The organism is Streptomyces sp. NPDC052016, assembly GCF_044548445.1.
Lineage (GTDB): Bacteria > Actinomycetota > Actinomycetes > Streptomycetales > Streptomycetaceae > Streptomyces.
In genome coordinates this window covers 1-57671 of the sequence record NZ_JBIUBX010000040.1, presented here as the reverse complement: position 1 = coordinate 57671, position 57671 = coordinate 1, and the positions used below count along the sequence as shown (strand labels likewise).

Below are 57671 nucleotides of genomic sequence, written 5' to 3'. Positions count from 1 at the left end.
TGGGCCGACGAAGCGTGCCGCCGTACCCTTGGGGGTATGGGGTTGGGAAGATGATTCCCGGACACAGCTCCGCCGCTCCAGCTCGTCCCACCCGTATAAGGATCGATACGCCGAGACAGCCATGGCCGGTCACGAATTCTTCGAACCCGCGGACCGCAAGCGGCCGGTCGCCGACCCCACGGCGGCCGATCCCCTGGCGGCGGAAGAAGCACGCCCTTCCTGCGATCCCGCCTTCAAGCACGGCGTCGTCGTCGGCTTCGACGGCTCCACCTCCAGTGAGCGCGCCCTCGCCTACGCGATCGGCATGGCCCACCGCTCCCGCGCGGGTCTGATCATCGTGCACGTCGCCAACCGGCTGCCCACCACGGTGTGGGCCGGCTGCGAGCCGCCGGTCTTCGTCGACGTGCCGGACCACCGCACCGAGGTGCTCGGTCTGGAGCTGGCCTGTGCGGACTACCTCTCCGAGGTGCCGTGGATCCTGGTCGAGCGCGGCGGTGACATCTGCCACGAGCTCGAAGAGGTGGGGCGTGAGTACGAGGCCGACGCGATCGTCGTCGGCTCGACGCACGGCATCGTCGGACGGATCTTCGGGTCCGTCGCCGGGCGGCTCGCCAAGCGGGCGAAGCGGCCCGTCGTTGTCATTCCGTAACTCGCCTTTCTCCCAGGTGAGATGAGTTCTGGGTAACCCCCGCCCCCTTTGTGCGCCGCGCGAACCTACTCGCGCGTAGAGGTGTTTGTGCCCTTGTGAAGGGCATATAACGCTCACCGCACAACTGCACAATGCATGAAGGGAGCCCGCCGTGGACAACGACGTCTCTGCGGGAAGCACCACCACGATCGTCGGCCGACTCGCCCTGGGCATCACCCTGTTGGCGTTCGGACTCGGGTACACCGGCCTGATCGACGGCGTGACGGCGGCGGACGCCGTATCCATCGCCCACTACATCGGCGGCGTCACACTGTTCGTCGCCGGCCTCTTCGCCTTCCGGGACCGCGACACGGCCACCGGTACCGCCTACGCGGCCCTCGGCGCCCTCTGGTTCACCTGGGCCGTCTCGGCCGGCGCCCAGGTCTCCGACAACGCCGCCGGGCTCTTCCTGCTCCTGTTCGCCCTCGTGGCGCTCTCCCTGACCCTCGCCGGGGGCGACCAACTGGCGCAGGGCACGCACGGGTTGTTCTTCGTCGCCCTCGCGCTGCTCGCCGTCGCGCGGCTGTCCGACACCGACTCGCTGGCCAAGGTGGGCGGTTGGTTCGCCGTCGCGGCGGGGGCGGTCGCGTGGTACGCGGCCACCGCGGCGCTCGCGCACTGGCCAACGGCGTTCCCACGGCGTGCTGCCGGCCGGGGGGTGACGGCCACCGGCTGACGCAGCGAGGAGCCGGGGTGACGGGCGGCTCCGGCTCCTGAGGGAACGACCCCCTGTGCTGGTGGCGCACAGGGGGTCGTTCATGTCCGCGCGGGGCGGCGGGGGGAGCGGTGAACTACTCCACCGTCACCGACTTCGCCAGGTTGCGCGGCTTGTCGATGTCCCGGCCCAGGGCCTTCGCCGTGTAGTAGGCGAGGAGCTGGAGCGGGATGCCCATGAGGATCGGGTCGAGCTCGTCCTCGTTCTTCGGGACGACGATCGTCTGGTCGGCCTTCTCCTGCTCCTGGTGGGCCACCGCGAGGATCTGGCCGCTGCGGGCCTTGATCTCCTCCAGGGCGGCGCGGTTCTTCTCCAGCAGGTCGTCGTCGGGCACGATGGCGACCGTCGGCAGGGCCGGCTCGATCAGGGCCAGCGGGCCGTGCTTGAGCTCGGAGGCCGGGTAGGCCTCGGCGTGGATGTAGGAGACCTCCTTGAGCTTCAGGGAGGCCTCACGGGCCACCGGGTAGCCCCGGACGCGGCCGATGAAGAGCATCGAGCGGGCCTCGGCGAACTGCTCGGCCAGCTTCTTGATCTCCTCCTCGCCCTTCATGATCTCGGCGATCTGGGCGGGGAGCTTGCGCAGGCCCTCGATGATCCGCTTGCCGTCGCGGACCGAGAGGTCGCGGGTGCGGCCCAGGTGCAGGGCGAGCAGCGCGAAGGCGACCGTGGTGTTGGTGAAGCACTTCGTCGAGACGACGCAGACCTCCGGGCCGGCGTGCACGTAGATGCCGCCGTCGGCCTCGCGGGCGATCGCCGAGCCGACCACGTTGACCACACCGAGGACCCGGGCGCCCTTGCGCTTCAGCTCCTGGACGGCGGCCAGCACGTCGTAGGTCTCGCCGGACTGGGAGACGGCGATGTAGAGGGTGTCGGGGTCGACGACCGCGTTGCGGTAGCGGAACTCGGAGGCGGGCTCGGCGTCCGCGGGGATGCGGGCCAGCTCCTCGATCATCTGGGCGCCGATCATGCCCGCGTGGTACGAGGTTCCGCAGCCGAGGATCTTCACGCGGCGGATCTGGCGCGCCTCGCGGGCGTCCAGGTTGAGGCCGCCGAGGTGCACGGTGGAGAAGCGGTCGTCGATGCGGCCGCGCAGCACGCGGTCCACGGCGTCGGCCTGCTCGTGGATCTCCTTGTGCATGTAGGTGTCGTGGCCGCCCATGTCGTAGGAGGCGGCCTCCCACTCCACGGTGGTGGGCTCGGCGGTGGTGCGGGTGCCCTCGGTGGTGTAGGTGCGGAAGTCGTCCGCCTTGAGGGTGGCCATCTCGCCGTCGTCCAGCGTGACGATCTGCCGGGTGTGGGCGACCAGGGCGGCGATGTCCGAGGCGACGAACATCTCCTTCTCGCCGATGCCGAGGACGACCGGGGAGCCGTTGCGGGCGACGACGATGCGGTCGTTGTAGTCGGCGTGCATGACGGCGATGCCGTAGGTGCCCTCGACCACGCGCAGCGCGTCGCGCACCTTGTCCTCGAGCTTCTCGGCCTCGGAGCGGGCGATGAGGTGGACGAGGACCTCGGTGTCGGTCTCGGAGAGGAACTCGACGCCGTCCGCCTCCAGCTTGCGGCGCAGGTCGGCGGCATTGTCGATGATGCCGTTGTGGACGACGGCGACCTTGAGGTCGGCCGACATGTGCGGGTGGGCGTTGATGTCGGAGGGGGCGCCGTGCGTGGCCCAGCGGGTGTGGGCGATGCCGGTGGTGCCCTTGAAGCGGGCCGGGACCTTCGCCTCCAGGTCGCGGACGCGGCCCTTGGCCTTGACCATCTTCAGGCCGGCCGTCTTCGGGGAGGTGACGACGATGCCCGCGGAGTCGTAGCCGCGGTACTCCAGGCGCTGCAGTCCTTCGAGCAGCAGAGGAGCGACGTCACGCTTCCCGATGTATCCGACAATTCCGCACATATATGTGTATCCCCAAGCTTCGGCTCAGCCGTAGACGATGCGCCGCAGTTGCCTGAGCGTGAGCTCCGGCGGGGCGACCGCACGGTATTTCAGGTCCGCCTCGATCCGTTCGAAGATCTCCGCGTTGACCAGGCCCTGGGCCTGGAGCTCGCGGTGGCGGCGACGGACGTACTCCTCGGTCGTCTCGTCGAAGTAGGCGAGCACGTCCTGGATCACCCGCAGCGCCTCGCCCCTGTTCAGGGGCGTGGAGCGCGTCAGATGATCGACAAGTTCCTCGTGCACCCGGTAGATCCTGGGGTACCGGACCGACTTTCGCAAGAATCTTGCCCGAATTCGGGCACGAGCCTGTCAAGGATCTTTGGGTCGACGTCGAACCCGGGACGGCGGGCGGAACGAGACCGTCGCTGGGGAAGATCACATCCGCTTCAGGACCGCCTGCTTGGCCATCGTGAACTCCTCCTCGGTCAGCACCCCGTCGCGGCGCAGCTCGCCCAGCTCGCGCAGCCGCCGCAGCAGCGCGTCGTGGTCGTCCTCGGCGGGCGGCGGGGCGGCGAGGGGGCGCGCGGTGGCCTCCGGCGGCCGTACGGCCTCCTCGGGGGCCGCCGCCGGGTGCGGGAGCCGGGCCTGGACGGCGGCCGCCACCAGCGCCATCAGGGGGTCCCTCTTGAAGCCCCACAGCTCCACGGCGTTGGGGTCGTACTTCGGCGGGGTCTTCGTGGGCGCGCCCCGCACGGTGAAGCACAGATGGCCGTTCTCCAGGCCGACGGCCGGGTGCCACTCCACGGCCGTGATCTCGGCGAGGGGCAGACTGCGGGCGCCCGCGGCGGCCTTGGCGTCCTCCGTCTTCCAGTTCCACTCCAGCCGGACGTGCTCGCCGTCGAAGCTCGCGGTGCCGTCCCCGGCGGACACCGACAGCGGAACGGACGGACCGGGCAGCAGATAGGCGTCCACCGGCTGGGAGGGGACCTGGTCCAGCAGCAGCGCGTTGCGGACCTCGTCCGTGAAGTACTCGGCGACGCCGTAGCGGTCCGACTCGACGATCAGCTGGTAGGGGTCGTGCGGCTCGGTCAGCCGGCCGCCGGTCGCGTGCAGCAGCGGATCGGCGCCGTCCCGGAGCCGCAGCCGCAGCCGTCCGCTCTTCTTCCCCTGCTCGAACGAGATCCCCGCCAACGCCCCCAGTGGCACCACGAGTTCGCCGAGCGTCCTGCGCAGCAGTCCGACGTTCTTGTCCCTCCCCGGAGTCAGCCGCAGGGCGTCGCCGTCGAAGACCCAGGTGCCGTCCTTCTGGATGATTTCCGCCATGAGGGGATTGTTCCATCGGCCGCTTCGCTCCGGCCCCGCCGGCGGTCGGGGACCGGACAGCACGACGGGCGCCCCCGAGGACCGTACTCGGGGGCGCCCGTCCGGATCAGAACGCGGCGATCGGGTTCTTCAGGGTGCCGATCAGCTGGAGGGCGCCCGACGGGTCCGCCAGGTCGACCATCTGCCTGTTGTTGCGCAGCTGGAGCCGGTTGAGGCAGGACAGCGCGAACTCGGGGGCGAACATGTCGTACTGCCGGAACTTGTCGGCGAGTTCGGGCGTCGCCTCCTGGTACTCGCGGGTCACCTCGGCGACCGTGCGCCAGAAGTCGTCCTCCTCCAGGATCCCCTCGGCGGCCAGGTTCGCCGCGAGGAAGCGGAAGAAGCAGTCGAAGACGTCGGTGAAGATCGACAGGAGTTTCTTGTCCTCGGGCACCTCGACGCGGATGCGCCGCACCTCGGGCGGCAGCACCGCGTCCGGGTCCATGACCGCGATCTCCTCGGCGATGTCCTTGTAGACCGCCCGCTGCACGACCCCGTCCCTCAGCACGAGGATCGTGTTCTCGCCGTGCGGCATGAAGACCAGGTCGTAGGCGTAGAAGCTGTGCAGGAGGGGCGTGTAGTACGCCTGGAGGTAGGCGCGCAGCCAGTGGGCGGGCGCGAGGCCGGACTGTTCGATCAGGGCGCCGGCCACCGACCTGCCCTCGTGGTCGGTGTGGACCAGGGAGGCCATCGTGGCGAGCGACTCGCCGTCCTGGAGGGAGGGGACGGGGCTCTCCCGCCACAGCGCGGCCAGCATCTTGCGGTACGGCGAGTAGCGGTCGGTCGCCGCCTCGTACTCCAGGTGCCGGTAGCCCACGGCCGCCCGTTCCCGGATGATCGACAGGCCGGTCGACTTCAGCACCGGGTCGTTGTCGATCAGCTGGGCCAGCCAGTCGTTGATCGCCGGGGTCGCCTCCATGTACGCCGCCGACAGGCCGCGCATGAAGCCCATGTTGAGGACGGACAGGGCCGTCTTCACGTAGTGCTTCTCGGGGTGGGTGCGGTTGAAGAAGGTCCGGATGGACTGCTGGGCCAGGTACTCGTCGTCGCCCTCGCCCAGGCAGACCAGGTTCCGGCGGGCGACCTCGGCGGCGAAGGTGACCGTCAGCTTGTTCCACCACTGCCAGGGATGGACCGGGACGAGGAGGTAGTCGGCCGGGTCGAGGCCCTGGTCGCGCAGGATGCCGTAGAAGCGCTCGACGGTCTCCTCGCCCAGCTCCTGCCGGACGAAGGACTCGTACTCGATCCCCACGCCCGCCGTGAACGCCGCCCGCGACCTGTGCGCGGCCAGCCACACCAGGCGGACCGGGCTCGCGGTCTCCGGCGCGTACGACAGGTACTCGTGGACGCCGAAGCCGAGCCGGCCGTTGTTGGCGACGAAGCAGGGGTGGCCCTCGGTCATCCCGGTCTCGATCGCCTGGAAGCCGGCCTTCGCCAGCTCGGCGGAGGTCACCTGCGGTTTGGTGAGCTTGTAGCAGGTGCCGGAGAGGGTGGAGGAGATCTCCTCCAGGTAGACCGGCAGGATCTCGTCGCTCAGGCCCAGCGTGTTCTTCAGCTCGATGAAGAAGTCCAGCGCGGCGATCGGGAGTTCGGCGCCGTCCCGGGTGCGGGTGATCGAGTCGGCGTCGACCTCCCAGTGGTCGAGGGCGCGGCGCACGGCGGTGAAGCGGTAGGACGTCAGGCCGTCGTCGCCGCGGACGACGTACCCGCCGTCCCCGGTCTCCTCGGGGGTGATCAGCCGCTCGTGGGCGAACTCGGCGAGGGCCTTGCGGACCAGGAGGCGGTTGGCCTTCTCCCAGCGCTCGGGGGAGAGGTGGGCCACGGCGTCGGCGAGGCTCATGCGCTCACCCCCGTGGCGGCCGCGAACTGCTCCCGCGTGCAGAAGCTCAGCAACGCCTTCTTCTCCGGCTTCTGGATCTCCCGCTCGGGCACGAAGCCGACGGCCTCGTTCAGGGCGTGGACGGCCTTGTTGGAGACGTCGGGTTCGACGACCACGCGGGCCGTGGCCGGGTCGGCGAACAGGTGCGCCATCACGGCGGTGATGACCGCGCGGGTGAAGCCGTGCACGGGCCGGTCGGTGGGGGCGACCAGGAAGTGCATGCCGACGTCGCCGGGCCGCGGCTCGTACAGGCCGACCAGCTCGCGGTGGCGCGGGTCGTAGTACTCCATCAGGAAGGCCGGCTCGCCGTCGTGCAGACCCAGCAGGGCGTGGTGGTGCTCGTCGGCGGCGATCTCCATGTACGCGCGCTCGACGTCCTCCCGTTTCGCGTCCTGCATCATCCAGAAGGCAGCCTTGGGGTGGGTCACCCAGCCGTGCAGCAGCTCGCCGTCCTTGACCGGGTCGAGGGGGCGCAGGGTCAGGTGGCCTATTGCGGTGGTGGTGCTCATGCGCTGAACTCCTGGAACGCGATGGTCTTCTCGACCGGGTAGTACTCGCTGCCGAGCAGCTCTCGGATGATGTAGCTGTTGCGGTACGCACCCATGCCGAGGTCGGGCGAGGTGATGCTGTGCGTGTGCACGCCCGCGTTCTGCAGGAACACACCCCGGCCGGTGGTGTCGATGGCGTAGTTTCGGGCGACGTCGAAGTTGCCCTGGGAGTCGTAGCGCAGTCTGTCCCGGATCGGCTCGAGGAACTCCGGCTCGGCGTACTTGTAGCCGGTGGCCAGGACCAGCCCCTCGGAGCTGATCTCGAAGTCCTTCTCCTGCTCCTCCTGGCGGAAGGAGAGGGTGTACGTGCCGTTCTCGTACCTCGCGCCGTTCAGCGAGGAGTTGGTGAGCAGGCGGGTGGGGACCGGACCGCCGAGGTTCTTCTGGTACAGCAGGTCGAAGATCTCGTTGATCAGGTCGCCGTCGATGCCCTTGAACAGGCCCTTCTGCTCGGCGGTGAGCCGGTAGCGGGTGGCCTCGGGCAGCTCGCGGAAGTAGTCGATGTACTCCGGCGAGGTCATCTCCAGCGTGAGCTTGGTGTACTCCAGCGGGAAGAAGCGCGGGGAGCGCGTCACCCAGTTCAGCTGGTAGCCGTGGACGTCGATCTCGCTGAGCAGGTCGTAGTAGATCTCGGCGGCCGACTGGCCGGAGCCGACGATCGTGATCGACCGCTTCTTCTGCAGCTCCGTCCTGTTCTGCACGTAGCGGGAGTTGTGGAAGAAGTCGCCGCCCAGACCGCTGACCGCCTCCGGGTAGTGCGGCGAGGTGCCGGTGCCGAGGACCAGGCGGCGGGCGCGGAAGACCTCGCCGGCCTCGGTGCGTACCGCGTACAGCTCGGCCGTCTCGTCGTAGGTCACCTCGGCGACCGTCGTGCCGAAGCGGACGCTGCTCAGCTTGTTGGCGGCCCAGCGGCAGTAGTCGTCGTACTCGACCCGCAGCGGGTAGAAGTTCTCCCGGATGTAGAACGAGTACAGCCGGCCCTTCTCCTTCAGGTAGTTGAGGAAGGAGTACGGCGAGGTCGGGTCGGCGAGGGTGACCAGGTCCGACATGAACGGCGTCTGCAGGTGGGCGCCGTCGAGGAACATCCCGGCGTGCCACTCGAAGTCGGGCTTGGACTCCAGGAAGACGCCGTCGAGTTCGTCGATGGGCTCGGTCAGGCAGGCGAGGCCGAGGTTGAAGGGGCCGAGCCCGATGCCCACGAAGTCGTGGGTCTTCTCCGTGGAGGCGGTGGACTCAGGAAGCGCGGTCAAGGGACTCTCCCAGGTACTGCTCGGCGTGGCCGGCGATCAGGTCGAGGACGGCGGCCATGTCGGCCGTCGTGGTCTCGGGGTTGAGCAGGGTGAACTTCAGGTAGTGGCGGCCGCCCACCTTGGTGCCCGCGACCACCGCGTCGCCGGAGGCGAACAGGGCCTTGCGGGCGTAGAGGTTGGCGCGGTCGATCTCGGCCGGGTCGGTGACGGCCTGCGGGATGTAGCGGAAGACCAGGGTGGACAGCGACGGCTGGACGACGACGTCGAAGCGCGGGTCGGCGGCCAGCAGCTTCCAGCCCTCGACGGCGAGGTCGCAGACCTCGTCGAAGAGCTGCCCGATGCCGTCGGCGCCCATGACCCGGAGGGTCATCCACAGCTTGAGCGCGTCGAAGCGGCGCGTGGTCTGCAGGGACTTGTCCACCTGGTTGGGGATACGTTCCTGCACCATCCGGCGCGGGTTCAGGTACTCGGCGTGGTAGGTGGCGTGGCGCAGCGTGGCCGCGTCCTTGACCAGCACGGCGGACGAACTCACCGGCTGGAAGAAGGACTTGTGGTAGTCGACGGTGACGGAGTCGGCGCGCTCGATGCCGTCGATGCGGTCGCGGTACTTCACCGAGGCGAGCAGGCCGCAGCCGTAGGCGGCGTCGACGTGCATCCAGGCGCCGAACCGGTCGCACAGCTCGGCGATCTCGGGCAGCGGGTCGATGGAGCCGAAGTCGGTGGTGCCGGCGGTGGCGACGACGGCCATGGGGGTCAGGCCGTCCTTCGCGCAGCGCTCCAGCTCGTGGGCGAGCGCGACGGTCTGCATGCGCTTGTCGTGGTCGACGGGGACGGAGACCACGGCGTCCTGGCCCAGGCCCAGCAGTTTCGCCGACTTCTTCACGCTGAAGTGGCTGACCTCGGAGGCGAAGATGCGCAGTTTCGACAGGTCGTCGCTCTTGGCCTCCTCACGGGCCAGCAGCAGCGCCTGCAGGTTGGACTGCGATCCGCCCGAGGTGAACACACCGTCGGCGGCGGGGCCGAGACCGATGCGGGCGGCCGTCCAGTCGATCAGTTTGCGCTCGATGAGCGTGCCGCCGGCCGACTGGTCCCAGGTGTCGAGGGAGGAGTTGACGGCCGAGAGGACCGCCTCGCCCAGGACGGCCGGGATGACGACCGGGCAGTTCAGGTGGGCGAGGTAGCGGGGGTGGTGGAAGTAGACGGCGTCGCGGAGGTAGACCTCCTCCAGCTCGTCCAGGACCGCCGTGGTGTCGTGCAGCGGCTTGTCGAGGTCGATCCGCTCGATGCGGGGAGCCAGGGCGTCGACCGTGACGCCGGTGAACGGACGGTCTGTGGCGGCGAGTTTGGCGGCCACCCGCTCGACTCCTTCGGTCACGGAGCGGCGGTACTGCTCCGCGGTCGTGTCATTGAGCAGGTGCGAGCGCATGGTGGGGGTCCTCCGATGGGGACGGTCCGCTGCGGAACGGACGCAGGGGCGGAGTCTCGGGTTCAACTTAGGTTAGCCTAACCTAAGTTGAATGGGCCAGAACCGGCCACTGCCGTGACGGTGATCACGTTCGTACCCGCCGGTCAACAAGCCCGGCGGGTACGGTCGTTGTCTACTCCTGCTCGCGCAGCTGTTCCTCGGTCAGGCCCTGGCGCCAGTACCCGACGAAGGTGACCCGGCGCCGGTCGATCCCCCGCTCGCCGACGAAGTGCCGGCGCAGCTGCTTGACGCACCCCGACTCGCCCGCGATCCAGACGTACGGCCGCTCGGCGGAGGGGAGCGCGGCGTCGCCCAGGGCGCCGAGGGCCATGGGGGACCCCTCGACGTCCTGTGCGTGGTGGTCGTCGCGCACCAGCCAGGTGACCTCGGCGTCCGCCGCGGTCGCCAGGTCCTGGATGGTCCCGGCGTCGTGCACGTCCAGCCAGGCGCGCACGCGCAGGCCGGCCGGCAGCGACTCCAGGATCGACGAGATCGCCGGGAGCGCCGTCTCGTCGCCCCACAGGAGCACCAGATCGGTGTCCTCGGGCGCACGGAAGCGGATCGCCCGGTTGTCGGCGATCGCCGGTCCCAGCAGCACCACCCGGTCCCCGGCGGCCGCCCGCGAGGCCCACCGCGAGGCGGGGCCCGCCGGGGCGGAGGCGCCCGGTTCGACGCCGTGCAGCACGAAGTCGATGTCGATCTCGGTGGTGCGGCCGAGCCCGTCGCGGCGCAGCGACCTGAGCGTGTACGAGCGCATCACCGCCCGCACGTCGTCCGGCAGTTCGCGCCACGCCTGCCACCAGCCGTCGCCGAGCTCGTGGCAGACCTGCGGCTCGCTCTGTCCCGGGTGCGGCAGGAAGAGCGACAGGGACTGGTCGTACCCGTCGGAGAGGAAGTACTGCAGATCCTCCCCGGCGAAACTCACCCGGACCACAGACGGCCCGAGCCGGATCGTCCGTACGACCTGAAGGGAGAAGAAGCGGAACGGGGCGGCTACGGCCGTGGTCATCACAGCTCCTGAGGCGTCGTCAGGTGTCGGTCCGGGGGCGGGGCGGCACGCCCGGGATGCGGGGCCGTGTCCCTGCACGGCCCCGGCGCGTGGCGCGAGCGGCCTCGACAGACCCGTGGTCGTCGCCCCCGCGCGCCTCTGTCGCCTGGGGGTCAGGCGACCTTCTTCGCGTTCTCGAGAGCCTCGGCGAGGTTCTCGAGGAGCGGCACGCACTTGTCGTACGACAGGATCGGCTCGGGCGAACGCGCGATGACCTGACCCGCCTTGACGGCCGGCAGCTGCTTCCACGTCGGCTTGGTGATGTCGGCCGGCTGGATGGTCGAGGAGCGGTCGTCCATCATGATGATGTCGGCCTTGTACTTGTCGACGTTCTCCCAGCTGAGCGACTCGTACCAGCCGCCGCCCTCCTTCTTCGCGCTCTCCGGCGGCTCGACGAAGTTCACGCCGAGGGCCTTGAAGTACTCGAGGTCGATGGAGAGGTTGGTGCCGGAGACGTAGAAGAGCTGGTCGGCCGCGGAGCCGGCCATGACCTTGATGTCGGGCTTGGCCTTGGCGGCCGCGCGCAGCCGGGTGGCCGCCGTCTCGAAGCGCTTCTTGGCGTCGGTGACCTCGGCCGCCGTCATGTCGGCGCCCAGCGACTCGGCGAGCTCCCACATGCGCTCCAGGGGAGCGGTGATCTGACGGTCGTAGACGGAGACGCCGACGCTCGGGGCGAGCTTGGCGATCTTGTCCTTGGAGGCCTCGGGGACGTACCACAGGGTGCCGGCGCCGTCGAACATCGTGGAGATGAGGACGTCGGGGGCGAGCGCCGCGTACTTCTCGACGTTGAACTCGTCCCAGACATTGCCCAGGATTTCGACCTTGGTGATGTCCATGTCGCCGGCCTGGACGTCGGGCTTGCCGTCGGTCGTCTTGGTCGGGCCGAAAACGCCCTTGACCTGGATGCCGTAGTCGTAGAGGGCGGCGGCGACGCCGGTGAACGCGACGATGTTCGCCGGAATCTTGTCGAGCTTCACCGTGGTGCCGCGGTCGTCCTTGAACGTCCACGGGCCTGCCTTGGCGGAGGCGTTCGCCGACGATTCCGAGCCACTGCTTTTCGCGTCGTCGTCGCCGCAGGCCGCGAGAACGGCACCGAGGCCGAGGGTGCCACCGGCGGCCAGGATGCCGCGGCGGGTGAGGTGGGTGGCTCTGGCGTTGGACATGAGTGTGGCTGCTTTCGAACGTGCGGATACCGCCTGACAGATCGAAGGTAGGTTAGCCTAACCTCAGATCTTGTCCAGAGGTGGGGCGGTGTGATCCACATCCTGTGGGATGTCTGTGCCCGGGCCTCCTTCGGCCAATTTGCCTGTAGTAATGGGGAGTTGGCCGTAATCCGCCTCTTGCTGGGACGCCATGGTCCCCAAGTGGTCACCGTGCAAGCGCCGACGGGGGACCGCCATCACCGCGGTGGTGTGCGTCGTCCTTCAAGTCCCTCAACCAGAACGCGTCGTCGTACAGCAGCCGGGACGACGGCGCGGGCACGCTGTGGGTGCTGGGCGTGGCCGTGGTGATCGGGCTGTTCCAGCGGATGCTGAAAGCGGGCCCCCTCTCCGGCGCCGTCGCCGCGCTCGGGGCGGCCGGACAGTCGGCGATGGACATCCGGGGCCTGCTGGCCTGCTGGGCGGCTGACGAGCGTCGTTCGGGCCGTTCGGGCCGGGTCGCAGCCCCGCGACCCGACCCGGACGACGGGCCCTTGGCTCTCAGCCCGCCAGACCCAACTCCCGTGCGATCAGCATCCGCTGCACCTCGCTCGTGCCCTCGCCGATCTCCAGGATCTTGGAGTCGCGCCACATGCGGGCGACCGGGTACTCGTTCATGAAGCCGTAGCCGCCGTGGATCTGGGTGGCGTCGCGGGCGTTGTCGACGGCGATCGTCGACGAGTACAGCTTCGCCAGCGCCGCCTCCTTCTTGAAGGGCTCGCCGGCGACCAGACGGCTCGCCGCGTCCCGCCAGGCCAGCCGGGCCGTGTGCGCCTTCATCTCCATGTCGGCGATCTTGAACTGGATGGCCTGGTTGGCTCCGATCGGCCGGCCGAAGGCGTGGCGCTCGCGCGCGTACTTCACCGACTCGTCCACACAGCCCTGTGCGAGACCCGTCGCCAGGGCCGCGATGGCGACACGGCCCTCGTCGAGGATGCGCAGGAACTGGGCGTAGCCCCGGCCCTCCTCGCCCAGCAGGTTCGCCGCCGGCACCCGGACGTCCGCGAAGGACAGCTCACGCGTGTCGGAGGCGTTCCACCCGACCTTGGAGTAGGGGGCCGCCACCGTGAAGCCGGGGGTGCCGGACGGGACGATGATCGCCGAGATCAGCGGCCTGCCGTCCGGCTTGCGGCCCGTCACCGCCGTGACCGTGACCAGGCCGGTGATGTCCGTGCCCGAGTTGGTGATGAAGCACTTGGTGCCGTTGATCACCCACTCGCCGGTCGTCCCGTCCAGCCGGGCCGTCGTCCGTGTGGCGCCCGCGTCCGAGCCGCCGTCGGGCTCCGTGAGGCCGAACGCGCCCAGGATCTCGCCGGAGCAGAGGCGGGGCAGCCAGGTGCGCTTCTGCTCCTCCGTGCCGAACAGGTGGATCGGCATCGCGCCCAGGGAGACCCCCGCCTCCAGGGTGATCGCCACCGAGGAGTCGACGCGTGCCAGCTCTTCCAGCGCGATACCGAGGGCGAGGTAGTCGCCGCCCATGCCGCCGTACTCCTCCGGGAACGGCAGCCCGAACAGGCCCATGCGGCCCATCTCGCGGACGATCTCGTACGGGAACTCGTGCCGCTCGTAGAAGTCGCCGATCTTCGGCGCCACGACGTCGTGCGCGAACTCCGCGACCGTGCGGCGAAGCTCTTCCAGCTCGGGGGAGAGTCGGTGGTCCATGGCGGTCACTGCTCCTTGTGGGCCTCGCGGCCCTCTCGGCCCTCAGGGTCCTCGTGGGACAGGGCACGGACGGTGCGGGACGGACTCGGCCGTCCCAGATGGCCGGCCATCCACGCGCTGGTGGCGACGAGACGGCCGAGGTCGACCCCGGTGTCGATGCCGAGGCCGTGCAGCATCCACACCAGGTCCTCGGTGGCGAGGTTGCCGGTGGCGGACTGCGCGAACGGGCAGCCGCCCAGGCCGCCCGCGGAGGCGTCGACCGTGGTGACGCCGGACTGGAGGGCGGCCAGGGTGTTGGCGAGGGCCTGGCCGTAGGTGTCGTGGAAGTGCACGCCGAGCGCGGTGACCGGGACGCCCTGTTCGCCGAGGGCGGCCAGCAGTTCGATCACGTGGCCCGGGGTCGCGACGCCGATCGTGTCGCCCAGGCTCAGCTCGTCGCAGCCCATGTCGAGCAGGGCCCGGCACACCCGCACGACCTGCGGGACCGGGACCGCCCCCTCCCAGGGGTCGCCGAAGCACATGGAGAGGTAGCCGCGGACGTGCACGCCGTCGGCCTTCGCGCGCTCCACCACCGGGGCGAACATGGCCAGCGCCTCGTCCACCGTGCGGTTGAGGTTGGCCTTGGCGAAGGACTCGGTGGCGCTCGCGAACACGGCGATCCGGCGCGCGCCCAGCGCCAGGGCCCGGTCCAGGCCGCGCTCGTTCGGCACCAGCACCGGCAGCTCCGCCGGCAGGTCGGCGACGAGCGGGAACAGCTGCTCGGCGTCGGCGAGTTGGGGCACCCACTTGGGGTGGACGAAGCTGGTCGCCTCGATCGTCGTCAGCCCCGCCCCGGCGAGGCGGCGCACGAACTCCGCCTTCACCTCCGTCGGCACGGTCGCCTTCTCGTTCTGCAGGCCGTCGCGCGCGCCGACCTCGTGGATCCTGACCCGCGTGGGCAGATTTCGGGCCGGTACGACCATGGGAAGTCCCCGTCCGCTCACCGCTCCGCCTCCTCGTCCTGCTCGTGCGGGGTGACGACGGCCAGGACCTGGTCCATGGCGACCGTCGTGCCGGGAGTGACGTCCAGTTCGGCGACCGTGCCGGCGTGCGGGGCGGAGATGACGTGCTCCATCTTCATCGCCTCCACCACCAGCAGGCTCTGCCCCGCGGCGACCTCGTCGCCGACGGCGACCTTCACGACCGTCACCGTCCCCGGCATGGGCGCGGTCAGCGAGTCGGCGCCCGCGTGCGCGGACCCGGTCAGGGACGCGGCGACCGGATCGTGGTCGCGCACCTGCCAGGCGTCGCCGTCCCGGCCCAGCCAGTCGCCGGCCCGGTCGAAGGTGTGACGGACGCCGTCGAGGGTGACGAAGACGTGGGTGTCGGTGACGGTGTGGGTGCCGCGCACCTGGTGGGTGACGGGTTCGAGGCCCGTCGCCCGCAGGTCGAAGGCCACCGGCCGGTGCGCCCCGCCCAGCCGCCAGCCGCTCGGCACGGAGAAGGGATCCGTCCACCCCTGCCCGCGGGGCTGCAGCGCCTCCAGTCGTACGGCGGCTGCGGCCTCGTAGACCTCCTCCGGTACGTCGGTGGTGACCAGCTCCTCCACCACCCGCTCGACCAGCCCGGTGTCCAGCTCGCCCGACACGACCGCCGGATGGGCCAGCAGCCGGCGCAGGAACCCGGCGTTGGTCTGCACGCCCAGTGTGACCGTCTGCGCGAGGGCGGCCCGGAGCTTCCTGAGGGCGGTCGCGCGGTCCGGCCCGTACGCGATCACCTTGGACAGCATCGGGTCGTACAGGCTGCCGACCTCGCCGCCCTCGCTGAGCCCCGAGTCGGTGCGCACGCCGTCGCCCTCGGGCTCGTACAGCCTGAGCACCGTGCCCCCGGAGGGCAGGAACCCGCGCGCGGGATCCTCGGCGCAGACGCGGGCCTCGACGGCGTGCCCGGTGAGCGTGATGTCCTCCTGCCCGAAGGGCAGGGGCTCCCCGGCCGCCACCCGCAGCTGCCACTCCACCAGGTCCAGGCCCGTGACCAGCTCGGTGACCGGGTGCTCCACCTGGAGACGGGTGTTCATCTCCATGAAGTAGTACGACGACGGATCCCCGCCGGGGACGATGAACTCCACCGTGCCCGCGCCCCGATAGCCGCAGGAACGGGCGGCCTGCACCGCCGCCTCGCCCATCGCGGCCCGCGTGGCCTCGTCGAGGAGCACGCTGGGCGCCTCCTCGATGATCTTCTGGTGGCGACGCTGGAGGGAGCACTCGCGCTCGCCCAGGTGGACCACCCGGCCGTGGCCGTCGGCCAGCACCTGGATCTCGATGTGCCGGGGCCGGTCGATCCACCGCTCGACGAGGAGCGTGTCGTCGCCGAAGGAGGCGCGGGCCTCGCGGCGGGCGGCGGCGATCTCGTCCTCCAGGGCGGCGGGGTCGCGGACCAGCCGCATGCCCTTGCCGCCGCCTCCGGCACTCGGCTTCAGCAGCACCGGTGTGCCGATCTCCCGGGCCGCCTCGACGAGTTGGGCGTCGCTGAGGCCGCTGCCGCTCGAGCCGGGCACGACGGGCACGCCCGCCGCCCGCACGGTCTCCTTGGCGCGGATCTTGTCCCCCATCAGGGAGATGGCCTCCGCCGGCGGCCCGATGAAGACCAGGCCCGCGTCGGCGCACGCGCGCGCGAAGCCGGCGTTCTCCGCGAGGAAGCCGTATCCGGGGTGGACGGCCTGGGCGCCGGTGCGGGCGGCGGCCTCCAGGAGCCGCTCGACGGACAGATAGCTCTCCGCGGCCGGCGCGGGGCCGATCCGTACGGCGGTGTCGGCCTCGCGGACGTGCCGGGCGTCGGCGTCGGCGTCGGAGAAGACGGCCACCGAGCGCACGCCCAGCGACCGCAGGGTGCGGATGACGCGTACGGCGATCTCGCCCCGGTTGGCCACGAGCACGGTGTCGAACAAGGGTCCCCTCCTCACATCCGGAAGACGCCGAACTGGGGGTCACCCAGGGGCGCGTGGGCACAGGCGGTCAGGGCCAGGCCGAGAACCTGGCGGGTCTCCAGCGGGTCGATGACGCCGTCGTCCCAGAGGCGGGCGGTGGCGTAGTAGGCGTTGCCCTGACGCTCGTACTGCGCCCGGATCGGGTCCTTGAAGGTTTCCTCCTCCTCCACGGACCACTCCTGGCCGTGCGCCTCCATCTGGTCGCGCTTGACGGTGGCGAGGACGGAGGCGGCCTGCTCGCCGCCCATGACGGAGATCTTGGCGTTCGGCCACATCCACAGGAAGCGGGGCGAGTAGGCGCGGCCGCACATGGAGTAGTTCCCGGCGCCGTACGAACCGCCGACCACGACGGTCAGCTTGGGCACGCGCGTGCAGGCCACGGCGGTCACCATCTTGGCGCCGTGCTTGGCGATGCCGCCGGCCTCGTAGTCCCGGCCGACCATGAACCCGGAGATGTTCTGCAGGAACACCAGCGGGATGCCGCGCTGGTCGCACAACTCGATGAAGTGGGCGCCCTTCTGGGCGGACTCGGAGAACAGGATGCCGTTGTTGGCGACGATGCCGACCGGGTGGCCGTGGATCCGGGCGAAGCCGGTGACGAGGGTCTGCCCGAACTCGGCCTTGAACTCGGCGAACCGGGAGCCGTCGACCACGCGCGCGATGATCTCCCGCACGTCGTAGGGGGTACGGGAGTCGACCGGGACGGCGCCGTACAGCCCGTAGGGGTCGACCTTCGGCTCGACGGCGGGCCGCACCTCCCAGGGCAGCGCGTCGCGGGCCGGAAGAGTGGAGACGATGGTCCGCACGATCCGCAGGGCGTGCGCGTCGTCCTCGGCGAGATGGTCGGTGACGCCCGACACGCGCGCGTGCACCTCGCCGCCGCCGAGCTCCTCGGCGGTGACGACCTCACCGGTGGCGGCCTTCACCAGCGGGGGCCCGCCGAGGAAGATCGTCCCCTGGTTCCGCACGATGACGGCCTCGTCGCTCATCGCCGGCACGTACGCCCCGCCCGCCGTGCACGATCCGAGGACGGCGGCGATCTGCGGGATCCCGGCCCCCGACATCCGGGCCTGGTTGTAGAAGATCCGCCCGAAGTGCTCGCGGTCGGGGAACACCTCGTCCTGCATGGGCAGGAAGGCGCCACCGGAGTCGACGAGGTACAGACAGGGCAGCCGGTTCTCGAGCGCGACCTCCTGCGCCCGCAGATGCTTCTTCACGGTCATCGGGTAGTACGTCCCGCCCTTGACGGTGGCGTCGTTGGCGACGACGACGCACTCCCGCCCGCTCACCCGCCCGATGCCGGCGATGACACCGGCGGCCGGGGCCTGACCGTCGTACATCCCGTCGGCGGCGAGGGGCGCCAGCTCCAGGAACGGTGACCCCGCGTCGAGGAGGGTGTCCACCCGCTCCCGGGGCAGCAGCTTCCCGCGCGCGGTGTGCCGCGCCCGTGCCTTCTCACCCCCTCCGAGCCGGGCGGCGGCCAGCTTGCCGCGCAGCTCCTCCACGAGCGCGAGGTGGGCTTGTTCATTGGCCTGCCAGGCCGCCGACGCGGGATCGGCCGCGCTCGTCAGCTCCGGTGCCTGCTCCATCCTGCGGTCCCCTCACCTTGTTAATGAGCGTTAACGCATTTCCTCCAGGTTAACGACCGCTAACCTCCCTGTCTAGAATTGCCTTCATGGCCACCAGAACCGACGCCCCCACCCGCCGCGAGCAGATCCTCAAGGAGGCGGCACGCCTGTTCGCCGAACGGGGCTTCCACGGCGTCGGCGTGGACGAGATAGGCGCCGCCGTCGGCATCAGCGGCCCCGGTCTGTACCGGCACTTCCCCGGCAAGGACGCGATGCTGGCGGAGCTCCTGGTCGGCATCAGCGGCCAGCTCCTCACCGGCGCCAAGCGCCGCCTCCAGGAGGCCGACGGCGTCGGCCCCGAGGCGGTCCTCGACTCCCTCATCGAGGGCCACATCGACTTCGCGATCGACGACCGCCCCCTCATCACCCTGCACGACCGCGAGCTGGACCGCCTCCGCGACAGCGACCGCAAGCTGGTGCGGCAGCTGCAGCGGCAGTACGTGGAGCTGTGGGTCGGGGTGGTCCGCGAGGTCTACCCCGACCTGACGGAACCGACCGCCCGCTCGGCGGTCCACTCCGTGTTCGGCCTGCTGAACTCGACCCCGCACCTGGGCCGGGCCGGGTCCTTGCCGGGCCGCGGAGCCACGGCAGCGCTGCTGCACCGAATGGCCCGCGGGGCGTTTTCCTCCGCCGGCGGGGCGTAGGAAGCCTGCACTGGGCGTGCCCCCTGGGCGGGGTGGGCCCCTGGCGGGTGGCCTCCTGGGCGGGGTGGGCCCTTGATGGGGTCCAGCTCCTGGCCGGTTCCAGCCGCTCGCGGGGCGGGGCCCTGGTGGGGCGTGGGCCGGCCTTCGGCCCGGGCCCGGTGCACCCACCCGCTCCACCGGACGACTTTCGTCGCCGGGTGCAGGTGGCCCTGGTGGGGCTCGAGCGCCGTCGGCGGCTGCGGGGCCGTCGGGGTGGGACGTGCGGGACGCCTGCGCCTAGGCAGCGGACGGGTCGGCGGGCCCCGGTCGGCCCTTCGTGAATAACGGGGCGCGGCCGTGCGGTGGTGTCCGGCCTCCGGGGAAGGGTGCGGCCGTGAGGGTGGTGCCTGACCTGCCCGGGGTGAAGCGCGGCCGAGGGCGTCCGGCATCAGGGGAGGGCTCGTAGGTGCGGGCAGGGAGAGGAGTGGACGCCGGAACGGAGTCGGCGTGACCGGCGGGCAGGGGTGTTCGGGGTTCGGGGCGGAGCCCCGGATGTGGGTGCTTCTTGTCGGAGCGAGTCGGGTGGGTGGGTCGGCGGAGGGGGCTCGACGTGACGAGCGTTACCACTCACGCACCCTGGACGCACCTTGTACTCGCCGGTACGGTAACGATGAGCAAGCGCTTAGACATGCCGAGGTACGTGGAGGTGGCGCCGTGCGCCGTACGGTGTTCAACGAGGATCACGAGGCGTTCCGGGAGACCTTGCGCGCCTTCATCGAGGCCGAGGTCGTGCCCGTGTACGACGAGTGGCTCGCCGAGGGCCAGGCGCCGCGCGACTTCTACTACAAGCTCGCCGAGCTGGGCGTCTTCGGCATCCGCGTCGACGAGGAGTACGGCGGCGCCGGCATCGACTCGTACAAGTTCGAGGCCGTCCTGTACGAGGAGACCGCCCGCGCCGGCATCACCTTCGGCGGCTCCGGCGTCCACGTGCTGCTCGGTCTGCCGTACATCAAGCTGCTCGCCACCGACGAGCAGAAGAAGCGCTACCTGCCGAAGTTCGTCTCCGGCGAGGAGATGTGGGCGATCGCGATGACCGAGCCGGGCACCGGCTCCGACCTCGCGGGCATGAAGACCACCGCCAAGCTCTCCGAGGACGGCACCCACTACGTCCTCAACGGCGCCAAGACCTTCATCACCGGCGGCGTCCACGCCGACCGCATGATCGTCTGCGCCCGCACCGCCCCGCCCACAGCCGAGGACCGCCGCCACGGCATCTCCCTCTTCGTGGTGGACACCAAGGCCGAGGGCTACTCCATCGGCCGCAAGCTGGACAAGCTGGGCCTGAAGACCTCCGACACCGCCGAGCTCGCCTTCGTCGACGTCAAGGTGCCCGTCGAGGACCTCCTCGGCGAGGAGAACAAGGGCTTCTACTACCTCGGCCACAACCTGGCCTCCGAGCGCTGGGGCATCGCCTACGGCGCGTACGCGCAGGCCAAGGCCGCCATCCGGTTCGCCAAGGAGTACGTCCAGCAGCGCACCGTCTTCGGCCAGCCCGTCGCGGCGTTCCAGAACACGAAGTTCGAGCTGGCCGCCTGCCAGGCCGAGGTGGACGCCGCCGAGGCCGTCGCCGACCGCGCCACCGAGGCCCTCGACGCCGGTGAGCTGACCCCCGCCGAGGCCGCGAGCGCCAAGCTGTTCTGCACCGAGGTCGCCCACCGCGTCATCGACCGCTGCCTCCAGCTGCACGGCGGGTACGGCTTCATGAACGAGTACCCGATCGCCCGCCTGTACGCGGACAACCGCGTCAACCGCATCTACGGCGGCACCAGCGAGATCATGAAGACGATCATCGCGAAGGACATGGGTCTGTAAAGCCGCCGACATCACCGGCCGGTACGACAGCCTCCATGAACCAGGCACTGAACGATCTCCTCGATCTGCTCGACCTGGAGCAGATCGAGGAGAACATCTTCCGCGGCCAGTCCCGCTCCGCCGTCGTCCCGCGCGTCTTCGGCGGTCAGGTCGCGGCGCAGGCGCTGGTCGCCGCGGGGCGCACCGTCCCCGCGGACCGTCCCGCCCACTCCCTGCACGCGTACTTCCTGCGCATGGGCGACCCCGGCGCACCCATCGTCTACACGGTGGACCGCCTGCGGGACGGCCGCTCCTTCACCACCCGCCGCGTCGTCGCGGTCCAGCACGGCCAGCCGATCTTCGGCCTGTCGGCGTCCTTCCAGGCGTACGAGGAGGGATTGGACCACCAGACTCCGATGCCGCCCGCGCCCGACCCGGCCACCCTGCCCACCTCCGAGGAACGGCTGCGGGGGTACGGCCACCTCGATCCGCAGGTGGTGGAGAGGTTCCTGGAGGCGCGCGCCGCGGTCGACCTGCGGTACGTCGACCAACCGCCGTACGGCCGCTTCGGCGAACCGCGCGAGCCGCACTCCCAGGTGTGGTTCCGCACCAACGGCAAGCTCGCCGACGACCCTTCCCCGCAGTCCGTCTGGGGGGACCCCCATCTGCACATCGTGCTCGCCACGTACGTCTCCGACATGACGCTCCTGGACTCGGTGCTGCTCGCGCACGGGCGCGGCGGCTGGGCGGTCGGCGACGTCGTCGGCGCGTCCCTGGACCACGCGATGTGGTTCCACCGTCCGTTCCGCGCCGACGAATGGCTGCTGTACGACCAGGAGTCGCCGTCGGCGTACGGCGGCCGGGGCCTCGGCCAGGCGCGCATATACACCCAGGACGGCCGGCTCGCCATCACGGTGATCCAGGAGGGTGTGGTCCGCGTCCCACGGTGACCCGTGTGCGCGCTGGGTCGCCCGAGGTGCCGATGCGCGATCGCGGGACTAGGCTCGTCGAGTGAAAGCCGCACGCACGGCACGCCCGGCCGACCTGGGTCCCGAAAGCGAGGACCGAGGCCACAGCGCTCGCCCGTGAACCGCGAGCGTCTCGGAGGCGTCGGCGGTCGCGCCCGTGCTTCACGACAACATGCGGTGATTTCCAAGACCCTGTCGCAAAGTGCACTTGCGGCTGCGGCCATCCATTCCCGCATGCCTTCCAGGTGACGCGGGAGACGATGGAGCGAAAGGTATTTCCATGCGAGCACAACGTGCGAAGCGTCTCGCCGCGGCGTCCGCTGCCGGGCTGATGCTGGCCGGCGGTATCGCGGCCGGCACGACCGGGACCGCCGCTGCGTCCGACTCCAAGTCGTACAGCGACAGTCGTTACTGTGACGACGACTGGTGGGACGACTGCGACGACCACGACGACCACGGCCGTGGTGGCAACGGCGATCATGGCGACCACGACGACGACAACGGTCGTGGCGACCATGACGACCACGACGACGACTACGGTCGTGGCGACAATGGCGACCACGACGACGACAACGGTCGTGGCGACCATGACGACCACGACGACGACCACGGTCGTGGCGGCAATGGCGACCACGACGACCACGACGACGACAACGGTCGTGGCGGCGACGGTGACCACGGCAACGGCGGTGACCACGACTGATACGACATCAACCACGGCGCGGTGTGCGGTCTCCGAAGGAGCCGCACGCCGCGCCGTTCCAGTGCGCCCGGGCCTTGGACCGGTCTACTCCAGCCCCGCCTCCGCCAGCAGATACGCCGTCATGGGGTCGTAGTGGCGGGGGCTCACGACGTGGTCGTCCAGGGGCACCGTCACCTGGACGGTTCCCTCCGCCTCCGCGATGAACAGGGCCGGGTCGTTGCAGTCCGCGTAGCCGACGGAGTCGACGCCGTGCTGACCGGCGTATCCCGCCCAGCCGTGGTCGGCGACGACCAGGTCGGGCAGCGGGCGGCCCTCGTGCTCCAGGGCGGTCAAAATCGCCTTCATCGGTTCGCCCGAATGCGTGTGCCAGAGGGTGGCGCCGTGCTCGAGCACCGCCACGTCCGCGAACTGCATGACGTACCCCTCGTCGGTCCGGAGCCCGTCCGGGATGACGACGATCTCGCAGCCGGCCGCACGCAGGGCGGCTGCGGTGGCGCGGTGCACGTCGAGCAGGCCGCCCGGGTGGCCGGTGGCGAACAGCACCCGCTGCCGGTCCTCGGCCGCCTTGCGCAGCCGTCCCGCCAGGCGGTCCAGTGCGTCGACCGTCAGCTGGGGGTCGATGGTGTCCTGGCCGTACCGGTACTCGGGATCGTCGTTGACGCCGACCCGTTCCGCCATCACCGCGAGCACGTCCTGCTCGTCGGTCCAGCGGTCGCCGAGCTCCAGGCCCAGCCAGAAGTTGCGGACACCGTTCGCCAGCTGGCGGTAGTGGGAGAGGTTGTTCTCGCGCGGGGTGGCGACGTCCCCCGCGATGCGGGTTCTGACGAGGTGGTCGACGAGCTCGGCGCGGCTGGGTGTCCCGGGTATCGGCATGGTGTCCATTGTGGGGCAGCCGCCTGTGGGAGTCGCCGGTGTCCCGGACGCTGGGACGTGGGTCACTCCCTCTGACGTGCGCCGTCGAACTCACCGTTGCCGCAGGGCGAACCAGAGTTCCATCCGCACGTCCGGGTCGTCCAGGTCCGCTCCCAGCAGGGCGGCGCAGCGCGCGATCCGCTGCCGCACGGTGTTGCGGTGCACACCCAGTGCCACCGCCGTGCGGTCCCAACTGCCGTGCAGCGACAGCCAGCTGCGCAGGGTGTCGGCGAGCGCCGGGTTCTCCCCGAGCGGGGCGAGGAGGGCACGGGCGTGGGCCTCGGCCTCGCCGGGCGCGAGGAGGTCGGCGAGCGCGGGGCGGGCGCCGTGCCGGACCAGGTGCGCGCGGGTCGCCCGGGCCCGGGCCAGGGCACGGGCCGCCTGCGTGTCGGCGGCCGGCCAGTCCGCGGGCCCCACGGCGGCGCTGACGCCGAGCGTCCATCCGGGCTGCTCGGCCGGCTCCGGTTCGGCGGGGACGAGGACCCGTACGACCCCCTCGGCGAGGTCGACCAGCGGCGACCCGAGAGCGGCGCCCAGCGCGGAGGCGGCCACGGCGTCCGGGGCCGCCTGCGCCGCCGGCCGCCCGTGCACCACACGCCACCGCTCCCCGCCCAGCAGCGGGGCCACCGTCTCCGGCGCGGCCCCCAGCAGCAGGCGGACGAGCGCCGACGACCGGGCCGCTCCCGTGCCGCTCTGGTGTTCGCCGGTGAGGAGGGAGAGCAGCACGGCGGCGACGGAGGCGATGGTGTGGTCCCCGGGTTCCCGCCGCGGGGCGGCCACCCCGAGCACGAAACCGTGCCCGGCGCCGAGCGCGTAGGCGGCCAGGTGGGTGCCGTCGGCGGCCGTGTCGCTTGCGGTGGCGGAGCCGCGGCCGGTGAGGACCCGGGCGAGTTCCGCCAGGGGCGCGTCGGCCGGTCCGCCCGGTCTCCGCCCCGCCTCGGCGATCTCGGCGCCCTCCGGCCCGTACAGCACCGCCCGGCCGCCCACCCGCTGGGCGAGCTGGCGCAGGACCGAGGGCACCGGGTCGGGGCGGGAGGCGGCGGAGGCGAGGCTCTGCTGGGCCTCCGTCACGCGCCGCAGCTCGGCGTGGCGGGCCTGGGCCATGAGCTGCCAGACCGCGCGGGCCACGCCCGAGAAGGTGGTCTGCGGGGGCACCTCCAGGAGGGGCAGCGCGTACGCGTCGCAGGCCGCGACCAGCGCCCGCGGCACGGTGTCGTGCACCGGCGCCACCCCGAAGCCGAGCGCCGCGCCGCCCGCCGCCACGATCCGGGCGACGTAGGCGTCGAAGTAGTCGCCCGGACCCGATGTGGACCCACCGGGGCCGCCCCCGTCCAGGCCCGCCCCCTCCGGGATGTGCACCCCCGCCGTCAGCAGCAGCTCGCCGCCCAGCAGGTACGGGTACGGGTCGGCCATCTCCGAGGTGTGCGCCCCGTGGACGACCAGGTCGGGCCCGGACGGGCCGGCGATCTGGCGCAGGGCCAGGTCCTCGCGGGCCAGCAGCGCGGCGAGCGGCACCGGCGGTGTGGGCGGGGCGACGGGATCCGGCACGGTGTGCGTTCCTTCCATCCCCGTACGGTTCCAGTGGATGAAACGTACACTTCGCAGTCGCTTTCCGGCCACCTAGGGTCGGTCCGGACCGGCAGCCGCGGGTACGGGCGGATGTCCCCGCGAGCCCCTGCCGGCCTTTCCCCGTTTCTGCACGACACGCCACCGAGAGTGCGCGAAGGAGGCCCCCGTATGGCCGTCGACTACACCGTGATCGTCGTCTATCTGGCCGGCATGCTGGCCATGGGCTGGTGGGGCATGCGCCGCGCCCGTTCGAAGAGCGAGTTCCTGGTCGCCGGGCGCCGTCTGGGCCCCGCCATGTACTCCGGCACCATGGCCGCCATCGTCCTCGGCGGCGCGTCCACCATCGGCGGCGTCGGGCTGGGCTACCAGTACGGCCTCTCCGGGGCCTGGATGGTCTTCACCATCGGCCTCGGGCTCCTCGCCCTGTCGGTCTTCTTCTCGGCCCGCATCGCCCGCCTGAAGGTCTACACCGTCTCCGAGATGCTCGACCTGCGCTACGGCGGCCGGGCGGGCGTCATCTCCGGCGTCGTCATGTGGGCGTACACCCTGATGCTCGCCGTCACCTCGACCATCGCCTACGCCACGATCTTCGACGTCCTCTTCGACATCAACCGGACGCTGGCGATCGTCCTGGGCGGCTCGATCGTCGTCGCCTACTCGACGCTCGGCGGCATGTGGTCCATCACGCTGACGGACATGGTGCAGTTCGTGGTGAAGACGATCGGCGTGCTGCTGCTCCTGCTGCCGATCGCGGTCGTCAAGGCGGGCGGCTTCTCCGAGATGAGGGCCGAGCTGCCCACCTCGTACTTCGACCCGCTGGGCATCGGCGGCGAGACGATCTTCACCTACGTGCTGATCTACACCTTCGGCATGCTGATCGGGCAGGACATCTGGCAGCGCGTCTTCACCGCGCGCAGCGACCGCACCGCGAAGTGGGGCGGCACCGTCGCGGGCACCTACTGCCTCGCCTACGCCCTCGCCGGCGCGGTCATCGGTACGGCCGCCAAGGTGCTCTACCCGAACCTGGCCTCCGCGGACGACGCCTTCGCGACGATCGTCAAGGACGAACTCCCGATGGGCGTCCGCGGGCTGGTGCTGGCCGCGGCCCTCGCGGCCGTGATGTCGACCTCCTCCGGCGCGCTCATCGCCTGCGCGACCGTCGCCAACAACGACATCTGGTCCCGGCTGCGCGGAGTCGTCCGGCCCTCGGACGAGGCGCACGACGAGGTCAAGGGCAACCGCGCTTTCATCCTCCTCATGGGCGTCGCGGTGATCTGCACCGCCATCGCGCTGAACAACGTCGTCGAGGCGCTGACCGTCGCCTACAACCTCCTCGTCGGCGGCCTCCTCGTGCCCATCCTGGGCGGTCTGCTGTGGAAGCGGGGCACGGCTCAGGGCGCCCTCGCCTCCGTCGCGGTCGGCGGCCTCGCGGTCGTCGTCCTGATGGCCACCCACGGCATCCTCGCCAACGAGCCCGTCTACTACGGCCTGCTCGCCTCCCTCGCCGCCTACGTCGCCGTCTCCCTGGCGACCAGGCCCACCGACGCGGCCGTCCTGGCCGTCTGGCGCGACCGTCTTGCCGGACGGGAGCCCGAACTCGTGTCCGACCCCGTCCCGGCTCCCCAGTAGAGTCGTCCTCAGTAGTACAGAGCAGTACATACGCGACGAAGCGTAGGAAAGAAGGCAGTTCATGAGCAGCAACGAGACGCCCCGCGGCCCTGTCGACTCCTCCCGCATCCCGCGGTACGCCGGCCCCGCGACCTTCGCCCGGCTGCCCCGCCTCGACGAGGTCGGCCGCGCCGACGTCGCCGTCGTGGGCGTCCCGTTCGACTCGGGCGTCTCGTACCGGCCGGGCGCCCGCTTCGGCGGCAACGCGATCCGCGAGGCGTCCCGGCTGCTGCGGCCCTACAACCCCGCCCAGGACGCCTCTCCCTTCGCCCTCGCCCAGGTCGCGGACGGCGGCGACATCGCGGTCAACCCGTTCAACATCAACGAGGCCGTGGAGACGATCGAGGCCGCGGCCGACGACCTGCTCGGCACCGGCGCCCGCCTGATGACCCTGGGCGGCGACCACACCATCGCGCTGCCGCTGCTGCGCTCGGTCGCGAAGAAGCACGGCCCCGTCGCCCTGCTCCACTTCGACGCCCACCTCGACACCTGGGACACCTACTTCGGCGCCGAGTACACGCACGGGACGCCGTTCCGCCGTGCCGTGGAGGAGGGCATCCTCGACACCGAGGCGCTGTCCCACGTCGGCACCCGCGGCCCGCTGTACGGCAAGCAGGACCTCACCGACGACGAGAAGATGGGCTTCGGCATCGTCACCTCCGCGGACATCTACCGCCGGGGCGCCGACGAGGTCGCCGACCAGCTCCGCCAGCGCATCGGCGACCGCCCGCTGTACATCTCCATCGACATCGACTGCCTGGACCCGGCCCATGCCCCCGGCACCGGCACCCCCGAGGCGGGCGGCATGACCTCCCGCGAGCTGCTGGAGATCCTGCGTGGCCTGGCCTCCTGCAACCTCGTCTCGGCGGACGTCGTCGAGGTGGCCCCCGCGTACGATCACGCGGAGATCACGTCGGTGGCGGCGTCCCACACGGCGTACGAACTGACCACGATCATGTCGCGTCAGATCGCCGAGGCGCGTAAGGAGAACGAGGGCAAGTGACCCACGACCACGACCTGGTGCTCCGTCCGACCGCCGCGCAGACGGAGGCCGCCCTGAACCCTCCTCCCGGCCGCAACGGCGGTGATCTGGTCGTGGAGACCCTGGCCGGGCTCGGCGCGACGACCGTCTTCGGCCTGCCCGGCCAGCACGCCCTCGGCATGTTCGACGCGCTGCGCCGCTCGGACCTGCGGTACGTCGGCCTGCGCGTGGAGAACAACGCGGGCTTCGCGGCGGACGCGTACGGCCGCGTCACGGGCGAGGCCGCGCCGCTGCTGCTGTCGACGGGGCCGGGGGCGCTCACGTCTCTGGCGGCGCTCCAGGAGGCCGCCGCCGCGAGCGCGCCCGTCCTGGCGATCAGCAGCCAGGTCCCCACGGCGGGCCTGGGCGGCGGACGCCACGGCTACCTGCACGAACTGCCGGACCAGGCGGCCTCGTTCAGGGGCGTCGTCAAGTCCGTCCACACCGTCCGCACCCAGTCCCAGATCCCCTCCGCGCTGGCGGAGGCCTGGAAGTCGGCGCTGACGGCCCCGCACGGCCCGGTATGGGTGGAGATCCCGCAGGACGTGCTGCTCGCGCCGACGGCGATCCCGGTGGTGACGGCGCCGGACGCCGTCCCGGAGGACCTGCCCCCGCGCCCCGAACTGACGGCGGTGGCGGCCGATCTGCTGTCGAAGGCCGCCCGCCCGGCGATCATCGCGGGCGGGGGAGTGGTCCGCGCGGACGCGTCGAAGAAGCTGCGTCAGCTGGCCGAGCTGCTCCAGGCCCCGGTGGTCACCACCTTCGGCGGCAAGGGCGCCTTCCCCTGGGAGCACCCGCTGTCCCTGCAGTCCTGGCTGGAGGACCGCCACACCACGGACTTCCTGGAGGACGCGGACGTCCTGCTGGTGGTCGGCTCCGGCCTCGGCGAACTCTCCTCCAACTACCACACGTTCAAGCCGCGGGGCCGCGTCGTCCAGATCGAGGCCGACCTCGGCAAGCTGGAGTCCAACCACCCCGCCCTGGGCATCCACGCGGACGCCCGCCTCGCGCTGCAGGCGCTGCTGGAGACGGTGCGGCCCAGGGAGGACGCGGAAGCCCCGAACCGCGTCCGAGCGCTCCTGGCGCGCGTCTCCGAGCGCATCGCCTCCCAGGAACTGACCCTGGAACAGGAGCTGCTGGCCTCGGTCCGCAGGGCGCTCCCGGCGGACTCGCCGTCCTTCTGGGACATGACCATCCTGGCGTACTGGGCGTGGTCGGCCTTCGACGCCCGCCGCCCCAACACGATGCACTCGGCCCAGGGCGCCGGCGGCCTCGGCTACGGCTTCCCCGCGGCCCTGGGCGCGGCGGCCGCCGACCCGACCCGCCCGGTCCTGGCGGTCTCCGGCGACGGCGGAGCCCTCTACTCCATCGCCGAACTGGCCACGGCCCGGCAGTACGACCTGAACGTCACCTGGCTCATCGTCGACGACGGCGGCTACGGCATCCTCCGCGAGTACATGACGGACGCCTTCGGCCAGGCGACGGCGACGGAACTGACCCGCCCGGACTACGTGGCGCTCGCGGAGTCGTTCGGAGTTCCGGGGGTGCGGACGTCGCCGGAGACGCTGGAGACGGACCTGGCGAAGGCGCTGGCGTCGGCCGGGCCGACGGTCGTCGTGCTCCCGGCGGTGCTGCGGATGTTCGCGCCGACGCATCTCGGGTGAGGCTCCGCCCCGGAAACGGGGAGCCGTGCGCGCGGTGCCCGTTGATACGGTGCCCGTCATGTACACAGCACCCGTGTCCCGTGGCCCCGTCACCGCCGACGACGTGGAGTTCGCCGTCCGCCGGGCGGTGGGCGCTCTGCGGGAGGCGGAGGCGGCCGACTGGGACGCGAAGGCCGGCTCCCTCGAGTGGAGTTGCTGGGAGACGGTCGAGCACCTCGCCGACGACCTGTTCTCCTACGCCGCCCAACTCGGCCCGGCGAGGCCGCCGCTGGACAGGGGGGTTCCCTTCGTCTGGAGCCGCAGGACCCCCAAGGGCCCGGCGAACGTCGTCTTCGCGGACCGCGACGCCGGACCGGCGGGCCTGCTGCAGGTGCTGGAGGCGAGCGGGGCACTGCTGACGGCCGTCGTGCGGACGGCACCGGCGACGGTCCGTGCCCACCACGTCTTCGGCGCGGCCGACCCCGAGGGCTTCGCCGCCATGGGGGTCGTGGAGACCCTGGTGCACGTGCACGACGTGGCCACGGGCCTGGAGGTCGACTGGACGCCGGACGCCGGCCTGTGCGACCGGGTCCTGGCCCGGCTCTTCCCCCATGCCCCGGCGGACACCGAGCGGTGGCCCACCCTGCTGTGGGCCACCGGCCGCGCCGAACTCCCCGGTCACGCCCGCCTCACACGGTGGCGCTGGTACGGCGCTCCCCGGTCCGACGGCGACCGGTAGGCGCCGGCGGGCACCCGGGCCCATCGCCGTGGGCCCTTTCGGACACCCGGGAGGGCCCTTCGTCGTGCTGTGCCGTGCCGGTCGTGGCTACCAGATCGCCTCGACCCACTCGGGGTGGTCGATGAACGGGTTGCGGTTGTGCTGGTAGGTGTCGTAGATGACCTGGTTGCGGCGCTCCTCGAAGGCGTCCGGCGGGTCCTCGTCGTTCCAGGCCTTCAGGACGGACAGGCGGCCGTGGTAGGGGACGCTGCCGTTGGTGACGAGGTCGTTGGGCTCCAGGTTCGGCCAGCCGTCGTCGCCCTCGTAGCGGACGGCCATGTAGAGGATCATGCGGGCCACGTCGCCCTTGACGGCGTCGCGCGGCTCGAAGGAGTTGGAGTCGGTGAGGCTGCCGCCGGAGTTGGTGAAGCTGCTGCCGCCGTTGTCGAAGTCCTTGCTGCCGCGGACGGAGTTGACGGTCACGTCCTCGGGGCGGATGTGGTGCAGGTCGGTGCCGGGACCCGCCGAGGTGCCGAAGTCGCCGTGCGACTGGGCCCACACGTGCTCGCGGTTCCAGTTGCCGGTGCTGCCGCCGTTGAGCGACTTGCTGCGCGAGATGCCGCTGTAGAGCAGCTTCACGTTGCCGCTGTTGTTCGGGTCCTGGTCGGTGACCTTCAGCGCTTCCCAGAGGGCCGAGTACGAGAGCTTCGTCTGGGGGGTGATGATCGTGTGCAGGGCGGACTTGAGGCTCGTACCCGTCTTGCCGACCGCGTTCTTGTAGTACGTCGAGTCGTAGGCCGTCGTGGTGGCCGCGGCGGGGGTCGCGGTCAGGGCAGGAGCGGTGAGGCCGGCCAGGACGGCGGCGGTGGCGAGGGCCACCGGCTTCCATCGGCGTATGCGTGTCGTCGCCAGCATGTGGGGTGTCCGATCTACGCGGGTTGATTGAAGGCGGCAATCGGGAGAGTGACATGGACATGAGGCCGTGTAAATGGATGGCGCGTGTCCATCGGGTGACGGGAAACGGCAAATCACCCCTTGTCTACGCGAGTTGACGCGCCCGGACGCCGAAGCGGCCCCCGACCGAGGGGTCGGGGGCCGCTTCGGGCTGTGTGGCTCGTCCGGGTCAGCTGACGTCCGACGGGTCCAGCCGGTAGATCGTCGACGTGGACCGGCCGCTCTGCGACGACGAGTTCGCGTCGGCGTCGGCGTCGGCGTCGGAGCCGGAGGAGTCCGAGGCCGACGCCGAGCTGTAGTCGCTCTCCTTCACCGCCGTCCCGTGCTTCTGCACCCACTCCGTCACCTCGGAGCTGACGGTGGAGCCGCCGCCGGGGCCGCCGCCCATCCCCGAGCCACCGATCTGGAGGTAGTGCAGTTCGCCGTTCTTCACCAGCTCCTTCAGCCTGGCCAGGGTCATCGCCTTGTCGGAGCCGGACCAGCCCCACATGGAGATGACCGGCTCGCCGCTGCTGAGGATGAGCTGCGCGGCACTCTGCGAACCGGACACCGCCAGCAGCCACTTGGCGCCGTCCTGATGCTTCTTCAGGTACGCGATGAGCTCGCTGCTCGCGCCGCCCATGCCTCCGCCCATGCCCGTACCGCCGCCGGCGCCGGGAGCGGAGCCGCCGCCCTGCGTGCCCGTCCCGCCGTCCTGGCCGCTGCCGCCGGGCGGCGTACCGCCCGACTCACCCGTGCCGCCCGGCGCCTGCCCGCCCGGCAGCTCGCCGGTGCCGCCGCCGGGCGCCGTACCGCCGCCCTGCTGGGCGCCGCCGGCGAAGCCGCCGCCGGCCTGGCCGTCCTGCTGCGTGCCGCCGGGGCCGCCGGTGCCGCCGCCCGGGAACCCGCCCCGGCCGCCACCGCCCCCGAAGCCGCCGTTCCCCGTGGTGGGCCCGGCCGTCGGGTTCGTGCCGCCCATGCCGCCGCCCGAACCGGACGGCACCGACCAGGCGTACGCCGCCGGACCCGCCACCGCCGCGACGACCGCCGCCGCCACGGAGGCGGCCAGCAGCCGCGCCCGGTTGCCGATGGGGGTCCCCCCGCTCGAGCGAAGCCGAGAGTGGGGTCGGGAGGCGAACAGGCCCACGACGGCGAGCGCCATGACGAGCCCGACGGCCGGCCACAGCCAGGTGTTCCAGCCGGAGGCCCGGCGCAGCAGCACGATCGCCCACACCGCGGTCACCACGAGGCCCGCGGGCAGTCCCCACGCCCACCGCCGGTCGGCGCGGAACGCGCGCAGCAGCATCGCGCCTCCGCCTCCGCACAGGGCGGCGATGCCGGGGGCGAGGGCGGTCGTGTAGTAGGGGTGCATGGTGCCCTCGGCCATGCTGAAGGTCAGGTAGTGCAGGACCGTCCAGCCGCCCCACAGCAGCAGCGCGGCGCGGGTGAGGTCGGTGCGCGGTGCGCGGCGGCCGCACAGGACCAGGCCTGCCAGCAGGGCGATGCCCGCGAAGGGCAGCAGCCAGGAGATCTGGCCGCCGAGGACGTCGTTGAACATCCGGCCGATGCCGGCGGTCCCGGAGAAGCCGCCCCCGCCGCCTCCGCCGTTGCCCTCGCCGCCGAGGATCCGGCCGAGGCCGTTGTAGCCCATGATGAGGTTCCAGGCGCTGCCGTCGGTCGAACCGCCGATGTAGGGCCGCTCGGAGGCCGGCACGAGCGAGACCGCCGCCGCCCACCAGAAGCTGCTGACCGCCAGCACCACGGCCGCGAGCAGCAGGTTGACGATCCGCTTCACCAACGCGGGCTTCGCCGCGTAGAGGTAGACCGCGAAGACCGCGGGCAGCGCGATGTAGCCCTGGAGCATCTTGGTGTTGAAGGCGAGGCCGAAGCAGGCCGCCGAGCCCAGCAGCGGCAGCACCCTGCCGTTGTGCACCGCCCGCAGGGCCAGCGCCGCGCCGGCCGCCATCAGGAACACCAGCAGCGTGTCGGGGTTGTTGTCCCGGTTGATGGCCACCGTGATAGGGGTCAGCGCGAGCACCAGCGCGGCGACCGCCGCCGCGCCGTGGCCCCAGACCCGCTTCACGGAGGAGTGCAGGATCCAGATCGTCGCGAGGGCGACGAGGATCATCGGCAGCATCATCTGCCACGTGCCGAAGCCGAACACGCGGCAGGACAGGCCCATCACCATCAGGGCGAAGGGCGGCTTGTCGACGGTCAGGAAGTTGCCCGCGTCGAGCGAGCCGAAGAACCAGGCCTTCCAGCTCTGTGTGCCGCTCAGCACGGCGGCGCTGTAGAAGCTGTTGAGGCTCGAGCCGGAGAGGTTCCAGGAGTAGAGCACCGCCGCCAGGGCCATGATCGCGATCAGCGCGGGGAGCGACCAGCGCGGGGCCCGGCCCGGCGGAGGCGCCCCCGGGGTCGTCGCCGGCGGCGGCCGGTCGGGGGACGCGGCGGGCGCGGTGCGCGCCGTCGCCGCGGCCGGCTCGGCGGACTCGCTCGGGTGGGGGAGGGGATCGGTGGCAGATGTCACCCTGCGCATGCTGTACGGCCCGTGTGGGTGGCCGCTGTGCCGAAGCTGGCCGCCACCTGTGAAGACGCCCAGGCCCGGGTGACGCCTTGCCCGGGCTTTCTCGACGGGCCCGTCGACGCCGTACAACCTTTCACCCGAACCCGTGTGTCAACACGGCATGACTCTCCGGAATCCCAGACGTACGAGGAGACTCCTCGCCGCGACCCTCGGCGCCGGGGCCCTCGTGACCGGCCTGGCGGCCACCCCCGCCGCGGCCGCCGCCCCCGCCGTCGCCTGCACCTCCGCCAAGGCCGGCCTCGCCGCCAAGCTGAAGAAGGACATCACGGCCGCCCTCGCCAACCGCAAGGGCACCATCGCCGTCGGCCTCCACGACCGCAGCACCAACACCACCTGCACCCTGCGCGCGTCCGCCGCCTACGACTCGGCCAGCGTCGTCAAGGTCACCGTCCTCGCCGCACTGCTGCGGGACGCGCAGAAGCAGAACCGCGCCCTGACGGCCCGTGAGAAGAGCCTCGCCACGGCCATGATCACCAAGTCGGACAACGCCTCCACCTCCACCCTGTGGAAGCAGCTCGGCGTGACGAAGATCAAGAGCTTCCTCACCGCCGCCGGGATGACGCAGACGAAGCCGGGCGCGAACGGCTACTGGGGGCTGACCCAGATCACCGTGACCGACGAGCAGAAGCTGCTCAAGCTGCTCACGGCCAGGAACACGGTCCTCACCGACAGCAGGCGCGCCTACGTCCTCCAGCTGATGGGCCAGGTCGTGTCGTCCCAGCGCTGGGGCACCCCGTACGGCAGGCCGGCGGGTGTCTCCTGGCACGTCAAGAACGGCTGGCTGTCGCGCGCCACCCACGGCTGGCGCGTGCACAGCGTGGGCACCTTCAAGGGCGGCGGCCACGACTACCTGATAACCGTCCTGACGCACGGCAACAGCACCATGAACTACGGCATCACGACCATCCAGGGCGTCGCCAAGGTCATCCACCGCGACCTCGCTGCCTCCTGAGCCCGGCCAGGGATCCGGAGATCCTTAACGGCGCGTCCCACCGGCCGTCACCCGCCCGTCCTACCGTGACCGCCATGCGCCTGCGAACCGTACTCGCCACCCTCACCGCCGGCCTGGCGGCGGCCGCCTGCCTCTCCGCCGCCGGGCCCGCGAACGCCCGCTCCTCGGGCGCCCCGCACGCCTGTTCGACCACCGTCTCCGTCCACGGCTTCTCCGACGCCCTCGACAAGACGACCCACCAGGACACCTTCGTCGGCAACCTCTCCGCGCTGGCGGTGGACGAGGACGGCTCGCTCGCCGCCCTCTCCGACCGCTCCGCGCTCTTCGGCCTGGACGCGAGAACCCTCGCGCCCGAGTCGGTCGTCCCCCTCGCCGACGAGACGGGCGCGGCCCTCGACTCCGAGGGCCTGGCCGTCGACCGCGACGGCTCGTACCTCGTCTCCTCCGAGACCGAGCCGTCCGTACGCCGGTACAGCGCCGCGGGGGCGATCCTCGGCCGCCTCCCCGTCCCGGACGCCCTGCGGGTCGCGCCGGCCGGCCGCGCCGCCCCCAACGGCACCTTCGAGGGCCTGACCCTGCTGCCGGGCGGCCGCACCCTGCTCGCGTCCATGGAGTACGCCCTCTCCGGCGACTCCTCGGGCGTCGTGCGCTTCCAGACGTGGAAGCGCACCGGCACGTCCTTCCGCCTCGCCGCCCAGTACGGGTACCGCGCCGACGCCGGCCTCGGCGTCCCGGAGGTCCAGGCGCTCCCCGACGGCCGCCTCCTCGTCCTGGAGCGCGGCTTCACCTCCGGCGTGGGCAACACCGTCCGCCTGTACCTGGCCGACCCGCGGCGCGCCACCGACACCAGCGGCGTCGAGAACCTGACGGGCCAGGACGGCGTACGCCTGATCGGGAAGACCCTGCTCGCCGACATCGCCGACTGCCCGTCCCTCGGCGCCACCGCCGAGCAGCCCCAGCCCAACCCCCTCCTCGACAACATCGAGGGAATGGTGATCACGGGCCGCGGCAAGGGCGGCCTGAGGGTGCTGCTGGTGAGCGACGACAACCAGAACGCGGTGCAGACGACGCGGTTCTACGACCTGCGTGTCCGTGTCTGACCGTTCACCGAATGTTGCGGAGGGATGAAATCCGCTTCTGTCCGCGTTGGTGCCTTCCGGTAGATCAGGACGATCGGAGGGCACCGCGTGGCACCGCAACGGGGATGGGCACGGCGACTGTGGGACTACGCCTGGCGGCACCCGGGGGACGTCGTCCTGGCGCTCGGGTCCGCCCTGGCCGGCATGGCCGTGATGGCGCTGGTCCCGCTGATCACCAAGGTGATCATCGACGACGTGATCGGCGACCACAGCCGCGCCATGGCCCCCTGGGCGGGCGCCCTGATCGGCGCGGCCCTCGTCGTCTACGCCCTCACCTACGTCCGCCGCTACTACGGCGGCCGTCTCGCCCTCGACGTCCAGCACGACCTGCGGACCGAGATGTACGAGACGATCACCCGGCTCGACGGCCGCCGCCAGGACGAGCTGTCCACCGGCCAGGTCGTCGGCCGCGCCACCAGTGACCTCCAGCTCATCCAGGGCCTGCTCTTCATGCTCCCGATGACCATCGGGAACGTCCTGCTCTTCCTGATCTCCCTGGTGATCATGGCGTGGCTGTCCCCGCCGCTGACCCTCGTCGCGCTCGCCGTGGCCCCCGCCCTGTGGTGGATCGCCCGGCGCAGCCGCACCAAGCTGCACCCGGCCACCTGGTACGCCCAGGCCCAGGCCGCCGCGGTCGCGGGCGTCGTGGACGGCGCGGTCAGCGGGGTCCGGGTGGTGAAGGGCTTCGGGCAGGAGGAGCAGGAGACCGGGAAGCTGCGCGAGGTCGGCCGCCGGCTCTTCGCGGGCCGCCTGCGCACGATCCGGCTGAACTCCCGGTACACCCCGGCCCTCCAGGCCGTCCCCGCCCTGGGCCAGGTGGCGATGCTCGCCCTCGGCGGCTGGCTCGCCGTCCGCGGGCACATCACCCTCGGCACCTTCGTCGCCTTCTCCGCCTACCTCGCACAGCTCGTCGGCCCGGTCCGCATGCTCGCCGTGGTCCTCACGGTCGCCCAGCAGGCCCGCGCGGGCACCGAACGCGTCCTGGAGCTCATCGACACCGAGCCGACCCTGACGGGCGGCACCAAGGAACTGCCGGCCGACGCCCCCGCGACCGTCGAGTTCGACGACGTCTCCTTCGGCTACGACGACGAGCGTCCCGTGCTCAAGGGACTCTCCTTCGAGATCCGTCCCGGCGAGACCCTCGCCGTCGTCGGCGCCTCCGGCTCCGGCAAGTCCACGGTCTCCCTGCTGCTGCCCCGCTTCTACGACGTCACCCACGGCGCCGTCCTCATCGGCGGCCACGACGTCCGCGAACTCACCCTCGACTCCCTGCGGGCCGCGATCGGCCTCGTCCCCGAGGACTCCTTCCTCTTCTCGGACACGGTCCGCGCCAACATCGCCTACGGCCGCCCGGACGCCACCGACGAGGAGATCGAGGCCGCCGCCCGCGCCGCGCAGGCCGACCGCTTCATCGCCGAGCTGCCCGAGGGCTACGCCACCAAGGTCGGCGAGCACGGCCTGACCCTCTCCGGCGGCCAGCGCCAGCGCATCGCGCTCGCCCGCGCGCTCCTCACCGACCCCCGGCTCCTCGTCCTCGACGACGCCACCTCGGCGGTGGACGCCCGCGTGGAGCACGAGATCCACGAGGCGCTCAGGCACGTCATGGAGGGCCGCACCACCCTCCTGATCGCCCACCGCCGCTCCACCCTCAACCTCGCCGACCGCATCGCCGTCCTCGACGGCGGCCGGCTCGCCGACCTCGGTACCCACGAGGAACTCCAGAAGCGGTCGGCGCTGTACCGGCGCCTGCTCACCGACCCCGACGAGCTGGGCGGCGTCTCGCCCGGCCACACGGTGCCCGCCGGGCCCCGCGAGGACACCTCCGTCCGGGACGAGCTGGACGCCGAGTTCGACGCCGAGATCGGGGTGACCCCCCGACTGTGGACCGGCGACCGCGAGCCGAAGGACACGGCCCTGTCCGGGACACCGGCCACCCCGGATCTCCTCGCCCAGGTCGACGCGCTCCCACCCGCGACCGACACCCCGGACATCGACGAGGCCCGTGCGGTCACCCCCGAGGAGTCCTACGGCCTGCGCCGCCTCCTGCGCGGCTTCGGCCTGCCCCTCCTGGTCAGCCTGGGCCTCGTCGCCGTCGACGCGAGCATGGGCCTGCTGCTGCCGGTGATGATCCGGCACGGCATCGACGACGGCGTCACGCGCACGGCGCTGGGCGCCGTCTGGGCGGCCTCCCTCCTCGCCCTGCTCCTCGTCCTGGTGCAGTGGGCCGCGCAGACCGGCGAGATCCGGATGACCGGCCGCACCGGCGAACGGGTCCTGTACTCGCTGCGCCTGAAGATCTTCGCCCAGCTCCAGCGGCTCGGACTCGACTACTACGAGCGGGAGCTGACCGGCCGGATCATGACGCGGATGACCACGGACGTCGACGCGCTGTCGACGTTCCTGCAGACCGGTCTGGTCACCGCGTTCGTCTCGGTCGTCACCTTCTTCGGCATCATGGTCGCCCTGCTGGTGCTCGACGTCGAGCTCGCCCTCGTCGTCTTCGCGACCCTGCCCCCGCTCATCGTCGCCACGTTCTTCTTCCGCCGGGCCAGCGTGAAGGCGTACGAGCTCGCCCGCGAGCGGGTGTCGGGGGTCAACGCCGATCTCCAGGAGTCGGTGGCCGGGCTGCGGATCGTGCAGGCCTTCCGGCGCGAGCGGGACGGCGGGCGCCGGTTCGCCGAGCGCAGCGACAGCTACCGCCGGGCCCGTATCCGGGGCCAGTGGCTGATCTCGGTGTACTTCCCGTTCGTGCAGTTCCTGTCGTCGGCGGCCGCGGCGGCCGTGCTGATCGCGGGCGCGGGCCGGATCGACGAGGCGACCCTGACGACCGGCGCGCTGGTGGCGTACCTGCTCTACATCGACCTGTTCTTCGCCCCCGTCCAGCAGCTCTCCCAGGTCTTCGACGGCTACCAGCAGGCCACGGTCTCCCTGGGCCGCATCCAGGAGCTGCTGCGGGAGCCCACGTCCACGAAGTCCGCGGCGAAGCCCCTGGAAGTCCGCTCCCTGCGCGGCGAGATCACCTTCGAGGACGTGCACTTCACGTACGGCCCCTCCGACGAACCGGAGGAGGCCCTCACCGGCATCCGGCTGCGCGTCCCCGCCGGCCAGACCGTCGCCTTCGTCGGCGAGACCGGCGCGGGCAAGTCGACCCTGGTGAAGCTGGTGGCCCGCTTCTACGACCCGACGTCCGGCCGGGTCCTGGTCGACGGCACCGACCTGCGCTCCCTCGACCTCACCTCGTACCGCCACCGCCTCGGTGTCGTCCCCCAGGAGGCCTACCTCTTCCCCGGCACCGTCCGCGACGCCATCGCCTACGGCCGGCCCGACGCCACCGACGCCGAGGTCGAGGCGGCCGCCCGCGCGGTCGGCGCGCACGAGATGATCGCCACGCTCGACGGCGGCTACCTCCACGAGGTCGCCGAGCGGGGCCGCAACCTCTCCGCCGGGCAACGCCAGTTGATCGCACTGGCCCGCGCGGAACTGGTCGACCCCGACATCCTGCTCCTCGACGAGGCGACGGCCGCCCTGGACCTGGCCACGGAGGCCCAGGTCAACCAGGCCACCGACCGCCTGGCGGGCCGCCGTACGACACTCGTCGTCGCACACCGCCTGACGACGGCGGCCCGCGCGGACCGGGTGGTCGTCATGGACCACGGCCGGATCGCCGAGGACGGCACCCACGAGGAGCTGCTGGCGCGCGGCGGACGGTACGCCGAGCTGTGGCGGACCTTCGTCGGGGAGCCGGTGGGCACCGCGAGCTGACCCGCACGACCCCCTCCCGCCACACGGCCGCGCAACCGTTCGCCCTACGCCGTGCGTCCGTACGCCAGTACGGCGACGGCGGTAGCGGGAGGGGACGGGACTGTGGACAGTGGGGCGATACGCCGAGGGCCGACGGCCGTTCTGGCCGTGCTGATCGCGTCCGTCCTGCTCGCGCTCGTGACACCGGGCAGCGCCGAGGCCGCCTCCGCGCCCTGCCCGGGCCGGAAGGTGAGGACGGTGGCGTTCTCCACCGGCGCGGTGCACGTCTACAAGAGCAACGGCAGGATCTGCGCCTACACCCTGCAGAAGTACCCCGGCACGAGGAAGCGGATGTCGGTCAGCGTGCAGGCGCGCGGCCATCATCCGGTCGAGCTGACGGGCAGCCGAACCCGCCGCATCGGGCCCCTCGACGTGTACGTCGGTCGCCGGTCGGTGCTGGTCAAGGGCTCGGTCGGCCGCGGTTCGGGCAGCTCGGGCTGGTTCCTGTCCTGACCGGTTGAGGACGCCGTACGCCAACCCCCTCTGGTGTGACGGGTGTTGCTCCGATAGCTTCCGGCGCACATCTGTCTCACAGGGAAGGGTGCACGCGCATGCGCAAGGCGCTCAGATGGCTGCTGGCGTTCACCGTGCTCATAGGCACGTTGAGCACGGCCGGAGCGGCGACCGCCGCGGAGCCGGAGGCCACGGACATCAAGGACCGGCTTCTCGCGATCCCCGGCATGAGCCTGATCCAGGAGAAGCCGTACCCCGGCTACCGCTACTTCGTCCTGAACTACACCCAGCCGGTCGACCACCGGCACCCGTCCAAGGGCACGTTCCAGCAGCGCATCACCGTGCTGCACAAGGACGTCAGCCGCCCGACGGTCTTCTACACCGGCGGCTACAACGTCTCCACCACCCCCAGCCGCCGCGAACCCACCCAGATCGTGGACGGCAACCAGGTCTCCATGGAGTACCGCTTCTTCACCCCGTCCCGCCCCGACCCCGCCGACTGGTCCAAGCTGGACATCTGGCAGGCCGCGAGCGACCAGCACCGCATCTTCACGGCGCTGAAGAAGCTCTACCCCGAGAACTGGATCTCCACGGGCGGCTCGAAGGGCGGCATGACCGCCACCTACTACGAGCGCTTCTACCCGAAGGACATGGACGGCGTGGTGGCCTACGTGGCCCCCAACGACGTCGTCAACAAGGAGGACTCGGCCTACGACCGCTTCTTCGCGAACGTCGGCACCAAGGAGTGCCGCGACCGCCTGAACGCGGTCCAGCGCGAGGCGCTGGTGCGCCGCGAACCGCTGGAGAAGAAGTACGAGGCCTACGCGGCCGCCGAAGGCTTCACCTTCGACACCATCGGCAGCCTGGACCGCGCCTACGAGGCCGTCGTCCTCGACTACGTCTGGGGCTTCTGGCAGTACAGCCTGCTGTCGGACTGCGACTCGATCCCGGCGGACGCGAAGACCGCGACGGACGACGAGATCTGGACCTCGATCGACACGATCTCCGGCTTCTCCTTCTACACCGACCAGGGCCTGTCGCCCTACACCCCGTACTACTACCAGGCGGGCACCCAGCTGGGCGCCCCGACGATCCACTTCCCGCACATCGAGAAGAAGTACATCCGCTACGGCTACCAGCCCCCGCGCAACTTCGTCCCCCGGGACATCTCGATGAAGTTCCAGCCCTGGGCCATGCGGGACGTGGACACCTGGGTCAAGAACAACGCCCGCCACATGCTCTTCGTCTACGGCGAGAACGACCCGTGGGGCGCGGAACCGTTCCGCCTGGCCAAGGGCGCGAAGGACTCGTACGTGTTCACCGCGCCCGGCATGAACCACGGGGCCAACGTGGCCGGCCTGGTCGCCGACGAGAAGGCGCTGGCGACGGCACGGATCCTGGAGTGGGCGGGCGTCGCCCCGGCCGCCGTCCGGGCGGACGCCTCGGCGGCGAAGCCGCTGGCGAAGTTCGACGCGAAGCTGGACGTCCGTGATGTGGAGCGCGAGCCGGCGCTGCGGCCGTGACGGGGGTTGAGGTTCGTTGAGGTGACTGGCGGCGGGTTGGGATGACCCGCCGTCAGGTCATTCCTTCGGACATACGGGGTCGGTCGACCTGTCGAGGAAGTAGGCGGCGCGTTCCTCAGCGGTCAAATCGCGGTTGACTCTGTGACAGATCTGCTCGATCGCATCGTCTGGATCGGGAGGGACGACGTCCCACAGCCGGACTGTGGCTTCGTAGCCCGCGGTGGCGAGAGTGCGGCTGTCAGGGCTGAACGCCAGCGAGAGCACGCCACCGGCGGTGCCGGTGAGTGTGGCGCGGGCCTTGCCGGAAGCGGCGTCCCAGAGGCGGACCACCCCGTCGTCGCCGCTGGTGGCGAGGGTGCGGCCGTCGGGGCTGAAGGCCACCGTCTGTACTGCTCCGTAGCCGTTGATCAGAAAGGTGCGCGTTTCGCCGGTGGTGGCATCCCAGATGCGCACGGTTCCGTCGTAGCTGGCGGTGGCAACGGTGCGGCTGTCCGGACTGAAGTCCACGGCCGTCACTACGTCGCTGTGACCGATGAGTGTGGTGCGGGTGCGGCCAGAGGCCAGGTCCCAGATACGTGCGGTGGAGTCGTCGCTGGCGGTGGCGAGGGTGCGGCCGTCGCGGCTGAAGGCCACCGACCAGACTGCCTCGTCGTGTCCGGCGAGTGGCGCCCGGGATTTCCTGGTTTCCGTGTCCCACAGGTGGACGGTTCCGTCGGCGTCGGCGGTCGCGAGCGTGCGGCCGTCACGATGGAATGCCAGCGCATACACCGCCTTGTCGTGCCCGGGAAGTGTGGTGCGCGGGTTGCCGGTGGCCGCTTCCCACAGGCGAACGGTTCCGTCGTCGCTGCCGGTGGCGAGGGTGCCGCCGTCGGGGCTGAAAACCACCCGGTTCACTTCGTCGGTATGGCCCCTGAGCCGGGTGCTGGGTTTGCCGGTGGCCCGGTCCCACAGGCGGGCAGTTTTGTCGGCGCTCGCAGTTGCGAGGCTGCGGCCGTTGGGGCTGAAGGCCACCGACCACACCGTGTTGGTGTGTCCCGTGAGTGTGGTGCGGTCCTTGCCGGTGGCCGTGCCCCAGAGACGTACTGTCCTGTCACGGCTCGCGGTGGCGAGGGTACGGCTGTCCCGACTGAAGGCAAGTGAGAGAACCGCGTTGGCGTGTCCGCTGAGGGTGGTCCGAGGTGCGCCGGAGGCTGCGTCCCACAGTCGTACGTAGCGGTCGTAAGCGGTGGCGAAGGTCTTGCCGTCCGGGCTGAAAATCAGTAGGGGCGCTGGTTCGTACAGTGTGGTGCGAACTCGTCCGGTGACGGCGTTCCTGAGGCGAGTGGAGTAGAGGTCGGCGGTCGCGAGGGTTCGACTGTCAGGGCTGAAGGCCACCGACGTCACCGCTTCCGTGTGGCCCTTGAGTGTGGTGAGTTGTTTGCCAGTAGAGGGCTCCCACAGACGGACGGTCTTGTCGGCACCACCGGTCGCGAGGGCTCGGTTGTCGGGGCTGAAGGTCACCGCGTTCACTGCGTCGGTGTGTCCTTGGAGGGTCGTGCGGATCTTGCGGGTGGTCAGGTTCCACAGATGGACGGTTTTGTCGACGCCGGCGGTGGCGAGGGTTCGACTGTCAGGGCTGAACGCCACCGACCTCACTTGACCCGGCTCCTTGAGAGTGGCGAGGTGTTTGCCGGTTGCGGGGTTCCACAGACGGACGGTTTTGTCGTCGCCGGCGGTGGCGAGTGTCCGGCCGTCCGGGCTGAAGGCCAGGGCGTTCACTGCGTCGGTGTGGCCCTTGAGGGTGGTGCGGGTCTTGCGGGTGGCCAGATCCCACAGAAGAACGGTTCTGTCACCGCCACCGGAGGCGAGGGTGCGACGGTCGGGGTTGAACGCCACCGCTCGCACCTCGCTGCGGTGCTCGGACAGGCGGCGGTACGACGGCAAGGCTGCGACGCTTCGCAGGCTGTCAAATGCCTCGGACGTGTCACTGCTGCGATAAGCCTGCACGGCCAGCAGCGAGGCGAGCTCCGGATTCGTGGAGACCAGTTTGTCGACCTGGGCGGCAAGCTGTCGGGACAGTGCCTTCTGTTGTTCGGCGTTCGCTATCCTCGACTGCCAGATCGCGCCCGCTAAGGCTATGACCGCGACGGCCAGCGCGCCGCCGAGGAACATGTTGATCCGCCTGCTCCGGCGGCTGATGGCCCGCTGGCGCTCCCTGCTCGCCGTCACGAACCTCGCGACGTCCGTCGGCAGCCGCCGTCGCCCTGACCACTCCAGCGCCTCGGCGAGTGCCGTTCCGGCGAGCAGGTCTCCCGGGTCCTTCTCCCTGGCCCAGCGACCGTGCCGCTCTTTCGTGCGCACCAGCCATTCCTGGAAGCGACGGTCCTGGTCGACCCACTTCCGCAACGCCCCCCAGTCCCGGATCAGCGCCTCGTGGATCAGCTCGGCCACCGGTTCCCCGGGCGGAGCCCCCGGGAGTTGCGGCGCGCGGAGGGTCTGCGTCGTGATGATGCGACGGCGGGTGAGGGTGGCGATGACGGCGTCGACGGCCGTCTTCTCGTCTTCAGGGGTGTTGCTCGGGTCGGCTGCCAGGTCGCGCAGTTCGTCGAGGGGGACCTGGGTGCGCACCGCCGTGATGTTGTGGCTGGGGTCTGCGGGGTGCACCAGGGAGGTGAGCGCCCGCCGGGCGATGAGCCGTTGCTCGGCGGACAACTCCTCCAAGGCGCCCTCGCACCACGTGGTCACGCTCCCGCTGACCTCTCCGATGCGCCGGTACGCCTCGTGCGTGAGGTAACCGTCCTCCCGCCGGAGCCACAACTGGCTGAGCGTCATCTCCAGCAGGGGCAGCGCGGTGACCGGCGCCTGTCGGGTGATGGCGGCCTCGGGTGTGATGTCCAGGACGTCGCCGATGATCCGCTCCGGTAGTCCTGGCTGGAAGCGCAGTCCCACGTCCTCGGCGGGCAGGACGATGATGTCGTGCAGGTCCTGCTGACTCAGCGTGCCCGGCACGTTCAGCAGTCCTGGCATCGCCGCCTCCAGCAACCTGGGAGCCAGGGCGGCCAGTTGCGGGTAGAAGTCGTCCCGCATGATCAGGATCACGGTGATCTTGGTGTACGCGTCGGCGGCCGTCGTGACCTCGTCGATGACGGCCAGGAGGTCCCGCAGTCTGCCGTTGGTCGACTGGATCAATAGTTCCTCGAACTGGTCGATGACCAGCAGGACACGCTGATAGCCCGGGTCGGCCGCGAGCCTCTGGTTGACCGCCGCGACAATCCCGTCCCTGCTCGCCCCCGGCAACCCCGCCCGCTCGATCTCAGCGAGCATGTCCTGCCTCGGCCTAGTGAGGACCGGCAGCCAGCGATCACTGCCCGGCAACTGCCCGGCCGCCAGCTCGCGCAGCACCCCCGCCTGGATCAACGACGACTTGCCCGACCCCGACGGTCCCAGCAGCAGCGTCAGCCGCCGTTGCTGGGCCAGGTTGGCCAGCACCTGCCGTACCGCCTCCTGCCGGCCGTGGAACCACTGGGCGTGCTCCGCCGTGAACGGCTCCAGGCCCCGGTACGGACACACCTCCCGCTCGGCCAGCTCCGGAAGGATCTCCCGCAGCACCTGCGTCGGCGTGACGTAGGCGATGCCCAGCCCCTTCTCGTACGCGTCGGGCGCGGCGATCTCGGCAAGCATGCCGATGACCAGGCCGGTCGTCTCGTCGAGGACGGGCCCGCCGCTGAAGCCGGTGGTGAGGTCGTTGGCGGCGGTCAGCTGGAGGTGTGTGCATCTGCCGTCCGCGCCCGGCAGCAGAGCGCCGGTCACTCCGAAGCCGAAGTGTCCTTCCGGCGGGGCCTGGGCGGGGAAGCCGAAGGAGCGGACGGGGTGGCCGTGGCAGCCTTCCGCGGAGCCCAGCGGCAGGACGCTCGCGCCCGCCGGCATACCGTCGGTGAGTCGGACGAACGCCACGTCCTCTGACTCGGCCGCACGCCACAGCTCGGCCGGGACGTGTCCTTCCACCCGGTCCGCGCCCACCACATGGGGGAAGGACAGCAGGACGCCTCTCCCGGGCCCGCCTCCGGCCGCTTCGATGACGTGCGCGCAGGTGACGACCAGCCCCTCGGCCACCAGGAACCCCGTCCCGGCCACCACCCCGTCCGGACCGAGGATCCGGGTCACGGCGGAGAGCAGATCCGAAGCGATGCCGGCCCCAGGCTGCTTGTCCGTGCCGGTCATGGCGACCAGCCCGTACTTTCACGGGCCTGTGGTGAGCCCTCGCTCTTCCACGACACGGTCACCCGCAGGTGGCAACCGGCCTGGCTCTTGGTGATCACGGCCCCGGCCTCGACCGCGAGGTCCACCCCGAACTCGACCGTGATCTCGTCGGGACGGGCCTTGCGCAGCTGGTCGAGCGCGGCCTGCGCCGCCTCCGTGACCGGCTCCAGGGCCTCTTGCAGGGTCATCGGCACGTCACGGATGGCGTCACCGATGCGTCCGGCCTTCACTGGCCCGTCCCCCAGGGCCGCCGGTTGCTCGACCAGAACGCTGCCCCCGCCCTCCAGCGGGATCCGAGTCAGAGGTGCCACGACGTCTCCTCCGTAGCTCGCGCGCTCCTCAGGGACTCCGTCAGCATTCCTGGCCTCGGCATATGCCGCATCCTGGGACGATCCATACGCGTGAGGGCCGTACGCGCCCGACGCCACGAGGTGGCGCACGCCGCCCACGGCCCGATGGCAGGCGTAAGGGCTAGTACGTCAAGCCGTGGCCGATCGGGTACAGCACCCGCGCCGGATCGTCCGCCCGCTGCACCGGCACGGGCAGCGTTCCGCGCGGACTCACCGCTCCCGCGATCACGCGCGCGGCCGCGCGCAGTTCGACGTCGGTCCAGGAGTAGGTGGCCAGGCAGGCGCGGACGGTGGGGAGGTGGGCCACGTCGTACGGATTGCGGATCGCCACCGCCACCACCGGGCGGCCGGTTGCCGACAGCCGCTCCACCAGCGTCCGCTGCGGGCTCGTCGCGGTGACGTTGTACGTGCACACCACCACCGCGTCGGCCTCGCCCGCGGCGGCCACCGCCTGGGCGATCGTCGCGTCGGACGGTGCCGTGCCCGTGGACCGGGGAGTCGCCGTGAAACCCAGCTCGGTGAGGGCGGCGGCGAGGACGGTGGTGGGCGGCCCCGTGGTGCCCGAGGGGGAGGCGGGGTCGGCGCCGACGACCAGGATCCGGGCGTGGGCGCGCGGCGAGAGGGGCAGCAAAGGGTCCTCCTCGACCATCCGGCCCTCGTCGACCAGTGGGCTCCCACCGACCAGCGGGCCCTCGCCGACCAGCGGGCCCCCGTTGACCAGCAGGGTCGTCGTCCGTTCGGCGATCCGGTCGGCCGTGGCGAGGTGGGCGCGGGTGCCGACCGTGCGCCGGACGCCGTCCGGGTCGGCGTACGGGTCGGTGAACAGGCCGAGCCTGGTCTTCAGGCGCAGGATCCGCAGGACCGACTCGTCGAGCCGCTGCTCCGTCAGTTCGCCGTCCTGCACGGCCTTGAGGACGGCGTTCCAGGCGACGTCCAGCTTCGGCGGGTTGAGGAGCTGGTCGACGCCCGCCTTGAGCGCCAGCACCGGCACCCGGTCGTCGCCGTACTTCGTGCGCACGCCCGCCATGTCGAGGGCGTCGGTGACCACGACCCCGTCGAAGCCGAGGCGTTCGCGCAGGAGGCCGGTGACGACGGGGTGGGAGAGGGTGGCCGGGTCGCCGGAGGCGTCGAGGGCCGGGACCAGGATGTGCGCGGTCATGATCGAGTCGGCGCCGGCCGCGATCGCCGCCCGGAACGGCACCTCGTCCAGCTTCTCCCACTCCTCACGGGTGTGGGTGATGACGGGGAAGCCGTAGTGGCTGTCGACGGCGGTGTCGCCGTGCCCCGGGAAGTGCTTGGCGGTCGCCGCCACCCCGGCCGACCGGTAGCCGCGGATCTCCTCCGCGACCAGCGTGGCCACCGCCTCCGGCTCGGCGCCGAAGGAGCGGACGCCGATGACCGGGTTGGCCGGGTCGACGTTCACGTCGGCGACGGGGGAGTAGTCCTGGCGGACGCCCATCGCCCGCAGTTCCCGGCCCGCGAGCCGCCCGAGCGTGCGGGCGTCGGCGCGGGAGCCGCCGGCCCCGATCGCCATCGCGCCGGGGAACAGCGTGGCCGGACTGCCGATCCGGCACACGATGCCGTGCTCCTGGTCGGTCGAGATCAGCAGCGGGATCCCGCTCGGCTGCTGGAGGGCGGCCCGCTGCAGGCCGTTGGAGAGGTCGGCGATCTGGTCCGGGTCGCGGGTGTTGTGGGCCCAGGTGAAGTAGATGACCCCGCCGACCCGGTAACGGGCGATCAGCTCGGCGGCCGTCCGGACGCCCAGCTCCTCGAGGTTGGCGTCGACGTCGGCCTGGTCGGGGGCGGTCGCCGAGTGGCCGTACACCCGGGTGACGAAGACCTGGCCGACCTTTTCCTCCAGGCTCATGCGCGCGATCAGAGTGCGCAGGCGGCGGTCGTTTGCGTGGGCGGTGCCGGTCAGGGTGAAGGCGGCGGTGAGGCCGGCGGCGGCGCCGAGGCCGGCGGTGGCGGCGAGGACGGTACGTCTGGAGGGCATGTGCGCTCCTTCCGGGCCGGTCGGGGAGAGCCAGCACGCTACTCGGGGAGGGGCCCGCCATCGGCGCATTGGAGGGGGGCGCGCCGATGGCGGCACGCTGCCGGCCGCGGTACGGCGGAGAGGGTGGTCAGCGATCGCAGCCAGCAGCGAGGGCCGACACCGCACCGAGGTGACTCTTCCGGCAGCTTGGCGGTTGGACGAGTGGCGGGCGGGGCGGGTTCCCGCGGCCGGGAAGTCGGTACGAGGGGTGCGCGGGTGCGGCGGAGCGACGGGAGGGACTGCCGTAGGCGTGCGCCGATCGGGCCCCGGCACGCGGCGAGTGCGGCGGCGATCCGCCCCGGCCGGTTCTCGGTCGCCGGGTGTCCGGAGGAGCCGACGGCCACCGTCTCGAACGGCTCTGGAGAACTGCGGGCTGAGACCGGGGCGGGGCATCGGCGAGCGCGGGCCACGGCCGGGGCGGGGTGTCGGCGAGCGCGGGCCACGGCCGGGGCGGGTGAGGACGACCTCCGTCGCGGGTCGGGTCGGGTGAGGACGACCTCCGTCGAGTGTCGGGGCGGTTGAGGACGACCTCCGTCCCGTACGGGGCGGATCGCGCACAACTTCCGCCCAGGTCGGGGCGGATCGCGGACGACTCCGGCCCCCGTCGAGGCGGTCAGTGGGCGGCTGACACCTTCGGCCACTGCTCCCGCAGCACCCGCACGGTCTCCGTGATCGAGGGCCGGCCCGCCGCGCCCGCGCGCCACAGGGCGTACAGCCGCCGTACGGGGGTCGGGTCGAGGGCCACTTCGACGACGCCCGCCGGCAGCGGGCCGCGGCCGAGGCGCGGGATCAGGCAGATGCCGAGCCCGGCGGCGACGAGGGCCACCAGGGTCGGGTTCTCGTCGGCCTGGTGGACGATCTCCGGCTCGTGCCCGGCCGCGCGCAGGGTCCGTACGAGCCACTCGTGGCAGACGCGGCCCGGCGGCTGGCACACCCACCGCTCGCCACCGAGGTCCTCGCGTCGTACGGAGGTCCGCCGGGCGAAGGGGTGCCCGTCGGGGACGAGCAGGGTGCAGCGGTCGTCCCCGATGGCGGCGTGCTCCACCCCGGGCGGTACGGGCAGCGGGGCGATGTCCCAGTCGTGCACGACGGCCATGTCGAGCGCGCCCTTGGCGACCAGGCCGATGGACAGGTGCGGGTCGATCTCGGAGAGCCGGGCGTCGAGGGCCGGATGCCGCTCGGCGAGGTCGGCCAGGACGGCGGGCATCAGGCCGCGCGCCGCCGAGGCGAACGCGGCCACCGTCAGCCGGCCCGCCGGCGTCCCGCGCCGCTCCTCCAGTTCGGTCTCCGCCCGCTCCACGATGGCCAGCAACTCCTGGGCGGCGTCGACCAGTCGCAGCGCCTCGGCGGTGAGCCGCACCCCGCGGCCCTCCCGCTCCAGCAGGACGGTCCTGGTCTCCCGCTCCAGCTTGGCGATCTGCTGGGACACGGCGGAGGGCGTGTACCCGAGCACGGCCGCGGCGGCGCCGACCGTGCCGTGCACGGAGACGGCGTGCAGGGCGCGCAGACGCTGGAGATCGAGCATGACGGCTCCCCGAAGCATTAGCGGTACTTCATCCCACCATGCAGCAACCTTCGCTGGTGCTACACGGTCGGGCCGGGTGATCCTCGACGCATGCGTCCCGCCCACCTCGCCCTCGCCGTGCTCGTCGCCGCCGTCTGGGGCGTGAACTTCACCGTCATCGAGATCGGCCTCGACCATTTCCCGCCCCTGCTGTTCTCGGCCCTGCGCTTCCTGGTGGCGGCCCTGCCCGCGGTGTTTCTCGTGGGCCGCCCGAAGGTGGCGTGGAAGTGGATCCTGGCGGTGGGGCTGGTCCTGGGCGTCGCGAAGTTCGGCCTGCTCTTCGTCGGCATGGACGCGGGGATGCCGGCCGGGCTGTCCTCGCTGGTCCTGCAGATCCAGGCCGTCTTCACGGCGGGCATCGCCGCCGCCGTCCTCGGTGAACGCCCCGCACCGGCCCGCGTCGCGGGCATGGTGATCGCCCTCGCCGGCATCGGTGTGGCCGCCGCGGACGAGGGCGCCTCGGGACCGCTGGGCGCCTTCGTCCTGGTCGTCGCGGCGGCGGCCTGCTGGGGCGCGTCCAACGTCCTCACCCGCAAGGCGTCGCCGCCCGACGCGCTGAACTTCATGGTGTGGGTGAGCACCGTCCCCGTCCTGCCGCTGCTTCTCCTCTCCCTCCTGACGGAGGGTCCGTCGAGGGACCTGGGGGCGCTGCGGGCACTGGACTGGCAGGGCGCCGGCACGGTCCTCTACGTCGCCTGGGTCACGACGGTCTTCGGCTTCGGCGCCTGGGGCTGGCTGCTGCGGCGGCACCCGGCGTCGACGGTGGCCCCCTTCTCGCTCCTCGTGCCTGTCTTCGGCATGTCCTCGGCGGCCCTGTTCCTGGGCGAGCCGGTGAGCGGACTGCGCTGGTGCGCGGCGGCGCTGCTGGTGGGCGGGGTGGCGCTGACGTCCCTGGCGCCGGCGCGGCGGGGTTCCGGCCGGACGCCCTCCGTCCCGGGTGGTTCCGTCGTGCCGGGTGCGCGGGCGCGCGAGGACTGGTCGCACAGCTCCCCGCGCCCCTGAAAGCCCCCCGCACGGGCGTGCCGTAGGTCGCCGCCTGCCCGATGCCTGCCCGATCCCTGCCGGTGCCCGCCCCTGCCTGCCGATCCCCGCCCCTGCCCACCGGTGCCCGCCCCTGCCTGCCGATCCGCGCCCCGCCTGCCGGTGCCCGCCCCTGCTGCCGATCCCCGCCCCTGCCGCCCCTTCCGGGCCGCCGCCGCGGCCGCCCCGCGGAAGCCTCCTGACCCGCGCCCGCGCCCGTCCATCCCGTGGACGCCTGCGCCCCCGAAGAACCCCTCGCGGGATCATCAACGCCATGGCCCTCGTCGACATCCCCGGTTCCAAGTCCATCACCGCGCGCGCTCTCTTCCTGGCGGCGGCCGCCGACGGCGTCACCACCCTCCAGCGGCCCCTGCGCTCCGACGACACCGAGGGCTTCGCCGAGGGCCTGACCCGGCTCGGCTACCGCGTCGGCCGCACCCCGGACGCCTGGCAGGTCGACGGCCGCCCGCAGGGGCCCGCGGTCGCCGAGGCCGACGTGTACTGCCGGGACGGCGCCACCACCGCCCGCTTCCTGCCCACCCTCGCCGCCGCCGGCCACGGCACCTACCGCTTCGACGCCTCTCCCCAGATGCGCCGCCGTCCGCTCCTGCCCCTCACCCGGGCCCTGCGCGACCTGGGCGTCGACCTGGTGCACGAGGAGGCGGAGGGCCATCACCCGCTGACCGTCGCGGCGGCCGGCGTCGAGGGCGGGGACGTCGTGCTGGACGCCGGCCAGTCCTCCCAGTACCTGACCGCCCTGCTCCTGCTCGGCCCGCTGACCCGGAAGGGTCTGCGCATCAGGGTCACCGACCTGGTCTCGGCGCCGTACGTCGGGATCACGATCGCGATGATGCGGGCGTTCGGGGTGGAGGTCGTCCGGGAGGGCGATGTCTTCGTGGTGCCCCCGGGCGGCTACCGTGCCACCACGTACGCGATCGAACCGGACGCCTCCACCGCCAGTTACTTCTTCGCGGCGGCCGCGGTGACACCGGGCGGCGAGGTCACCGTGCCCGGCCTCGGCGAGGGCGCGCTCCAGGGCGACCTGGGCTTCGTGGACGTCCTGCGGCGGATGGGCGCGCAGGTGACGGTGGAGCGGGACCGTACGACGGTGAAGGGCAGCGGCGAGCTGCACGGCGTCACCGTCAACATGCGGGACATCTCCGACACCATGCCCACCCTCGCCGCCATCGCGCCGTTCGCGTCCGGCCCCGTCCGCATCGAGGACGTGGCGAACACGCGCGTCAAGGAGTGCGACCGTCTGGAGGCGTGCGCGGAGAACCTCCGGCGGTTGGGCGTCGAGGTGACCACCGGCCCCGACCGGATCGAGATCCAGCCCGGCCCGGTCGCGCGGGGCGGCACGGAGATCAAGAGCTACGGCGACCACCGCATCGTCATGTCGTTCGCGGTGACCGGCCTGCGCGCCCCCGGAATCTCGTTCGACGACCCCGGGTGCGTCCGCAAGACTTTCCCCGGTTTCCACGAGGCGTTCGGGCGGCTGCGGAAGGACATCGTCGGATGAGTCATCTGCTGGAGGGGCCGGTTCTGGAGGGCGCGCTGGTGCGTCTGGAGCCGCTGGAGCACCGGCACGCGGCCGACCTGGCGGTGGCGGCGGAGGAGAACCGGGGGTCGTACGCCTACACCTGGGTGCCGCGGGCCCACGAGGTCGGCGACTACGTCGACGCCCAGCTCGCCCGCGCCGCCACGGGGCGCCTCGCGCCGTACGCGCAGATCTCCCTGGCCTCGGGGCGGGCGGTCGGCGCCACCTCCTACTGGGAGCCGCGCTCGTGGCGCGGCGACGAGCGGCTGGACGCCGTCGAGGTCGGCTTCACCTGGCTCGCGGCCTCCGCCCAGGGCACCGGCGTGAACGCCGAGGCCAAGCTCCTCCTCTTCCGGCACGCCTTCGAGGAGTGGGACGTGTCCCGGGTGGATCTGTTGACGGACGCCCGCAACAGCCGCTCACGCGCGGCCATCGAGAGTGTGGGCGCCCGCTTCGAGGGCGTCCTGCGCAACTGGTCCCGCTCCTGGGCCCCGGGGGAGGAGGGCCGGATGCGCGACTCCGCGATCTTCTCGATCACGGCGGAGGAGTGGCCCGCGCGGCGGGCGCTGCTGGAGCGGCGGGTGGCGCGGTTCCGGGCCCGGAGGACGTGAGCGACCGCGCCGCCGCCCCCAGTTCCTCCCGCACCGCAGCCAGTACCGGATCCCCCTCCGACCCGGCCCGTACGGCCACGAAGACGTTCCGCGAGGGAGGCTCGCCCGCGGCCGGGCGCAGGGCCAGGTCGCGGTGGGCGTGGAGGGAGCGGACCAGGCGGGGGACCAGGGCGACCCCCTGGCCGGCCTCGACGAGACCGCCCAGCGCCGCCCAGTCGTCGACGGCGTGCCGGATCTCCGGGGTGAAGCCGGCCGCCGCGCAGACCGCACGGGTCACCGCCCCGCAGCAGCCGCGTGCGTCGCCGACGATCCAGGGATCACGGGCCAGCTCCCGCAACGGCACCTCGGTGCTGCCGGCGAGGGGGTGGCCGGGCGGGAGGGCGACGTCCAGGACGTCGGTGAGCAGGTCCTGCCGGGTGTAGCGGCGGTCGGTGGACGGGGGCGCCGCCGCGAAGTCGACGGCCACCGCCACGTCGACCTGCCCGCCGTCCAGCGCGGTGAACAGATCCGGCGGTTCGCTTTCCACGACGTCCACCCGGAGCTGGGGCAGACGGGCCCGCAGGGCCCGCAGCGCAGCGGGGAGCAGGCCCAGGATGCCGCTGGAGAAGCAGCCGACGGTCACCGTGCCCCGGCCGCCCTCCGCGTACGCCGCCAGGTCGGCGCGCGCCCGCTCCCACTGGGCGGCGATGACGTCGGCGTGGGCGAGGAGGACCTTGGCCTGTCCGGTGAGGCGCACGCCTCTGCCCTCCCGTTCCGTGAGGGGCACGCCGAGCTCGCGCGCGAGGGCGGCGAGCTGCTGGGAGACGGCCGACGGGGTCAGACACAGGGCCTCGGCGGTCCTCGCCAGACTGCCCCGGCGCTGCAGCTCCCGCAGGACGGTGAGGCGGCGCAGATCGATGGTGAAGGAACTGCTTAACGATTCCACGCGCGAAGGTTAACTGGACCTTGGTGGCCGGCGCCGGAAATCATGAGGCGCATGACCACGCGCTCCTTCCTCATCCTCCACGGCTGGCAGAACCACCGGCCCGAGGACCACTGGCAGCACTGGCTCGCCGACCGGCTGTCCGAGCTGGGCCACGCGGTCCGCTACCCCCAACTGCCCGACCCCGACGACCCCGTCCTGGCCGAGTGGCTGGACGAACTGGCCCGCCACCTCGGCCGTCTCGACCCCCGGGGCGAGCGGGTCGTCGTCGCCCACAGCCTCTCGGTCGTGCTCTGGCTGCACGCCGTGGCCCGCGGCCTGCCGGGAGTCGACGCCGTGGACCGCGTCCTGCTGGTGGCGCCCCCGTCCGCCTCCGTCCTGGCCCGTCACCCCGAGGTCGCCGCGTTCGCCCTCCCCCCGCTCGGCACCCTCGGCCTCACCCTTCCCACGCCGACCCGCCTCGTCGCCGGCGACGACGACCCGTACTGCCCGGAAGGCGTCCAGACCGCCTACGGCCACCCCCTGGGCCTGACCGCCGAAGTGCTCCCCGGCGCCGCCCACCTGGACCTGGACGCCGGGTACGGCTCCTGGCCGTCCGTACTGGAGTGGTGCCTGGACGGTGACGTGCGGCTCCGGGGACGGGAGGAACAGCCGTCGGCAGAGGGCGACTCCGGCTTCTAAGCCGCTGAGGCCTCCTCCGGCCCCGCCTTCCCGGGCGCCGAGGACGGCTCCTCCGCCCCTGCCCGGCCACGGAGTTCCGGCGTCGAGGCCGCCACCCCCGTCACCGCCAGCAGGCACAGCACGCCGCCCGTGATCAGGGCGGTCGCGCCGGAGGTCCAGCCGGCCACGACTCCGGCCCGCAGGTTGCCGAGGTGGGGGCCCGCCTGGCCGACGATCGTCTCGGCCGCCGTGACCCGGCCCAACAGCGCGTCCGGGGTGCGGGTCTGGACGATCGTCGTCCGGGACAGGACGGCCACCGCGTCCGCCGCCCCGGCCACCACCAGCACTCCGAGGCCGGCCCACGCGTTCGTCATCACGCCGAACAGGGCGAGCGCCACGCCCCACGTGGCGGAGGCGCACAGCATCACCGGCCCCGGTCGGCCGGCCCGGGTCACCGGCCCGGAGAACGCGGACGCGGTCACCCCGCCCACCGCCAACGCCGACAGGAACAGGCCGAGCGTGCGCGGATCACCGCCGAACCGTTCGGCGTTGACCAGCGGGAAGAGGCTGGTCGGCATCGCCAGCACGGTCGCGGCCAGGTCCGTCAGCAGCGCGCCGCGCACCACCCGGTGCCCGGTCAGGAAGCGCAGACCGTCCAGGACGCCGTGCAGGCCGGGGCGGGACTTCTCGCCCTCGGGCGGCAGCGCGGGCAGGCCGAAGGCGCCGTAGAAGGAGAGGCCGAAGGAGACGGCGTCCAGCAGGTAGCAGACGCCGATGCCCCACCAGCCGAGCACCACACCGGCGACGGCCGGGCCGAGCAGCATCATCGCCTGGCCGGTGACCTGGTTCAGGGCCAGACCCGCGGCCACCTGGTCCTTGGGCAGCAACCGCGGCACGAACACGCCGGCCGCCGGCGCCCCGAGCGCCCCGAACGACGACTGCACCGCGACCAGCCCCAGCACGACGGCCACCGGAACATGCCCGGTGAAGCCCTGCACGGCCAGCAGCAGCGAGCAGACCGCCTGCCCGACGGTGGCCATCAGGTACACGCGGCGCCGGTCCGCCCGGTCCACCCAGGCCCCCGCGAACAGACCGAACCCGACCATCGGCAGCGCCTGCGCGAGCCCGACCGCCCCGCTCCAGATCGCGCTGTGGGTCATGTGCCACACCTGGTACATGACGGTGACCATGGTCATGAAGCCACCGAGCGTGGACACGGTGCGCCCGATCAGCAGCCGCCGGAAGACGGGGGAGGTACGCAGGGGACGAACGTCGAGGAGAGTCCGGCCGAGACTCATGACGCCGAGGGCGCGGCGGGCGCGAGAGGCAGATGCACGGCGCGGAGGCTAACCCGCGACCCTGCTGACCCGCCAGTCGTTTACGGCCGGGCCCTCAAGCCGACTCGCTGAGCATCCGAGTGAGATGGTCCCGCCCCGCCCCCAACAGCATCTCCAGCGGCTCGGCGGCCTCGTACCACCGCTTCTCGTACTCCCAGCACAGCCAGCCGTCCCACCCGTGCCGCGAGAGGACCTCCACGCACTCGGCGAGCGGCAGCACGCCCGCGCCCAGCGCCAGCGGGGTGGTGTCCTCGGCCGAGGCGATGTCCTTGACCTGCACGTATCCGAGATACGGCGAGAGCGCCGCAAAGGTCTCCTGCGGCTGCTCGCCGCCCAGCCAGGTGTGCATCACGTCCCACAGGGCGCCCACATGACGGTGCCCGACGAGACCGAGGACGCGCATCGCGTCGGCGCCGGTGCGGTGGGAGTCGTGGGTCTCCAGCAGGATCCGGACGCCGAGATCGGCGGCGTACTCGGCGGCGGTCCCGAGCCTCCGGGCGGCGACGGCGTCCGCCTCGGCGGCGGACTGCTCCCCGGACCCGCCGGGGAGGACGCGGACGAACGGCGCGCCGAGGTCACGGGCGAGACCGAGGAGCCCGCGCATCTCCTCGATGACGGGCTCGTCCTCGCCCGGCGCGGCCACGCGGGCGTACCCGGCCAGCCCGAGCACCTCGACCCCCGCCGCCGCGAACTGCGCGGCCACGCCGGCCCGTTGCTCCGGGCCGAGGCCCGGATGCACCGGTTCCTCAGGATGGGTGCGCAGTTCGACGCCGTGGTAGCCGTGCGTGGACGCGAGCCGCAGCACGTCGGCGAGGGGCAGACCGGGAACACCGAGGGTGGAGAAGGCAAGCTTCATACCCAGCGACCCTACTCGCCGCCGCCCCTCGCTCAGCCCTCGGCGGCCCGGTAGACACAGACCTCCGCGCCGGTCTTCGCGGCGGCCGTGGAGACGAGCTCGAACGGCCGCTTCCCCCCGTCCGCCGGGAAGATCGACTTGCCCCCGCCGAGCACGACGGGCATCCGCATGAGCACGAGCTCGTCGACGAGCCCCTCGCTCAGCAGGGTCCGCACCAGACTCGGACTCCCCATGACCACCAGGTCCCCGCCCTCGGAGTCCCGCAGCTCACGCATCCGGCCGACGGCCTCCCCACCGCGGATCAACTCGGTGTTCTCCCACGTGAGGTCACCCTCTCCGAGGGTCCCGGACACCACGTACTTCCGGATCGAGTTCATCCGGTCGGCGAACGGATCCCCCGCCCGCTCCGGCCACGCCCCGGCCATCGTCTGCCACGTGCGCCGCCCGAACAGCAACGCGTCGGCCTTCGCCAACACCCCGTCGAAGGCCCCACCGACGACCTCCGGGTCGAAGTACGCCTGCGTCCAGCCCCCGTGCGCGAACCCCCCGTCGGTGTCCTCCTGCGGCCCCCCGGGCGCCTGCACGACCCCGTCGAGACTGATGAACGAGCTGACCACGATCCGCATGGAATTCACTTCCTTGTCCGATCCACCTGATGACGCCATGTAGACACCACCCCACCCCCAAACTCATCGCCCCGCAGCAAAAAAACCACCCCTGGAGCAGAAGTCACCACACCCCGCGAGCCTCGGCGGTGCGCCACAGCCCAGAAGCCCCCGCACTCGCCCGGCGACCGGAGTGGGCCATGGCGCTGGGGCCACACTCGAGTCGCGAGAGCGACCCATGGCGACGCGGCGCAGCCGACACGCTCCCGCACCCGCCAACGCACCGGAGTGGGTCGTGGCGCCGGCGCACACCCCGGACGCTCCCGCACCCGCCCGGCGCCGGGAAGGGGTCATGGCGCTGGTGCGCATCCGAAACGCTCCCGCGCCCGCCCGGCGACGGAAATGCGTCATGGCGCGGTGCGCAGCCGCAACGCCCCCGCGCCCGCCCGGCGACGGAAATGCGTCATGGCGCGGTGCGCAGCCGCAACGCCCCCGCACCCGCCCGGCGACGGAAATGCGTCATGGCGCGGTGCGCAGCCGCAACGCCCCCGCGCCCGCCCGGCGACGGAAATGCGTCATGGCGCGGTGCGCA

44 protein-coding genes are annotated in these 57671 nt (G+C 71.8%); 19 read left to right on the top strand and 25 right to left on the bottom strand.

Features of this window, described 5'->3' with window-relative positions; all coding sequences use genetic code 11:
• Positions 1 to 121: 121 nt before the first annotated feature.
• Together ACIHAR_RS36935 and ACIHAR_RS36930 are read left to right on the top strand one after the other, a co-directional pair.
• Entirely contained in the window at positions 122 to 649 is a 528-nt protein-coding gene (locus ACIHAR_RS36935; RefSeq protein WP_365467340.1) for a universal stress protein, read from the top strand.
• Between the two features lie 151 nt (positions 650 to 800).
• Positions 801 to 1364, top strand: coding sequence for a GPR1/FUN34/YaaH family transporter (locus ACIHAR_RS36930; protein WP_365467342.1), 564 nt, complete (start codon positions 801 to 803; stop codon positions 1362 to 1364).
• Positions 1365 to 1479: 115 nt separating this feature from the next.
• Here ACIHAR_RS36930 and glmS read toward each other — a convergent pair whose 3' ends face one another.
• The 13 genes from glmS to ACIHAR_RS36865 all read right to left on the bottom strand — a co-directional run bounded on the left by glmS (position 1480) and on the right by ACIHAR_RS36865 (position 18243).
• A complete protein-coding gene (gene glmS, locus ACIHAR_RS36925; protein WP_365467344.1) occupies positions 1480 to 3297 on the bottom strand; it encodes a glutamine--fructose-6-phosphate transaminase (isomerizing) in 1818 nt (605 codons plus the stop codon).
• Between the two features lie 24 nt (positions 3298 to 3321).
• On the bottom strand, positions 3322 to 3579 hold the full coding sequence (locus ACIHAR_RS36920) for a hypothetical protein (RefSeq protein WP_400023598.1): 258 nt from the start codon (positions 3577 to 3579) through the stop codon (positions 3322 to 3324).
• Positions 3580 to 3711: 132 nt separating this feature from the next.
• Entirely contained in the window at positions 3712 to 4599 is an 888-nt protein-coding gene (locus ACIHAR_RS36915; RefSeq protein WP_400023597.1) for a DUF4429 domain-containing protein, read from the bottom strand.
• A 106-nt stretch (positions 4600 to 4705) separates the two neighbouring features.
• Positions 4706 to 6478: an IucA/IucC family protein gene (locus tag ACIHAR_RS36910; RefSeq protein WP_400023595.1), complete on the bottom strand. Its 1773-nt coding sequence runs from the start codon at positions 6476 to 6478 to the stop codon at positions 4706 to 4708.
• Complete coding sequence (locus ACIHAR_RS36905) at positions 6475 to 7026, bottom strand: GNAT family N-acetyltransferase (protein ID WP_400023593.1); 552 nt, start codon at positions 7024 to 7026, stop codon at positions 6475 to 6477. The genes ACIHAR_RS36910 and ACIHAR_RS36905 overlap by 4 nt, the downstream gene beginning before the upstream one ends.
• The gene (locus ACIHAR_RS36900; protein ID WP_400023592.1) at positions 7023 to 8315 is read right to left on the bottom strand and encodes a lysine N(6)-hydroxylase/L-ornithine N(5)-oxygenase family protein; all 1293 of its coding nucleotides are present in this window, start codon (positions 8313 to 8315) and stop codon (positions 7023 to 7025) included. Before ACIHAR_RS36900 ends, ACIHAR_RS36905 begins: the two co-directional genes overlap by 4 nt.
• Positions 8299 to 9741 carry a lysine decarboxylase DesA gene (gene desA, locus ACIHAR_RS36895; RefSeq protein WP_365470509.1) on the bottom strand — a complete coding sequence of 481 codons (1443 nt, stop codon included), beginning with the start codon at positions 9739 to 9741 and terminating at the stop codon, positions 8299 to 8301. The genes ACIHAR_RS36900 and desA overlap by 17 nt, the downstream gene beginning before the upstream one ends.
• 172 nt (positions 9742 to 9913) lie before the next feature.
• Positions 9914 to 10789 (bottom strand): siderophore-interacting protein, encoded by an 876-nt coding sequence (locus tag ACIHAR_RS36890; protein WP_400023590.1) that lies wholly within the window; start codon positions 10787 to 10789, stop codon positions 9914 to 9916.
• 152 nt (positions 10790 to 10941) lie between these two features.
• The gene (locus ACIHAR_RS36885) at positions 10942 to 11991 is read right to left on the bottom strand and encodes an ABC transporter substrate-binding protein (protein ID WP_400023588.1); all 1050 of its coding nucleotides are present in this window, start codon (positions 11989 to 11991) and stop codon (positions 10942 to 10944) included.
• A gap of 537 nt (positions 11992 to 12528) precedes the next feature.
• Positions 12529 to 13689 carry an acyl-CoA dehydrogenase family protein gene (locus ACIHAR_RS36880; protein WP_365470518.1) on the bottom strand — a complete coding sequence of 387 codons (1161 nt, stop codon included), beginning with the start codon at positions 13687 to 13689 and terminating at the stop codon, positions 12529 to 12531.
• Positions 13690 to 13694: 5 nt separating this feature from the next.
• A complete protein-coding gene (locus ACIHAR_RS36875) occupies positions 13695 to 14651 on the bottom strand; it encodes a hydroxymethylglutaryl-CoA lyase (protein ID WP_365470575.1) in 957 nt (318 codons plus the stop codon).
• A 17-nt stretch (positions 14652 to 14668) separates the two neighbouring features.
• Positions 14669 to 16615 (bottom strand): acetyl/propionyl/methylcrotonyl-CoA carboxylase subunit alpha, encoded by a 1947-nt coding sequence (locus tag ACIHAR_RS36870; RefSeq protein WP_365470521.1) that lies wholly within the window; start codon positions 16613 to 16615, stop codon positions 14669 to 14671.
• 11 nt (positions 16616 to 16626) lie between these two features.
• Positions 16627 to 18243, bottom strand: coding sequence for a carboxyl transferase domain-containing protein (locus tag ACIHAR_RS36865; protein ID WP_365470524.1), 1617 nt, complete (start codon positions 18241 to 18243; stop codon positions 16627 to 16629).
• A gap of 86 nt (positions 18244 to 18329) precedes the next feature.
• On the opposite strand from ACIHAR_RS36865, the gene ACIHAR_RS36860 reads away from it, so the two are divergent.
• From ACIHAR_RS36860 to ACIHAR_RS36845, 4 genes are all read left to right on the top strand, one after another.
• Positions 18330 to 18926, top strand: a complete 597-nt coding sequence (locus ACIHAR_RS36860; RefSeq protein ID WP_400023586.1) for a TetR/AcrR family transcriptional regulator — start codon at positions 18330 to 18332, stop codon at positions 18924 to 18926.
• Between the two features lie 693 nt (positions 18927 to 19619).
• The gene (locus tag ACIHAR_RS36855; protein WP_365470530.1) at positions 19620 to 20777 is read left to right on the top strand and encodes an acyl-CoA dehydrogenase family protein; all 1158 of its coding nucleotides are present in this window, start codon (positions 19620 to 19622) and stop codon (positions 20775 to 20777) included.
• 35 nt (positions 20778 to 20812) lie between these two features.
• Positions 20813 to 21706, top strand: a complete 894-nt coding sequence (locus ACIHAR_RS36850; protein WP_400023584.1) for an acyl-CoA thioesterase — start codon at positions 20813 to 20815, stop codon at positions 21704 to 21706.
• 298 nt (positions 21707 to 22004) lie between these two features.
• Positions 22005 to 22427, top strand: a complete 423-nt coding sequence (locus ACIHAR_RS36845; RefSeq protein WP_365470535.1) for a hypothetical protein — start codon at positions 22005 to 22007, stop codon at positions 22425 to 22427.
• Between the two features lie 84 nt (positions 22428 to 22511).
• Here the strand turns inward: ACIHAR_RS36845 and ACIHAR_RS36840 are convergent, their stop codons facing one another.
• Complete coding sequence (locus ACIHAR_RS36840) at positions 22512 to 23300, bottom strand: phosphatase (RefSeq protein WP_400023582.1); 789 nt, start codon at positions 23298 to 23300, stop codon at positions 22512 to 22514.
• A 90-nt stretch (positions 23301 to 23390) separates the two neighbouring features.
• A complete protein-coding gene (locus ACIHAR_RS36835) occupies positions 23391 to 24905 on the bottom strand; it encodes a helix-turn-helix domain-containing protein (RefSeq protein WP_365470541.1) in 1515 nt (504 codons plus the stop codon).
• Positions 24906 to 25076: 171 nt separating this feature from the next.
• On the opposite strand from ACIHAR_RS36835, the gene ACIHAR_RS36830 reads away from it, so the two are divergent.
• The 4 genes from ACIHAR_RS36830 (at position 25077) to ACIHAR_RS36815 (ending at position 29979) form a co-directional block, all read left to right on the top strand.
• Positions 25077 to 26537, top strand: coding sequence for a sodium:solute symporter (locus ACIHAR_RS36830; RefSeq protein ID WP_365470544.1), 1461 nt, complete (start codon positions 25077 to 25079; stop codon positions 26535 to 26537).
• 61 nt (positions 26538 to 26598) lie between these two features.
• A complete protein-coding gene (gene speB, locus ACIHAR_RS36825; RefSeq protein WP_365470547.1) occupies positions 26599 to 27579 on the top strand; it encodes an agmatinase in 981 nt (326 codons plus the stop codon).
• Positions 27576 to 29261, top strand: coding sequence for a thiamine pyrophosphate-binding protein (locus ACIHAR_RS36820; RefSeq protein ID WP_400023580.1), 1686 nt, complete (start codon positions 27576 to 27578; stop codon positions 29259 to 29261). The genes speB and ACIHAR_RS36820 overlap by 4 nt, the downstream gene beginning before the upstream one ends.
• 58 nt (positions 29262 to 29319) lie before the next feature.
• The gene (locus ACIHAR_RS36815) at positions 29320 to 29979 is read left to right on the top strand and encodes a DinB family protein (RefSeq protein ID WP_400023577.1); all 660 of its coding nucleotides are present in this window, start codon (positions 29320 to 29322) and stop codon (positions 29977 to 29979) included.
• A gap of 87 nt (positions 29980 to 30066) precedes the next feature.
• On the opposite strand, the gene ACIHAR_RS36810 is transcribed toward ACIHAR_RS36815, so the two are convergent.
• Complete coding sequence (locus ACIHAR_RS36810; RefSeq protein ID WP_400023575.1) at positions 30067 to 30873, bottom strand: endonuclease I family protein; 807 nt, start codon at positions 30871 to 30873, stop codon at positions 30067 to 30069.
• 208 nt (positions 30874 to 31081) lie between these two features.
• Positions 31082 to 33418, bottom strand: coding sequence for a glycosyltransferase family 39 protein (locus ACIHAR_RS36805; RefSeq protein WP_400023573.1), 2337 nt, complete (start codon positions 33416 to 33418; stop codon positions 31082 to 31084).
• A gap of 157 nt (positions 33419 to 33575) precedes the next feature.
• On the opposite strand from ACIHAR_RS36805, the gene ACIHAR_RS36800 reads away from it, so the two are divergent.
• The 5 genes from ACIHAR_RS36800 (at position 33576) to ACIHAR_RS36780 (ending at position 41343) form a co-directional block, all read left to right on the top strand.
• Positions 33576 to 34427 carry a serine hydrolase gene (locus ACIHAR_RS36800; RefSeq protein ID WP_365470560.1) on the top strand — a complete coding sequence of 284 codons (852 nt, stop codon included), beginning with the start codon at positions 33576 to 33578 and terminating at the stop codon, positions 34425 to 34427.
• Positions 34428 to 34501: 74 nt separating this feature from the next.
• Positions 34502 to 35527 carry an esterase-like activity of phytase family protein gene (locus ACIHAR_RS36795; RefSeq protein ID WP_400023571.1) on the top strand — a complete coding sequence of 342 codons (1026 nt, stop codon included), beginning with the start codon at positions 34502 to 34504 and terminating at the stop codon, positions 35525 to 35527.
• Between the two features lie 87 nt (positions 35528 to 35614).
• Positions 35615 to 39328 carry an ABC transporter ATP-binding protein gene (locus ACIHAR_RS36790; RefSeq protein ID WP_365470566.1) on the top strand — a complete coding sequence of 1238 codons (3714 nt, stop codon included), beginning with the start codon at positions 35615 to 35617 and terminating at the stop codon, positions 39326 to 39328.
• A gap of 147 nt (positions 39329 to 39475) precedes the next feature.
• A complete protein-coding gene (locus tag ACIHAR_RS36785) occupies positions 39476 to 39820 on the top strand; it encodes a hypothetical protein (protein WP_400023569.1) in 345 nt (114 codons plus the stop codon).
• A gap of 98 nt (positions 39821 to 39918) precedes the next feature.
• The gene (locus tag ACIHAR_RS36780; RefSeq protein WP_365470572.1) at positions 39919 to 41343 is read left to right on the top strand and encodes a S28 family serine protease; all 1425 of its coding nucleotides are present in this window, start codon (positions 39919 to 39921) and stop codon (positions 41341 to 41343) included.
• Positions 41344 to 41400: 57 nt separating this feature from the next.
• On the opposite strand, the gene ACIHAR_RS36775 is transcribed toward ACIHAR_RS36780, so the two are convergent.
• From ACIHAR_RS36775 to ACIHAR_RS36760, 4 genes are all read right to left on the bottom strand, one after another.
• Entirely contained in the window at positions 41401 to 45543 is a 4143-nt protein-coding gene (locus ACIHAR_RS36775) for a trypsin-like peptidase domain-containing protein (protein ID WP_400023566.1), read from the bottom strand.
• A complete protein-coding gene (locus ACIHAR_RS36770) occupies positions 45540 to 45893 on the bottom strand; it encodes a CU044_2847 family protein (protein ID WP_365468081.1) in 354 nt (117 codons plus the stop codon). The genes ACIHAR_RS36775 and ACIHAR_RS36770 overlap by 4 nt, the downstream gene beginning before the upstream one ends.
• Positions 45894 to 46053: 160 nt before the next feature.
• Positions 46054 to 47928, bottom strand: a complete 1875-nt coding sequence (locus ACIHAR_RS36765) for a glycoside hydrolase family 3 N-terminal domain-containing protein (protein WP_400023565.1) — start codon at positions 47926 to 47928, stop codon at positions 46054 to 46056.
• Positions 47929 to 48580: 652 nt separating this feature from the next.
• Entirely contained in the window at positions 48581 to 49492 is a 912-nt protein-coding gene (locus ACIHAR_RS36760) for a LysR family transcriptional regulator (protein ID WP_400023563.1), read from the bottom strand.
• A gap of 90 nt (positions 49493 to 49582) precedes the next feature.
• Here ACIHAR_RS36760 and ACIHAR_RS36755 point away from each other — a divergent pair, with 90 nt between their 5' ends.
• The 3 genes from ACIHAR_RS36755 (at position 49583) to ACIHAR_RS36745 (ending at position 52699) form a co-directional block, all read left to right on the top strand.
• Positions 49583 to 50533, top strand: coding sequence for an EamA family transporter (locus tag ACIHAR_RS36755; protein ID WP_365468073.1), 951 nt, complete (start codon positions 49583 to 49585; stop codon positions 50531 to 50533).
• A gap of 292 nt (positions 50534 to 50825) precedes the next feature.
• Positions 50826 to 52070 (top strand): 3-phosphoshikimate 1-carboxyvinyltransferase, encoded by a 1245-nt coding sequence (aroA, locus tag ACIHAR_RS36750; RefSeq protein WP_365468070.1) that lies wholly within the window; start codon positions 50826 to 50828, stop codon positions 52068 to 52070.
• Positions 52067 to 52699, top strand: a complete 633-nt coding sequence (locus tag ACIHAR_RS36745; RefSeq protein ID WP_400023560.1) for a GNAT family N-acetyltransferase — start codon at positions 52067 to 52069, stop codon at positions 52697 to 52699. Before aroA ends, ACIHAR_RS36745 begins: the two co-directional genes overlap by 4 nt.
• Here ACIHAR_RS36745 and ACIHAR_RS36740 read toward each other — a convergent pair.
• Complete coding sequence (locus ACIHAR_RS36740; RefSeq protein WP_400023558.1) at positions 52623 to 53624, bottom strand: LysR family transcriptional regulator; 1002 nt, start codon at positions 53622 to 53624, stop codon at positions 52623 to 52625. The genes ACIHAR_RS36745 and ACIHAR_RS36740 overlap by 77 nt on opposite strands.
• Before the next feature lie 51 nt (positions 53625 to 53675).
• Between ACIHAR_RS36740 and ACIHAR_RS36735 the strand changes: the two genes are divergently transcribed.
• The gene (locus tag ACIHAR_RS36735) at positions 53676 to 54302 is read left to right on the top strand and encodes an RBBP9/YdeN family alpha/beta hydrolase (RefSeq protein WP_400023556.1); all 627 of its coding nucleotides are present in this window, start codon (positions 53676 to 53678) and stop codon (positions 54300 to 54302) included.
• Here the strand turns inward: ACIHAR_RS36735 and ACIHAR_RS36730 are convergent.
• From ACIHAR_RS36730 to ACIHAR_RS36720, 3 genes are all read right to left on the bottom strand, one after another.
• Complete coding sequence (locus ACIHAR_RS36730; RefSeq protein WP_400023555.1) at positions 54299 to 55579, bottom strand: MFS transporter; 1281 nt, start codon at positions 55577 to 55579, stop codon at positions 54299 to 54301. The two genes, ACIHAR_RS36735 and ACIHAR_RS36730, sit on opposite strands and share 4 nt — an antisense overlap.
• A 94-nt stretch (positions 55580 to 55673) precedes the next feature.
• Positions 55674 to 56474, bottom strand: coding sequence for a sugar phosphate isomerase/epimerase family protein (locus ACIHAR_RS36725; RefSeq protein ID WP_400023553.1), 801 nt, complete (start codon positions 56472 to 56474; stop codon positions 55674 to 55676).
• A gap of 32 nt (positions 56475 to 56506) precedes the next feature.
• The gene (locus ACIHAR_RS36720) at positions 56507 to 57100 is read right to left on the bottom strand and encodes a dihydrofolate reductase family protein (RefSeq protein WP_400023551.1); all 594 of its coding nucleotides are present in this window, start codon (positions 57098 to 57100) and stop codon (positions 56507 to 56509) included.
• Positions 57101 to 57671: the final 571 nt, after the last annotated feature.

Coding starts and splice junctions, on each gene's coding strand:
- ACIHAR_RS36935 (WP_365467340.1), top strand. CDS start 122: ATGGCCGGTCACGAATTCTTCGAACCCGCGGACCGCAAGCGGCCGGTC.
- glmS (WP_365467344.1), bottom strand. CDS start 3,297: ATGTGCGGAATTGTCGGATACATCGGGAAGCGTGACGTCGCTCCTCTG.
- ACIHAR_RS36915 (WP_400023597.1), bottom strand. CDS start 4,599: ATGGCGGAAATCATCCAGAAGGACGGCACCTGGGTCTTCGACGGCGAC.
- ACIHAR_RS36910 (WP_400023595.1), bottom strand. CDS start 6,478: ATGAGCCTCGCCGACGCCGTGGCCCACCTCTCCCCCGAGCGCTGGGAG.
- ACIHAR_RS36905 (WP_400023593.1), bottom strand. CDS start 7,026: ATGAGCACCACCACCGCAATAGGCCACCTGACCCTGCGCCCCCTCGAC.
- desA (WP_365470509.1), bottom strand. CDS start 9,741: ATGCGCTCGCACCTGCTCAATGACACGACCGCGGAGCAGTACCGCCGC.
- ACIHAR_RS36890 (WP_400023590.1), bottom strand. CDS start 10,789: ATGACCACGGCCGTAGCCGCCCCGTTCCGCTTCTTCTCCCTTCAGGTC.
- ACIHAR_RS36885 (WP_400023588.1), bottom strand. CDS start 11,991: ATGTCCAACGCCAGAGCCACCCACCTCACCCGCCGCGGCATCCTGGCC.
- ACIHAR_RS36880 (WP_365470518.1), bottom strand. CDS start 13,689: ATGGACCACCGACTCTCCCCCGAGCTGGAAGAGCTTCGCCGCACGGTC.
- ACIHAR_RS36875 (WP_365470575.1), bottom strand. CDS start 14,651: ATGGTCGTACCGGCCCGAAATCTGCCCACGCGGGTCAGGATCCACGAG.
- ACIHAR_RS36865 (WP_365470524.1), bottom strand. CDS start 18,243: ATGGAGCAGGCACCGGAGCTGACGAGCGCGGCCGATCCCGCGTCGGCG.
- ACIHAR_RS36860 (WP_400023586.1), top strand. CDS start 18,330: ATGGCCACCAGAACCGACGCCCCCACCCGCCGCGAGCAGATCCTCAAG.
- ACIHAR_RS36850 (WP_400023584.1), top strand. CDS start 20,813: ATGAACCAGGCACTGAACGATCTCCTCGATCTGCTCGACCTGGAGCAG.
- ACIHAR_RS36845 (WP_365470535.1), top strand. CDS start 22,005: ATGCGAGCACAACGTGCGAAGCGTCTCGCCGCGGCGTCCGCTGCCGGG.
- ACIHAR_RS36840 (WP_400023582.1), bottom strand. CDS start 23,300: ATGCCGATACCCGGGACACCCAGCCGCGCCGAGCTCGTCGACCACCTC.
- ACIHAR_RS36835 (WP_365470541.1), bottom strand. CDS start 24,905: ATGGAAGGAACGCACACCGTGCCGGATCCCGTCGCCCCGCCCACACCG.
- ACIHAR_RS36830 (WP_365470544.1), top strand. CDS start 25,077: ATGGCCGTCGACTACACCGTGATCGTCGTCTATCTGGCCGGCATGCTG.
- speB (WP_365470547.1), top strand. CDS start 26,599: ATGAGCAGCAACGAGACGCCCCGCGGCCCTGTCGACTCCTCCCGCATC.
- ACIHAR_RS36815 (WP_400023577.1), top strand. CDS start 29,320: ATGTACACAGCACCCGTGTCCCGTGGCCCCGTCACCGCCGACGACGTG.
- ACIHAR_RS36810 (WP_400023575.1), bottom strand. CDS start 30,873: ATGCTGGCGACGACACGCATACGCCGATGGAAGCCGGTGGCCCTCGCC.
- ACIHAR_RS36800 (WP_365470560.1), top strand. CDS start 33,576: ATGACTCTCCGGAATCCCAGACGTACGAGGAGACTCCTCGCCGCGACC.
- ACIHAR_RS36795 (WP_400023571.1), top strand. CDS start 34,502: ATGCGCCTGCGAACCGTACTCGCCACCCTCACCGCCGGCCTGGCGGCG.
- ACIHAR_RS36780 (WP_365470572.1), top strand. CDS start 39,919: ATGCGCAAGGCGCTCAGATGGCTGCTGGCGTTCACCGTGCTCATAGGC.
- ACIHAR_RS36775 (WP_400023566.1), bottom strand. CDS start 45,543: ATGACCGGCACGGACAAGCAGCCTGGGGCCGGCATCGCTTCGGATCTG.
- ACIHAR_RS36765 (WP_400023565.1), bottom strand. CDS start 47,928: ATGCCCTCCAGACGTACCGTCCTCGCCGCCACCGCCGGCCTCGGCGCC.
- ACIHAR_RS36760 (WP_400023563.1), bottom strand. CDS start 49,492: ATGCTCGATCTCCAGCGTCTGCGCGCCCTGCACGCCGTCTCCGTGCAC.
- ACIHAR_RS36755 (WP_365468073.1), top strand. CDS start 49,583: ATGCGTCCCGCCCACCTCGCCCTCGCCGTGCTCGTCGCCGCCGTCTGG.
- aroA (WP_365468070.1), top strand. CDS start 50,826: ATGGCCCTCGTCGACATCCCCGGTTCCAAGTCCATCACCGCGCGCGCT.
- ACIHAR_RS36745 (WP_400023560.1), top strand. CDS start 52,067: ATGAGTCATCTGCTGGAGGGGCCGGTTCTGGAGGGCGCGCTGGTGCGT.
- ACIHAR_RS36735 (WP_400023556.1), top strand. CDS start 53,676: ATGACCACGCGCTCCTTCCTCATCCTCCACGGCTGGCAGAACCACCGG.
- ACIHAR_RS36730 (WP_400023555.1), bottom strand. CDS start 55,579: ATGAGTCTCGGCCGGACTCTCCTCGACGTTCGTCCCCTGCGTACCTCC.
- ACIHAR_RS36725 (WP_400023553.1), bottom strand. CDS start 56,474: ATGAAGCTTGCCTTCTCCACCCTCGGTGTTCCCGGTCTGCCCCTCGCC.
- ACIHAR_RS36720 (WP_400023551.1), bottom strand. CDS start 57,100: ATGCGGATCGTGGTCAGCTCGTTCATCAGTCTCGACGGGGTCGTGCAG.